36 protein-coding genes and 1 tRNA gene are annotated in these 40741 nt (G+C 55.5%); 25 read left to right on the forward strand and 12 right to left on the reverse strand.

Annotated elements, in window-relative coordinates; translation table 11 throughout:
• Positions 1-104: 104 nt before the first annotated feature.
• Both FHW16_RS27605 and FHW16_RS27610 read right to left on the reverse strand, forming a co-directional pair.
• Positions 105-1535 (reverse strand): phosphomannomutase, encoded by a 1431-nt coding sequence (locus FHW16_RS27605; RefSeq protein WP_182552676.1) that lies wholly within the window; start codon positions 1533-1535, stop codon positions 105-107.
• A 122-nt stretch (positions 1536-1657) separates the two neighbouring features.
• A tRNA-Gln gene (locus FHW16_RS27610) sits at positions 1658-1731 on the reverse strand.
• Between the two features lie 280 nt (positions 1732-2011).
• Here FHW16_RS27610 and FHW16_RS27615 point away from each other — a divergent pair.
• Complete coding sequence (locus FHW16_RS27615; protein ID WP_182552613.1) at positions 2012-3637, forward strand: MFS transporter; 1626 nt, start codon at positions 2012-2014, stop codon at positions 3635-3637.
• A gap of 5 nt (positions 3638-3642) precedes the next feature.
• Here FHW16_RS27615 and FHW16_RS27620 read toward each other — a convergent pair whose 3' ends face one another.
• On the reverse strand, positions 3643-5949 hold the full coding sequence (locus FHW16_RS27620; protein ID WP_182552614.1) for a Tex family protein: 2307 nt from the start codon (positions 5947-5949) through the stop codon (positions 3643-3645).
• A 215-nt stretch (positions 5950-6164) separates the two neighbouring features.
• On the opposite strand from FHW16_RS27620, the gene FHW16_RS27625 reads away from it, so the two are divergent.
• The 19 genes from FHW16_RS27625 to FHW16_RS27715 all read left to right on the forward strand — a co-directional run bounded on the left by FHW16_RS27625 (position 6165) and on the right by FHW16_RS27715 (position 24067).
• Entirely contained in the window at positions 6165-7067 is a 903-nt protein-coding gene (locus tag FHW16_RS27625; RefSeq protein ID WP_348643939.1) for a PfkB family carbohydrate kinase, read from the forward strand.
• A 102-nt stretch (positions 7068-7169) separates the two neighbouring features.
• Complete coding sequence (locus FHW16_RS27630; protein ID WP_182552615.1) at positions 7170-8060, forward strand: dihydrodipicolinate synthase family protein; 891 nt, start codon at positions 7170-7172, stop codon at positions 8058-8060.
• A 30-nt stretch (positions 8061-8090) separates the two neighbouring features.
• Positions 8091-8750 (forward strand): GntR family transcriptional regulator, encoded by a 660-nt coding sequence (locus FHW16_RS27635; protein ID WP_182552616.1) that lies wholly within the window; start codon positions 8091-8093, stop codon positions 8748-8750.
• 61 nt (positions 8751-8811) lie between these two features.
• Positions 8812-10137 (forward strand): ABC transporter substrate-binding protein, encoded by a 1326-nt coding sequence (locus FHW16_RS27640; RefSeq protein WP_182552617.1) that lies wholly within the window; start codon positions 8812-8814, stop codon positions 10135-10137.
• A gap of 17 nt (positions 10138-10154) precedes the next feature.
• Positions 10155-11060 carry a carbohydrate ABC transporter permease gene (locus FHW16_RS27645; protein ID WP_246712000.1) on the forward strand — a complete coding sequence of 302 codons (906 nt, stop codon included), beginning with the start codon at positions 10155-10157 and terminating at the stop codon, positions 11058-11060.
• 11 nt (positions 11061-11071) lie between these two features.
• Positions 11072-11896 carry a carbohydrate ABC transporter permease gene (locus FHW16_RS27650; protein ID WP_182552620.1) on the forward strand — a complete coding sequence of 275 codons (825 nt, stop codon included), beginning with the start codon at positions 11072-11074 and terminating at the stop codon, positions 11894-11896.
• 29 nt (positions 11897-11925) lie between these two features.
• The gene (locus FHW16_RS27655) at positions 11926-13002 is read left to right on the forward strand and encodes an ABC transporter ATP-binding protein (RefSeq protein WP_182552622.1); all 1077 of its coding nucleotides are present in this window, start codon (positions 11926-11928) and stop codon (positions 13000-13002) included.
• Positions 13003-13038: 36 nt separating this feature from the next.
• Complete coding sequence (locus FHW16_RS27660) at positions 13039-14196, forward strand: fumarylacetoacetate hydrolase family protein (protein ID WP_182552624.1); 1158 nt, start codon at positions 13039-13041, stop codon at positions 14194-14196.
• A gap of 217 nt (positions 14197-14413) precedes the next feature.
• Positions 14414-15757 (forward strand): extracellular solute-binding protein, encoded by a 1344-nt coding sequence (locus FHW16_RS27665; RefSeq protein ID WP_182552626.1) that lies wholly within the window; start codon positions 14414-14416, stop codon positions 15755-15757.
• Positions 15758-15836: 79 nt separating this feature from the next.
• Positions 15837-16733, forward strand: a complete 897-nt coding sequence (locus FHW16_RS27670) for a carbohydrate ABC transporter permease (RefSeq protein ID WP_182552627.1) — start codon at positions 15837-15839, stop codon at positions 16731-16733.
• 10 nt (positions 16734-16743) lie between these two features.
• Positions 16744-17631 (forward strand): sn-glycerol-3-phosphate ABC transporter permease UgpE, encoded by an 888-nt coding sequence (ugpE, locus tag FHW16_RS27675; RefSeq protein WP_182552629.1) that lies wholly within the window; start codon positions 16744-16746, stop codon positions 17629-17631.
• 11 nt (positions 17632-17642) lie between these two features.
• Positions 17643-18764 (forward strand): sn-glycerol-3-phosphate import ATP-binding protein UgpC, encoded by a 1122-nt coding sequence (locus FHW16_RS27680; RefSeq protein WP_182552631.1) that lies wholly within the window; start codon positions 17643-17645, stop codon positions 18762-18764.
• A gap of 21 nt (positions 18765-18785) precedes the next feature.
• On the forward strand, positions 18786-19706 hold the full coding sequence (locus FHW16_RS27685; protein ID WP_182552633.1) for a sugar phosphate isomerase/epimerase family protein: 921 nt from the start codon (positions 18786-18788) through the stop codon (positions 19704-19706).
• 107 nt (positions 19707-19813) lie between these two features.
• Positions 19814-20152 carry a cupin domain-containing protein gene (locus tag FHW16_RS27690; protein ID WP_182552635.1) on the forward strand — a complete coding sequence of 113 codons (339 nt, stop codon included), beginning with the start codon at positions 19814-19816 and terminating at the stop codon, positions 20150-20152.
• Between the two features lie 93 nt (positions 20153-20245).
• Positions 20246-20914, forward strand: coding sequence for an amino acid ABC transporter permease (locus FHW16_RS27695; RefSeq protein WP_182552637.1), 669 nt, complete (start codon positions 20246-20248; stop codon positions 20912-20914).
• Entirely contained in the window at positions 20914-21585 is a 672-nt protein-coding gene (locus FHW16_RS27700; RefSeq protein ID WP_182552639.1) for an amino acid ABC transporter permease, read from the forward strand. Before FHW16_RS27695 ends, FHW16_RS27700 begins: the two co-directional genes overlap by 1 nt.
• Position 21586: 1 nt before the next feature.
• A complete protein-coding gene (locus tag FHW16_RS27705) occupies positions 21587-22321 on the forward strand; it encodes an amino acid ABC transporter ATP-binding protein (RefSeq protein ID WP_182552641.1) in 735 nt (244 codons plus the stop codon).
• 2 nt (positions 22322-22323) lie between these two features.
• Positions 22324-23259 (forward strand): isoaspartyl peptidase/L-asparaginase, encoded by a 936-nt coding sequence (locus FHW16_RS27710; RefSeq protein ID WP_182552643.1) that lies wholly within the window; start codon positions 22324-22326, stop codon positions 23257-23259.
• 10 nt (positions 23260-23269) lie between these two features.
• Positions 23270-24067 carry a transporter substrate-binding domain-containing protein gene (locus tag FHW16_RS27715; protein ID WP_182552645.1) on the forward strand — a complete coding sequence of 266 codons (798 nt, stop codon included), beginning with the start codon at positions 23270-23272 and terminating at the stop codon, positions 24065-24067.
• 44 nt (positions 24068-24111) lie between these two features.
• On the opposite strand, the gene FHW16_RS27720 is transcribed toward FHW16_RS27715, so the two are convergent.
• The 7 genes from FHW16_RS27720 to FHW16_RS27750 all read right to left on the reverse strand — a co-directional run bounded on the left by FHW16_RS27720 (position 24112) and on the right by FHW16_RS27750 (position 32293).
• The gene (locus tag FHW16_RS27720; protein WP_182552646.1) at positions 24112-25110 is read right to left on the reverse strand and encodes a LacI family DNA-binding transcriptional regulator; all 999 of its coding nucleotides are present in this window, start codon (positions 25108-25110) and stop codon (positions 24112-24114) included.
• A 137-nt stretch (positions 25111-25247) separates the two neighbouring features.
• Complete coding sequence (locus tag FHW16_RS27725; protein ID WP_182552648.1) at positions 25248-26018, reverse strand: TIM barrel protein; 771 nt, start codon at positions 26016-26018, stop codon at positions 25248-25250.
• A gap of 46 nt (positions 26019-26064) precedes the next feature.
• Positions 26065-28071, reverse strand: a complete 2007-nt coding sequence (locus FHW16_RS27730) for an aldo/keto reductase (protein WP_182552650.1) — start codon at positions 28069-28071, stop codon at positions 26065-26067.
• Between the two features lie 63 nt (positions 28072-28134).
• Positions 28135-29223, reverse strand: a complete 1089-nt coding sequence (locus FHW16_RS27735; protein ID WP_182552652.1) for an ABC transporter ATP-binding protein — start codon at positions 29221-29223, stop codon at positions 28135-28137.
• A gap of 11 nt (positions 29224-29234) precedes the next feature.
• Complete coding sequence (locus tag FHW16_RS27740) at positions 29235-30071, reverse strand: carbohydrate ABC transporter permease (RefSeq protein WP_182552654.1); 837 nt, start codon at positions 30069-30071, stop codon at positions 29235-29237.
• Entirely contained in the window at positions 30068-30928 is an 861-nt protein-coding gene (locus FHW16_RS27745) for a carbohydrate ABC transporter permease (RefSeq protein WP_182552655.1), read from the reverse strand. The genes FHW16_RS27740 and FHW16_RS27745 overlap by 4 nt, the downstream gene beginning before the upstream one ends.
• 84 nt (positions 30929-31012) lie before the next feature.
• Positions 31013-32293, reverse strand: a complete 1281-nt coding sequence (locus FHW16_RS27750; protein WP_182552657.1) for an ABC transporter substrate-binding protein — start codon at positions 32291-32293, stop codon at positions 31013-31015.
• An 86-nt stretch (positions 32294-32379) separates the two neighbouring features.
• Between FHW16_RS27750 and FHW16_RS27755 the strand changes: the two genes are divergently transcribed.
• The gene (locus FHW16_RS27755) at positions 32380-33306 is read left to right on the forward strand and encodes a helix-turn-helix domain-containing protein (protein ID WP_182552680.1); all 927 of its coding nucleotides are present in this window, start codon (positions 32380-32382) and stop codon (positions 33304-33306) included.
• Positions 33307-33556: 250 nt separating this feature from the next.
• On the forward strand, positions 33557-34246 hold the full coding sequence (locus FHW16_RS27760) for a FadR/GntR family transcriptional regulator (RefSeq protein ID WP_182552682.1): 690 nt from the start codon (positions 33557-33559) through the stop codon (positions 34244-34246).
• 2 nt (positions 34247-34248) lie between these two features.
• Here the strand turns inward: FHW16_RS27760 and FHW16_RS27765 are convergent, their stop codons facing one another.
• Together FHW16_RS27765 and araD1 are read right to left on the reverse strand one after the other, a co-directional pair.
• Positions 34249-35025, reverse strand: a complete 777-nt coding sequence (locus tag FHW16_RS27765) for an SDR family NAD(P)-dependent oxidoreductase (RefSeq protein WP_182552659.1) — start codon at positions 35023-35025, stop codon at positions 34249-34251.
• Between the two features lie 59 nt (positions 35026-35084).
• Positions 35085-36077, reverse strand: a complete 993-nt coding sequence (gene araD1 / locus FHW16_RS27770) for an AraD1 family protein (protein ID WP_182552661.1) — start codon at positions 36075-36077, stop codon at positions 35085-35087.
• A 326-nt stretch (positions 36078-36403) separates the two neighbouring features.
• On the opposite strand from araD1, the gene chvE reads away from it, so the two are divergent.
• From chvE to mmsB, 3 genes are all read left to right on the forward strand, one after another.
• Positions 36404-37459 (forward strand): multiple monosaccharide ABC transporter substrate-binding protein, encoded by a 1056-nt coding sequence (gene chvE, locus FHW16_RS27775; protein WP_182552684.1) that lies wholly within the window; start codon positions 36404-36406, stop codon positions 37457-37459.
• A gap of 170 nt (positions 37460-37629) precedes the next feature.
• Positions 37630-39162 (forward strand): multiple monosaccharide ABC transporter ATP-binding protein, encoded by a 1533-nt coding sequence (gene mmsA, locus FHW16_RS27780; protein ID WP_182552672.1) that lies wholly within the window; start codon positions 37630-37632, stop codon positions 39160-39162.
• Positions 39159-40346, forward strand: coding sequence for a multiple monosaccharide ABC transporter permease (gene mmsB / locus FHW16_RS27785; RefSeq protein WP_182552674.1), 1188 nt, complete (start codon positions 39159-39161; stop codon positions 40344-40346). Before mmsA ends, mmsB begins: the two co-directional genes overlap by 4 nt.
• Positions 40347-40741: the final 395 nt, after the last annotated feature.

Consider the following 40741-nt stretch of genomic DNA (forward strand, 5'->3'; position numbering starts at 1 on the left):
CGGAGAAATTCCACGGCATGTTCGGCTGGAAAGCCCCGTCCTGGGAGCAGTCAACCACATCCACAGTCAAACGGCTGTTGCAGTCGAGTTAGAGCAATCCGGGATCATGAGGGTGTGTTCAAGGTTTCTTGAGCACTCTTCAATCCCCAGTGAAGCAATTCTTCAGCGCGGCTGTCGTTGGATGCCTCTGCATAACAGCGCAATTCCGGCGCATTTCCCGATGCACGATAGTGGATCACCTCGCCGGTCGAGAGCACAACGCGCACACCGTCAATGGCGTCATTCTCCTTGATCGTGCCTAGCTCCGCAAAGAACGCATCGCGGCGCGTGCTGTCACACAGGCCCTGCAGGAATGGATCGCTGACTGTTGATGGAACGTGTTCCAGACGGCCGCTGCGTGTGAAGCGGGCGGGCAGATCCCTTAGCAATGCTGATACCGGAACACTCCTGCCAGCCGCCATGCCCAGAACACTCAGGATGGGGAGCATGGCATCGCGCGTTGGCAACGCGTCCAGTGTTCCACCCGGCATGGTCAATGAAGAACCTAGCAGTACCCCACCATTGGCCTCAAAGCCCACGATTCGCTTGAACCCGTCCCGGTCTGCCTGCTCCATGCCTTCAATCACATAGGGCGATCCGACTCGCGTCCGATAGACTTTGGTGAAGAGGCCGCTGAGTTCAATGGCCGTATTGGAGGTTACCGGTGTAACGACGGCATCGGCATCGAGAAAATGCGCCGTCAGAAGGCCAAGGCTGTCGCCGCGAATGAAAATGCCGTTCTCGTCAGCAACGAGCGGTCGGTCAGCATCGCCGTCTGTTGAAACCAGCGCGTCCAGTTTGTATTTCCTGCACGCATCTTCGGCGAAGGTAACATCTTCCGGACGGAGCGCTTCGGTATCGACAGGCACAAATATGGTGGAGTGGCCAAGGGCAACGGTTTCGGCCCCCAGACTCTGCAAAACGGTGACGATCAGATCGCCAGCAACGGAACTGTGTTGATAAACACCGATTCTCTTGCGGGCCAATACCTCCGGTTTCAGCAGGGAGACGCTTCGTTTGATATAATTTTGCAGCGCATCCGGTACGATTACTACCTGCCCGTCAGAACCTGTCTGTTCTTCTGCTTTCAGATCAAGAGCTGCAAGAATACCTGCTTCATCGATCTTGTCGATCTCGCCATCGGGTCGATAGAACTTCAAGCCGTTCCGGTCTGCAGGAATATGGCTGCCGGTGATCATAATCGCCGGCGCCTTCAGGGTAAGTGCTCGAAACGCCAGCGCGGGTGTCGGCAAAGGGCCGCAATTTTCCACCTGCATACCGAAAGATTGTGCGGCCGATATACAGGCAGCTGTCATGCGCGGACTGCTTGAACGCAGATCGTAGCCAACGAGCAAAGTGCTGCCGGACGCTACACCTTTGACTTTCTGCATGTGCCTCAGGAATGCAACAGTATAAGCTTTGCAAACCTCGTCGGGTAGTTCGGTTACAAGGCCGCGAAGGCCGCTTGTTCCAAATTTCAAACTGCTCATTGTAATGTCACAACCACTGACGCTGTTGCCGCAAGATACTGGCTTAAGATGTCAGCCGCGCACGATCGAAAGTCAACAACGATCGATGGAATGACATAGAAACGGGGTAGAGCGCCGAGAGGAGAAATTGGCTGGGGAACCTGGATTCGAACCAGGACTAACGGAGTCAGAGTCCGTGGGTCTACCGTTAACCTATTCCCCAACAACCGCTTTTGTGCGGTGGCTGATTAAGCCGGTGCGGGGTCATATAGTCCAATTCGATCGGGATGAAAACCCCTGTTCGGACGGTTTTTGCGCTGCGGTGCATTTTATCTCGTATGAGCGATTTTAATAATTGAAAATGCTCCGTTTGTAGCGAAATTTGTTGCCAGGCTATCGAAAATACGCTGTCGAGCGATTTGGCTGCTGGCATTCCGATCTACCAGGCCTATAACTGTCTCCAGCACTGATTTGCCATTCATAGCAAAGAGAAAGCAGACGAGGTGGCGGACCGATTATCACCACTGGCCCCGTTCAGGCACGACACATTCCGCATCATCTGGATTGCGAGTCTGGTGTCGAATTTCGGATCGCTGATTCAGGCGGTCGGTGCCGCATGGATGATGACCTCCATCACTGATTCGGTGAATATGGTCGCGCTCGTGCAGGCCTCCACGGCGCTGCCGATCATGATCTTTTCTCTTGTCTCCGGCGCTTTGGCCGACAATTTCGACCGGCGCAAAGTGATGCTCGTGGCTCAGTGGTTCATGCTGGTTGTTTCAGTGTTTCTGACCATTTTTGCTTATCTGGGGCTCATTACGCCGTGGCTTCTGCTGGCGTTCACCTTTCTGCTGGGCTGCGGAACCGCCCTCAACAATCCGTCCTGGCAAGCTTCGGTTGGCGACATGGTTCCCCGTGAGGATCTTCCCAATGCGGTCGCTCTGAACAGCATGGGTTTCAATATTACACGCAGCGTCGGCCCCGCGATTGGCGGTCTCATTGTCGCCATCGCCGGTGCCGCAGCAACTTTCGCGGTCAACGCTGTCAGTTATTTCGCGGTGATCTACGCCTTGATGCGCTGGCAGCCGAAAATTGATCCCAGCCCTTTGCCGCGCGAATCACTGGGACGCGCTATTTCGGCGGGCCTGCGCTATGTCGCCATGTCACCCAATATCGGCAAGGTCGTCATTCGCGGATTTGTGTTTGGTCTTTCTGCCAGTGCTATTCTGGCTCTTTTGCCGCTTGTTGCACGTGATCTCGTCCGAGGCGGTCCTTTGACTTATGGCGTCATGCTGGGCTCGTTCGGCATCGGTGCGATAGGCGGCGCGCTTCTCAGTGCGCGCCTGCGCGAGTTTCTCTCAAGCGAAGCAATCGTACGCTATGCCTTTGGCGGGTTTGCGGTGAGTGCCGTCGTGACGGCGCTCAGCACATCGGTCTGGCCAACCAATATCGCTCTGCTGTTGGCGGGGGCATGCTGGGTGCTCGCCCTCTCGCTGTTCAATGTCACGGTGCAGTTGTCGACGCCTCGCTGGGTGGTGGGGCGGGCTTTGTCGCTCTATCAAACAACAACATTCGCGGGTATCGCTGCAGGCAGTTGGATCTGGGGTGCCGCCGCCGAACAATATGGAGCAGACAAAGCTTTGATCGCTTCCGGTGTGTTGATGCTGCTCGGCGCTATCATCGGTCTTCGCTATGCCTTGCCGGAGTTCAAGTCGCTCAATCTCGATCCGCTTAACCGGTTCAGCGAGCCGCTTCTTGCGCTTGACCTGAAGCCGCGCAGCGGACCGATTGTGATCATGATCGATTATGTAATTGCCGAAGAGGATATTCCAGAGTTTCTCTCGCTGATGTCAGACCGGCGGCGTGTGCGAATTCGGGACGGGGCTGGGCAATGGGCTCTGATGCGCGATCTGGAGAATCCGGAGATCTGGACTGAAAGTTATCATACGCCCACCTGGGTCGAATATGTCCGCCACAATCAACGGCGGACGCAGGCCGATGCGGCGGTTGGCGACCGGATTCGCGAACTGCATCGTGGCGGCGAAATTCGTGTGCATCGCATGATCGAGCGGCAAACGATATTGCCGCACGATATCGCTGCGCATAAAACGCCCATGGATATGCACTAGAGTTGCTATTTCTTGCGCAGTGCATCCGCGAGTGCGGCGCCGAAAGCCCCCTGTGTTGTCGATGGCTGCGGCTTATTTTGTGCCGGCTGCTTCGCCTTGAAGCTGTTGTTGTCAGCCCGTTGCTCTCTTGGTGCAGGCCCCCCGCCATCCTTGCGCATGGTCAGACTGATGCGGTTGCGTTTGACATCGATATCCACGACGCGAACTTTTACCACATCACCCGCTTTGACGACCTCGTGCGCATCCTTGACGAAACGGTCTGCCAGTTGTGACAGATGGACCAGCCCGTCCTGATGCACACCGATATCTACGAAAGCGCCGAAGGCAGCGACGTTGGTGACCGTTCCTTCAAGCATCATTCCCGGCTTCAGGTCTTTGATATTGTCGATACCATCGGCAAAGGAAGCGGTCTTGAATTGCGGGCGCGGATCGCGGCCAGGCTTTTCCAGTTCGGCGATGATGTCGCGAACAGTGGGCAGACCAAAGCGCTCGTCGACGAAAAGACGCGGATCGAGCGTCTTCAGAGCGGCGCTGTCATTCATGAGCGAACGCACATCGCGGCCGCAGGCACTGACAATCTTCTTGGCAACACCGTAGGCTTCCGGATGAACTGCTGAGGCATCAAGCGGCTCCGTGCCGTCAGGAATACGCAGGAAGCCGGCACATTGCTCGAAGGCACGAGGCCCCAGGCGCGCAACCTTCAGGAGATCGCGACGCGTTTTGAACGGACCGACCTCATTGCGATAAGCGATCACGGCCTCCGCCAGCGAAGCTCCCAACCCGGAAATGCGGGCCAGCAAAGGGGCCGAAGCTGTGTTAAGGTCAACACCGACGGCATTCACCGCATCTTCGACGACGCCATCGAGCGAGCGAGCCAGACGATACTGGTCAACATCATGCTGGTATTGGCCAACGCCGATAGATTTCGGCTCGATCTTGACGAGTTCCGCCAGCGGGTCCTGCAGGCGCCGGGCGATGGAAACGGCGCCTCTGAGCGATACATCCAGATCCGGGAATTCTGCAGCGGCTGTTGCCGATGCGGAGTAAACTGACGCACCGGCTTCGCTGACGATCACCTTCAATGGTTTGGGCGAGGGCATCTCAGCGAGCATATCCGCGACAAGGCGCTCCGTCTCACGGCTGCCGGTTCCGTTGCCGATGGCGATCAGCTCGATCTTGTGTTTGACAATCAGTCGCGCCAGTTCGGCCTGCGTTCCACGGACATCGTTGCGCGGCGGAAAGGGGTAGACCGTGGTTGTGTCGAGCACCTTGCCGGTACCGTCCACGATAGCCACTTTCACGCCGGTCCTGATGCCGGGATCAAGGCCCATTGTTGCGCGCGAGCCAGCAGGCGCTGCCAGCAGCAGGTCTTTCAGATTACGGGCGAAAACATGGATGGCCTCTTCCTCGGCCTTCTCACGCATTTGGGTCATGAGATCGATCGAGAGGTTGAGCGACAGACGCGCGCGCCAGGCCCAGCGGACAACATCCATCAACCAGCTATCGGCCGCAGTCCCGTTTGGGGAGATGGAATAGGCAGTGGCGACCATGCGCTCGACTGGCTTCACCGGCGACGTATCGTCGGCATCCACTTCGATATCGAGAGAAAGCACGTCTTCATTGCGCCCGCGCAGCATGGCGAGCGCGCGGTGGCTGGGGATGGTTGCCCAGCGCTCGAAATGGTTGAAATAGTCGGAGAATTTTGCGCCGGCTTCCTGTTTCCCATCGGCAACCTTGGCCCGCAGAACGGCCTTGTCTTTCATGTGATTGCGCAGGCGGCCGATGAGATCGGCATTTTCCGAGAAGGTCTCGACCAGAATATCGCGTGCACCGTCGAGGGCGGTTTTCACATCCGGCACGTCTGGCGAAATGAAGGTCTGAGCAAGTTCAGCCGGAACGGTGCGCCGGTCAGACAAGATGGTTTCAGCCAGCGGTCCCAACCCACGCTCGCGCGCTATTTCCGCCCGCGTGCGCCGCTTGGGTTTGTAAGGAAGATAAATGTCCTCAAGTTCGGCTTTGGTAGCCGATGACAGGATCTTGGTTTCCAACTCATCGGTCAACTTGCCCTGGCTGCGTATCGATTCGATGATGGTGTCACGCCGGGCATCGAGCTCACGCAGATAGACGAGCCGCTCGTCAAGAAGCCGCAGCTGCGTATCGTCGAGCCCGCCCGTAGCCTCTTTGCGGTAGCGGGCAATGAACGGAACAGTCGCGCCACCATCCAGCAATTCAATCGCGGCATTGGCCTGTTCAGGCCTGGCATTGATCTCAGTGGCAATGATACGCGCAATACGGGCAGTTGTGGCAGTCATACTGGTCTCATCAAACATGATCGGAGGGCGACCATAGGGCTGCCCGCCTCAATCGGCAATCGTTTGATCTCGCCGGCTACCCGGCGTTCCACGGAAAATTCGGGCACTCCAGCAGCGATTGCGCCCGGCTTGACGTGTGCGGTGAAACGTTTCCTTATCGCCGAATACCTTCTGCTGATTCAGTCAAAATGGATATTGTCGCGATGCAGGCAAATGTGAAGCCAAGGATTCTGTGCGTTGGTGCTCTGACGATGGACACCATCTTTCGGCTGGACACGCTGCCGCCCGGTCCCGGCAAATTCATTCCACAGGAGGCTGTGGAGATTGCCGCTGGCATGGCATCAAGTCAGGCGGCGACCATCGCAAGACTCGGCGGCGGCGCATTTCTCTGGGCTTCGGCTGGGCTGGACCATGTGGGGGACCGTGTGATCGCAGAACTTGCAGATGAAGGCGTTGATTGCACGTTTGTCCGCCGCATCGAAGGCGCGCGGTCAGCCTTCTCATCCATCTTTGTCGACAAATCAGGTGAACGCATGATTGTACCCTTCTATGACAAGATCTTGGTGAGCGCCCCGGAGCAAATTCCGCCGATCGAAGAGGGAGCATTCGATGTGGTGATGACAGACGTTCGGTGGCCTTTGGCCGCTGCAAGTGCACTCAGATCAGCACGCGAGGCGGGTATCTATGGTGTGCTTGATGCGGATGTTGCGCCACTGGAAACCCTTGAACGGCTGCTACCGCTTGCCTCGCACATTGTCGCATCTGAACCGGCAGCTGAGATTATTACCGGTGAAACGGATATAGCGCGCGCAGTTATTGCCTTGGCTGCACGCTATCGGAGTTTCGTTGCTGTTACCGGTGGCGACAAGGGCTGCTACTGGTCGGACGGCGAAGCGGGAATTCTGCACCATATACCGGCTTTTGCGGTGGACGTGGTGGATACGCTGGCCGCCGGTGACGTGTTTCATGGCGCTTTTGCCCTGGCACTTGCGGAGGGGCACGCCATGGAAGAAATCATGCGTTTTGCCAGCGCTGCCGCGGCCATCAAATGTGCGCGGTTTGGCGGACGTGCCGGAGCGCCGACCCGGGATGAGGTCGTGCAGTTTCTCTCCGCATAGCAACATTTGTATTTGAGTGGATAAAAATGTATGTGGCAACATGTTGACTCATAACTAACATGTTAGTAGTCTTTATCTATTGAGAGGGTGGGAGGAAAATCATTGTCTCGGGTTGAACGGTTCGGACTTTCTGCGGCATTGACGATGCCATTTGATGGGGCGCTGGCAATTGATCTGCCTCGCGCAATCGATCATGCGCAATCCTGCTTGCGGCGGGGTTGCAGCAGTGTGACCTTGTTTGGAACGACAGGCGAGGGCTCGTCTATTGGCGCCGGGGAGCGCCAGACTGTGATTAGGGAATTTATCACAGCAGGCATCGCTCCATCACAGATCGTGGTCGGCATCATGGCAAACTCCCATGTGGACGCAGCGAACGAAGCGCGGTTTGCGCTGGATGCGGGGTGCCTCGGCATTCTTCTTGCGCCGCCTTCCTATTTCAAGAATGTCAGCGATAACGGTCTTTTTGATTGGTATTCTGCAGCGTTCAAGGCGATTGGCGCAGACGTTCGCGGCATCATTCTGTACAATTTGCCGTCAGTTACGGCTGTGGAGATTTCAGTTGATCTCGTTACCCGCCTGCGGGAGGCCTTTCCTGGAGCCATTGCCGGAGTAAAGGACTCATCCGGCAACTGGGGCTACACGGAAAAGATGCTGACCCGGCACAACGACCTTGCCATCCTCATCGGCGACGAGCGCAGCCTTGCGGCCGGCGTGCGGCTCGGCGGACAGGGTGCGATCTCGGGGCTGGCCAATCTCTATCCCGAGCGTCTTTTGCGCATGATTGACGAAGGCCGTGATGATGAAGAGGTGGTTGCGGCTGTCAATGAACTGGTGAAGTATCCGGTGATTCCGGCGGTCAAGGCGATGGTTGCCCATCACCGTGGCGAAGATGGCTGGCGGCGCACGCGTGGTCCGCTTGAAGCTTTGCCTGACGGCGATTGCAAGCACCTGACGATGGTCTTTGACCGTCTGTTTGTTGCGGCAGCGGCCTAGCGGGGAATGACGTCCTGAGGAGGAACAGGCATGGATGACAGTGGCGAGCCGGTAAGATTGCGTGAGAAAGCCTATGCAAGTTTCACTGAACATCTTCTGGCCCGCGATTTTCATCCGGGGCAGTTTGTATCGCAGCGCCAGCTTGTCGCCATGACCGGAATGCCTTTGGGCGCAATCCGTGAGGTTGTGCCCCGCCTTGAAGCCGAAGGATTGGTGAAGACTGTTCCACAGCGCGGCATACAGATTGCCCATATCGACATCAACCTTATCCGTGAGGCATTCCAGTTTCGCGTTTTCATGGAGAAAGAAGCCATTGCGCTGTTCTGTGTTTCTGCTTCTGACGACGTGCTGGCTAAGCTGCGGCGCGAACATGAAGAGACGCTGGAGAAGGCTCTCAAGGATGGAGAAACGCCTGAACTGGAACTGCAAGCCCAGGCAATCGATTGGTCATTGCACGACACGATCATCGATTCTCTTGGCAATGAGATCATTTCAAAAGCCTATCGCATCAATGCCATCAAGATGCGGTTGATCAATCAGGAGCGGTTTCGCATCACCGGCCGTGTCATTCCGGTGATGCGCGAGCATCTGGCGGTTATCACGGCAATCGAGACTCGCAGTCCCCAAGCGGCGATGGATGCCATTGCCGAGCATATCAACAATGCAAGGAATCTGGCTCTGAAAGTTTAAATGCAACGGTACCGGAAATGGGAGCTATGGTACTGAAATAGATCATGGGAGGATGATACGCATGAAACGGATTCAACCGACACGCCGGCAGTTTCTCGCCGGCTCAGCAGCGCTTGGTGCTGCAAGCTTTGCCGGACTAAAGCCGGCATTCGCCAATGTAGACTGGAAGAAATATGCAGGTACAACCCTCGAGGTTAACCTCATCAAGAGTCCGCGCGGCGATATTCTGCAGAAATACCAGAAAGAATTCGAGGAATTGACAGGAATCAAGGTCAATTCAGAGCAGACGCCGGAACAACAGCAGCGCCAGAAAGCCGTGATCGAACTGACATCGGGCAAGCCAAGCTTCGATGTTATCCATATCAGTTATCACGTCCAGAAGCGGCAATTTGAAAAAGGCGGCTGGCTTGCCGACCTGACCCCTTTCCTGAAGGATCCGAGTCTCACGGAACCTTCGCTTGTTGAAAGCGACTTCGCCGAGGCAGGTCTTACTTTTGCCAAAGACAAGAATGGCCGTTTCGGCGGTTTGCCCTTCTCGGTGGACTACTGGATTCTGTATTGGAACAAGGAGCTCTTCGCCGCCAAGGGTATTGAGTATCCGAAGTCCTTCGATGAGCTTGTGAGTGCGGCAGAGAAGCTCACGGATGCGAGCAAAGGCACGTACGGCTTCGTTGCGCGTGGGATGAAGAACGCCAATACACCTGTCTGGGCCAGTCTTATGCTCGGCTATGGCAAGAGCACGATCGATGACGGCAATCTCCAGACCGACACGCCGGAAGCCATCGAGGCAGCAACGCTGTATCAGCGTTTGATGACCAAGTCCGCACCTCCCGGTGTGACAGGCTTCAACTGGGCAGAATGCCAGTCGAGCTTCCTGCAAGGTAAGGTTGCCATGTGGCTTGACGGTATCGGTTTTGCGCCGCCGTTGGAAAACCCAGAGAAATCGCGGGTCGTCGGCAAAGTTGGCTATGGCGTCATGCCCAAGGGACCGGCTGTGCAGGCTGCGCCGACGTTCGGCGATGGCATCGGTGTGACCGAGGGATCATCGAAGAAGGAGGCCGCCTATCTCTATTGCCAATGGGCAATTTCGAAGGAGATGGGCGCGCGCCTGCTGCAAACGGGATCGGGTGTGCCATTCCGCAACTCTATCCTGAACGATCCGGAGGTTCGCAAAGGTGTGACCATGCCGTCCGAATGGGTTGATGTGCTGACGGCGTCAGCCAAAGTCAGTCAGCTATGTCTGCCAGTTATCGTCCCGGTGACCGAGTTCCGTGACGTGATGGGTGTCGGCCTGACCAACCTTCTCGGCGGAGCTGATCCCGCAACGGAAATGAAACGGGCAACGGAAGAGTTCCGCCCCATCCTCGCGCGCAGCGAGGGCAAATGACAATCGCTGCCCCGACCATGACAACCGAAACACAAAGCACCAAAGCCAGAACTGGCAAACGCCGGCTCAAGCCGAGCTACTGGCCGTTTGTCATTCCGGCGCTGGTCATTGTCGGGGCGGTCATACTGTTTCCTTGGGCGTTCACCCTATGGATGAGCGTCAATGAGTGGCACCTTGGCGGAGAACAGAGCTTTGTTGGGCTGGCGAACTTTACCCGGCTGGCAGGTGATGCGCGTTTCTGGCAATCAATGGGGCACACCGTGCTCTATACGCTTCTCTCCGTCGTCGCCCCTCTGTTTTTTGGAACCATCGCGGCTCTGATCTTCGACAGTAAATTGCCGATGCGTGGTCTGCTGCGCGGCATATTTGTTATGCCGATGATGGCCACGCCCGTGGCTATCGCTCTCGTCTGGACCATGATGTACCACCCGCAACTCGGGGTTCTCAATTACCTCTTGTCGCTGGTCGGCATCGGTCCGCAGGAATGGATATTCAATCAGAAGACTGTGATCCCGTCGCTGGTCCTTGTGGAAACGTGGCAGTGGACACCGCTTGTGATGCTGATCGTGCTTGGCGGTCTGGCTTCCATGCCCCGCGATCCATTCGAGAGCGCGGAAATTGATGGTGCCAACGGCTGGCAGAAGTTCCGCTACATCACCCTGCCGATGATTCTGCCCTTCATGATGGTTGCAGTGATCATCCGCTCCATTGATGCTCTGAAAAGCTTCGACATCATTTTTGCCATGACACAGGGCGGTCCCGGCACGGCATCCGAGACGATCAATATCTATCTCTATAACGTGGCCTTTTCCTACTACGACATTGGCTATGGATCAGCGATTGCCGTGGTCTTCTTCCTCGTCATCATCACCATGTCCCTGGCGCTGCTTTATCTGCGTCAGCGGACCAAATGGAACAGCTGAAGGAGAAGCCGATGGCCCGCCGTAGTCCGCTGAAATCACTGGGCACCGCCTTCGTTGTGTTCGTGATTGTTTCACCCGCCATTTTCTTCTTTCTCTGGATGCTGTCGCTGTCGTTGAAATATGAGATCGACAATGGCGCCTATCCGCCGATCTTCATCCCGGAACGTTTTGCCTGGTCGAATTACACCCAGATTTTTGCCACGAACGATTTCCTGCATTATTTCTGGAACAGTCTTGTCGTGACGGGCATATCGACACTTCTGGCCCTGCTTGTCGGGGTACCCGCCGGTTATGGCATTGCCCGCCTGCGTGCTGACAAGGCTGCTATTGTGGTGATGATCGCACGCATGACACCCGGTCTTTCCTACCTCATTCCCTTATTCCTGCTGTTCCAGACGATGGGGTTGCTGGGAACGTTGTGGCCGCAGATCATCATCCATCTGGTGGTGACCGTGCCTATCGTGATCTGGATCATGATCGGCTATTTCGAAACGACGCCGATGGAGCTGGAAGAGGCTGCCATGATTGACGGTGCCACCTCCTGGCAGGTTTTTGTCAAGGTGGCACTCCCTATTGCCAAGCCCGGCATTGTGGTGTCGCTGATCCTCGCGGTGATCTTCTCCTGGAACAATTTCGTCTTTGGTATTGTCTTGGCCAGCCGCGAAACCCGAACCTTGCCGGTCGCGGTTTACAACATGCTTTCATTTGAGCAGGTCAGTTGGGGCCCGCTGGCCGCTGCGGCGCTGGTCGTCACATTGCCCGTGCTGCTGCTGACCGTCTTTGCCCAGCGCCAGATCATTGCTGGTCTTACGGCCGGCGCCGTCAAGGGCGGGTAGAACACGTTTTAAAGAACAGGGAGTGCGCGATGGCTTCGGTCTCGATCAAGGATGTCACCAAAAAATACGGCAACGTCAATGTGATGCACGGTGTCTCCGTTGATATTGAAGATGGCGAATTTGTCATTCTCGTCGGCCCGTCAGGCTGCGGAAAATCGACATTGCTGCGCATGATTGCCGGGCTGGAAGAAATCACGACCGGCGAAATTGCGATCGGCAGCCGCGTGGTCAATGACCTGCCTGCCAAGGAGCGCGATATTGCCATGGTGTTTCAGAACTACGCGCTTTATCCGCATATGACCGTTGCCGACAATATGGGCTTCGCGCTCATGCTGAAGAACGCACCGAAACAGGAAAAGGAAAGCCGCGTTGGCCGGGCAGCGGAAATCCTTGGTCTTGAAAAGCTGCTTGACCGCTTCCCGCGCCAATTGTCCGGTGGGCAGCGTCAGCGTGTTGCCATGGGCCGCGCTATTGTCCGCGATCCGCAAGTATTCCTGTTTGACGAGCCGCTTTCCAATCTGGACGCCAAACTGCGCGTGCAGATGCGCAGCGAGATCAAGGGGCTGCATCAGCGGCTTGGCACCACTATTGTCTATGTCACGCATGACCAGATTGAAGCCATGACTATGGCCGACAAGATTGTCGTGATGAAGGATGGGCTGGTCGAACAGATCGGCACGCCGCTTGATCTTTATGATTATCCCGCCAACCTGTTTGTTGCCGGTTTCATCGGCTCGCCGTCGATGAATTTTATCAAAGGGCGTCTGACTGGAGCAGGGCAGTTTGAGACGGCCGAGGGAATCAAACTGCCGGTGCCCCAGACGATCCCGGCCACGGTATCCGGGGAAGTGATCTACGGTGTGCGTCCCGAGCATATAAAGATTGCTGCCGATGGCATTCCGGTTGACGTCAGTGTTGTCGAGCCGACTGGGTCGGAAATCATGGTGGTAGGCAAACTGGGTGATCAGGAGATCATGTGCCTCTTCCGGGAGAGACTCTCCATAAAATCTGGCGACAGGATTCACATAGGGATTGATCCTGCTCACAGTCATCTGTTTGATGGCACAACGGGTATGCGTCTGGATAGCAGGACAGCAACCCACTGACCCATGCCATAAGTCGAAATTTCAGGAGCATTACGCGTGACGATATCAGCCGAGACCTACAACACCGGAACATTTGTTGGCCGTGTCTGGCGCCCGGATGTGCAAGGCCCTGGAATTGTCGTTGTGCGCGATGGCAGCCTGTTTGACATCACATCCAAAGACGTTGCTACCACACGTGATCTTCTGGAGCTGCAAGACCCGGCTGCCTACGCAAAAGCACAGAAGGGTGAAAAGCTGGGAAGCCTGGACGAGATTTTCGCACAATCTGTCGAAGGCGAGGGCAATGCATCGCAGCTTCGGCTTCTCGCGCCCTGTGATCTTCAGGCGGTCAAGGCCTGCGGTGTAACCTTCGCCCGTTCGATGATTGAGCGCGTCATCGAGGAAAAGGCCGCGGGTAATCCGGCGCTGGCACTCAAGATCCGCGAGCGCATAATGCCGATCATTGGCAACAGTCTGCGTGACCTGAAAGCGGGTTCGCCGGAGGCGGGCAAAGTGAAGGCGGCGCTCATCGAAGAGGGCGTCTGGTCGCAATACCTGGAAGTCGGTATCGGACCGGATGCCGAAGTGTTCTCCAAGGCGCAGGTTCTCTCGTCCGTGGGCTGGGGTGCGTCGGTTGGTTTGCATCCGATATCGAGCTGGAACAATCCGGAGCCGGAAATCGTCCTTGCCGTCAACAGCAAGGGCAAGATACAGGGCGCAACGCTTGGCAATGACGTGAATTTGCGCGATGTCGAAGGCCGTTCGGCCCTGCTGCTTGGCAAGGCAAAGGACAATAATGCCTCATCATCGATCGGGCCCTTCATCCGGCTGTTTGATGCAACCTATTCCATCGATGATGTGCGCAATGCCGATCTTGATCTGCTCATCGAAGGCACTGACGGTTACGTTCTCAATGGCAGAAGCACCATGAAGGAAATCAGCCGTGATCCGCTGGATCTGGTATCGCAGACCATTGGCCGGCATCACCAGTACCCGGACGGACTTATGCTGTTCATGGGAACGCTCTTCGCCCCGGTTGAAGATCGCGATACGCCGGGCGAGGGTTTTACCCACAAAATCGGTGACGTGGTGACCATATCCAATCCTGAACTTGGCGCGTTGACCAATACGGTCCGCCTTTCAACCGAATGCGCGGAATGGACATTCGGAACATCGGCTCTCATGCGCAATCTCGCTGCACGCGGCCTGCTGTAAATCCCTGCGCCTGCGGCATGTCATTCTGCAGGTGCTTATTGATTGATCACGGCCCGATTTCTGATGAACATCGATCTGTGTATTGTCACAATAGTTTCGTCTAAGTTCGATCAAACTTTCACACAGCCCGTCCAGAGTTGAATGCGAGCGTGGCAGCTGGATTTCTCCAGAGCTGCCCCGAGTTCATTTTCTCTATTGCCGTATTCAGGGGGCTTCAATGCAGGGTTTTGGTGTAAAAATTGGTCTGGCCGCAGGGCTGCTGGTCGTCGGGTTGGGCGCGACGCCAGCCATGGCCGAGAAGGTCAAGTTTGAATTCTGGTATGGTCTCAGCGGTGATCTTGGCGAGCGCGTGCAGGATGCCTGCAAGAAGTTCAATGACTCGCAGGCCAATTTCGAGATCGTCTGTACCAGCCAGAATGGCTATCCTGAAACCGTTCAGAACGCCATCGCCGCCTATCGCGCCAAGAAGCATCCCGCCATCGTACAGGTCTTCGACGGCGGTACACTTGATCTGATGCTGTCAGGGGCTTTCGTCCCGGCCAAGAAGCTGATGGAAGACAATGGCTACAAGATCGACTGGAGTAATTATTTCCCCGGTATCGCCAATTATTATGCGACGGCAAAGGGCGAACTGAATTCGTTCCCGTTCAATTCTTCGACCGCGATGTTCTATTATAATGTTGATGCTTTCACCAAAGCCGGCATCCAGAGCGCGCCTGAAACGTGGGAAGATGTCGAAGCCGCTGCACGCAAGCTGAAAGCTGCCGGTTATGCCTGCCCATTCGGCTTCAGCTTTGACAGCTGGGCAACGGTCGAGCAGTTCTCTGCCATTCACAACCAGCCAATTGCCACCAAGAATAATGGCTATGACGGGCTTGATACTGAACTCACGCTGAACAAGACCAAGCTGGTAGACCATCTGACCTTCTTCAAGAAAATGACCGATGAAGGGCTGTTCGTGGTCAAGACAAAGCAGCTCGGCATGGATGTTGTTCCAGCCTTCACTTCCGAAACCTGCCAGATGATCCAGTCGTCGATTGCCGATCACGGCACAATCGGTAAGACCATCAAGCAGGGAGCGAAGTGGGATGTGACCATGCTTCCAGTCTGGAAGGGAACAGCACGCCAGAATTCGATGGTTGGTGGTGCATCCCTTTGGGTTCTGAACAACCGTCCCGAAGCTGAATACAAGGGCGCCGCAGCCTTCCTGAACTTCATTGCTCAACCGGATATGGTTGAGTGGTGGTCGACAGTGACAGGTTACATCCCGGTTACAAAAACAGGCTTTGAAGCCATGAAAGCCAAGGGGTTCTACGATCAGCCGGCCTTCAAGGGCCGTGAAAAGGCCATCGCCAGCCTGACATTCACCCCTACATCCGCCAATACCCGCGGTATTCGCCTCGGCGGCTTCCCGCAGATACGCAAGGAAATCTCCGACGCGATGGAAGGCATTTTCTTTGGCAAGCTGACTGTACAGGCCGGTCTCGATCAGGCTGTAGAGCGGGGCAACGTCATTCTGCGCCGCTTTGAAAAGACCTATGCCGGCAAGGCCCTGAACTGATTGCAGGCTTGCAAATGGCCCGGAGCAGAACAGCGCCGGGCCATTTCCTTTTCATCCCATAGGCAGAATTGAATATCACATGAACAAGCGCGCTGTTTTCAAAAGCTGGTGGTTGCCCGTCCTTTTTGCATTGCCGCAACTCCTGCTCATTTTGTTCTTTTTCTACTGGCCTGCCATATCGGTTTTCAATTGGGCCTTTTCACTCGAACCTGCCTTCGGCGGCGCGGGTGAACGTCTCTTCGTTGGGTTTGATAATTTTCGGGAGGTTTTTGCAGATGGTGAATATTGGCGCTCCGTCTCCCTGAGCCTGTTCTTTGCATTCACTGCAACAGGATTGTCCATGTTGATCGCCTTTGTTCTGGCGATTTGTGTCGACCGTCAGTTGAAGGGATCAGGCCTTTTCCGGTTCTTTTATATCTGGCCCTATGCCATTGCGGCTCCGGCAGTGGGCTTGGCTTTCCGTTTCATCTTTGCACCCGAGAGTGGTTTGATTGCAGTGGTGAACACCTGGTCGCCAGACCTCTGGAACCCGGCCAAATATGGCAGCCACGCCATGATCCTCATCATCATCTGTTTTGCGTGGAAATGGATCGGTTACAATTTCATTTTCATGACCGCCGGACTGCAATCGATCCCGCGTAGCCTGCTCGAAGCGTCATCAATGGATGGTTCAGGCCCCGTGCGCCGCGCACTTGATATTCAGATACCGCTTTTGGCGCCAACGCTGTTCTTCCTTCTGGTGCTCAATCTTACGGAGAGTTTCGTTGGTCCTGATACGTTCGGCATTGTCGACCTGACGACCGAAGGCGGACCGAACAAGGCGACAGACGTCATGGTCTACCGCATTGTTAGCGAAGCCTTCCGTGGCCTGAATTACTCCGGTGCAGCGGCCCAGAGCCTCGTTCTGATCGCGCTTATCATGGTGTTTACGTTCATCCAGTTCCGCTTTGTCGAGCGGCGCGTGCATTACAAGTAGGATTCGGGCGATGATCGAACGTACACCCATACTTAACGCTTTCACTTACCTCATCATGATCCTGGGCTTGATCCTTATTCTCGGGCCGTTCTGGATGATTTTCACGGCGTCAACCCAATCCCTGCAGGAGGTCACGGCCGTCCCGTTCAATATGACGCCTGGTGGCGACTTTCTGAAGAACGTTCACGCGGCCTGGGATCGTGCCAATCTGGGCCCTGCATTGCTCAACAGCCTCATCACGTCATTGCTGGTTATGGTTGGCAAGATAGTATTGGCAGCCCTGAGCGCCTTTGCCATCGTTTACTTCAAGAGCCCACTGCGCCACGTCTTCTTCTGGATGGTTTTCATGACGCTGATGCTGCCGCTCGAAGTGCGCGTGATCCCGACCTACAACATCGCTTCGGATGTGTTCGAACCGGTCCGCTGGATCATCCAGACCATCACGGGCATTGAGCTGTCGCTGCAATGGAACTTGCTCAACTCCTATTCCGGCCTCGTCCTGCCGCTTATAGCAACCGCAACGGGAACATTCCTCTACCGTCAATTCTACATGACACTTCCTGATGAACTGGCGGAAGCCGCCAAAATGGACGGTGCCCGACCGCTGCGCTTCTTTATCGATATCCTGCTGCCTCTTTCTCGCACCAATATGCTGGCGCTGGCAACGATCATGTTTGTCTATGCGTGGAACCAGTATCTCTGGCCCAAGCTGATGACCACCGATGCCAGTTATCAGACTGCCATGGTCGCCATGCGTGCGCTGGTACCATCAGTCAATTCGTTGCCCGAATGGAATGTCTCCATGGCCGGCGCTCTCATTATCATGTTGCCACCCCTTGTCGTCGTTGCCGTCCTGCAACGCTGGTTTGTCCGTGGCTTGGTCTCGACCGAGAAATAAAGGAAAAAGCAATGGCCGAAATTGGCATCAAGGATGTGCGCAAGACCTACGGAAGCACGCAGATTCTGCATGGCGTCGACCTGAATTTCAAATCCGGTGAGTTTGTCGTCATTCTCGGACCGTCCGGCTGCGGCAAGTCTACATTGCTGCGGATGATCGCTGGTCTTGAAGAGATTACGTCAGGTGAAATTTCCATTGACGGCAAAGTGGTCAATAATCTCGAGCCCAGGGATCGCGGCTGCTCGATGGTTTTCCAGAACTATGCGCTCTACCCGCATATGAATGTTGCCGCCAACATCGGCTATGCCTTGAAGGTTGCCGGTGTTCCGCGCGCCGAACGTGATCGGAGGATTGCGGAAACAGCCAAGATCGTCGGCTTGGAGGATTTGCTCGACCGCAAACCGGCGCAGCTTTCCGGGGGGCAACGGCAGCGTGTTGCCATGGGCCGTGCGATCATTCGTGAACCCAAGGTGTTTCTCTTCGACGAACCGCTGTCCAATCTTGATGCCAAGCTGCGGGTGCAGATGCGGGTGGAAATCCGCCGTCTGCACAAGCGGCTGTCGGCAACTTCGGTTTTCGTCACCCATGATCAGGTGGAAGCCATGACCCTGGCCGACAAGCTGATTGTCATGAACAAGGGCCATGTGGAACAGGTTGGAACCCCGCTGGAAATCTATCACCGGCCGCGCACGCGATTTGTCGGAACGTTCATCGGCTCCCCGGCCATGAATTTCTTTGATACGACCATTGCAGCGAGTGGTGACCATGTTCTGCTCGATGGCATTGCTCAGGCGATTGACCCTGTGTTGGGCGGCAAGAATGCTGGCACCACCGTTTCCGTCGGTATCCGTCCTGAGCATTGCCGTCTTGTTCCCGCGGGCACGATCAACAGTGTGCCGGCCAATATCGATTTTGTTGAAGAGCTGGGCTCCGGGCGTATCGTTCATGTCGAGATCGACGGCTTGGGTTTTGCCGTCTCTGTCGAGGAGGGCCAGTTCTTCGAACAGGGGGCTGTTGCCGGCCTGCAATTGCCCGCCGAACACATCCATCTGTTTTCGCTTGAAACCGGTTTGCGCCTTGACGACGCCCCGGTCGTGATGCGTCAATCCACACCAAAAACAGTCGCTGCCTGACTTGTCTTGAAAGGACCGAACATGAGCTCCGAAACCACCATTTCTTCCGTTGGATTTTGCACTTACACGGGAGGAGGTAACTTTGACACGCTGGAAAAATCACTTTGCAGCATAGCTGAGCTCGGGGCCAATGCAGCCGAGCTGTCGCTCTATGGTGAAGAGATCATCTCCGGTGGCCGCATCATACCGGGTCGGGCCGAGCGTCTGACTGCGATTACGAACCAGTTCGATCTGCGCTACAGCGTGCATGGCCAGATTGTTTCCAACTTCATGGACCGTGAGCATCTGGAGTACCAGAAGGCTGTAGTTCGCGCGATGTTGGAACTCTGCAATCGCGTTGAAGCCGGAATCCTCGTGCAGCACAGCGGCAATGCCAAAATGCCGGCCCAGTCGCATATTGCCGATCTCGACAGGATGGAACGCGATACGCTTGCTGAAATGGCCGAAATTGCCAAGGGCTATGGTGTACGGATCGCCCTCGAGAACATCTTTGCCGTTACCGATGCGGAATATCGCCAGACACCGGCACAGGTTGGCGAGACGGTTCGCGCCGTCGGCAGCCCCAATGTATGCGGGCTGATTGATTTCAGCCACGCCTATATCGAAAGCACGCGGCTTGGTCTCGATTGGCGCGAGCAGATCAGCGCCATGGCACCGGTTACCGGGCATTTGCATGTGCATGATAGCTTCGGCCGTCCCTACAGCATGACGAAGTTCTATCATCCGGCTGAGGCAACGGCGCTTGGGATCGGTGATCTGCATCTGCCGATCGGCTGGGGCGACATTCCGTGGGAAGAGATTTTCGAAGAACTGACCTTCCTGCCGGATACGATGCTGATCATGGAAATCACGGGTGAGCGGTTCGTCAATGAACAGGCCGAGTGCCTTGCGCGTGCATTCAAACTGGCTGAGATCGCCAACGGCCGCCGTCTGGCTGCTTAGTTAAATGAGGCGCGGTCAGCAGGTTGACCGCGCCTCTCCGTTCAGTTCACAATATCAGTCAATCCTGACCTGCTGTTTACGGTCGCTCGATATTGGGAATTCTGGAAATGGCTGACGATATTCTGTTTGTTGCAAAAGATGCTGCCGAGTGGACCAAGACCGAACCCGGTGTGAGCCGTCGCATCATGGCCTATCTGCCGGAAATGATGCTGGTTGAAGTGCAGTTCGAAAAGGATGCCGTCGGCTCGCTTCATTCGCATCCGCATATTCAGGCAAGCTACGTTGCTGAAGGGCGCTTTGAAGTCACCATTGATGGTGCCAGTCAGGTACTGGAGCAGGGGGGCAGCTTCATTGTCCCATCCAATCTCGTCCACGGGGTCAAGGCCATCGAAAAAGGACGTCTGATCGACAGTTTCTCGCCATATCGAGCTGAGTTTCTCGCATAATTCATTTGTCCGGATTTTGATGCTGCAACCGCTTGACAGCACCCTTTGGATGAGCAAAACTGAAACCGGTTTCACTTTGTGCCGGACGGACGTTTGACTTTTGATCTAACCATATTGGCGCCGCACATTCCTTTCCTCGTGAAAGGTGCGGTTCTGACAGCCGAGGCTTGCGTGCTGGCGCTAGCCGGCAGCTTGTGCATTGGCACGATTGTTGCCGCGCTGGTCACATCGGCTTCGCCGGTTCTGTCCCGTATTGCCTATATCTACGTGGATCTGTTCCGGAACATTCCGTTCATCGTTCAGCTCTTCTTTTTCTTCTATGGCTTGCCTGAAATCGGTATCTACGTGAACGCGTTTGCGACCGGTGTCATAGCGCTCTCCATTGCGGGCGGCGCCTTTACATCCGATGTGATCCGTTCGGGAATTCTGTCGATTGATCCGGGTATTCTCGAAGCTGCCGAGGTCAGCGGGCTTTCCAAGCCCACCATCTTCCGCAAGATCGTCATGCCCATCGCCTTGAGGACGTCCGTGCGGCCACTGGGCTCTGTCTTCATCAACCTCATCCTGACGTCGTCGATTCTGTCGACGATCACGCTGAACGAATTGACCGGCTCGGCAAAAATCGTGGCTTCGGACACATTCCGGCCGTTTGAAATCTATGCGGTGCTGCTTGTTGCCTATGCCAGCCTGACTTATCTCGTCTCGCTCGCCATCGGGGCGCTGCATCGTTACCTCAACCGTGATCAGACAGAGGCTGCCTGATGCGTTATACGGCGTTCACCTCTTACGATATCGTATTGCTTGCGCAGGGGCTGGGTGTCTCCCTTGCGCTGTTTCTGGCCACGACCATTATCGGCCTTCTGCTTGGTTCTCTCTGGGCCATCATCCGGTTCTACCGTGTCCCGGTGCTGATGCAGATTGTGACGGTATTCGCTGAACTTCTGAAAAACTCTCCTGTTCTGGTTCAGCTGTTCCTTGTGTTCTTCGGCCTGCCTGCTTTTGCCAGGCTCAACGTAACGCCGGTTGAAGCGGCAGTGATCACGCTGTCAGGCAATACGGCGGCATTCGTCTATGTCATTGCGGTGTCAGCGATTGAATCCATTGGGCGCGACCAGATCGAGGCAGCCCGGGTTTCCGGCCTGTCCCGCTGGCAGGTGCTGCGCCATATCATTGCGCCACAGGCCATGGCCTTTGCCATCGGTCCGCTTACCGGTCTTCTGGTCAATCAGTTGCAGGTGACGTCGCTGATATCGGTCATCGGCGTGGTGGACCTCACAAAGATCGGCAATATTCTCAACCTGCGCACGCTCAAACCATTCATCGTCTGGGCGATCGTCGGCGGGCTTTATTACGTCATGGCCAAGCTCGTCGCCTTTGGCGGGGCAACGCTTGAAAAGCGACTGAGAGCACATACCGCATGGAAGGGTCTCTGAAATGATCAGTGTGAGAGGCGTGCGCAAAGCGTTCGGCACGGCGACCGTACTCGACGGAATCGACCTTGATGTTCATAGCGGCGAAGTCGTGTCCATTCTCGGTTCCAGCGGCTCCGGCAAATCGACCTTGATCCGCTGCATGAATGGCCTGGAAAAACTCGATGGCGGGCGCATTACAATCGATGACTTCGATGTGTCCCGCCCGAAGGAACTGGCCGAAGCCCGCAAGCGGTCGGCAACGGTATTCCAGCTTTTCAATCTCTATCCGCACATGACGGCCGTGCAGAACATTGCGCTGGCGCCGGTTGAAGTGTTGAAAATACCGCGCAAGCAGGCCGAAGCCGATGCGCGCGCACTTCTGGACTCTGTCGGCCTGAGTGCCCGCGCCGATGCTTTTCCGGCGCAGCTGTCCGGCGGGCAGCGCCAGCGCGTCGGTATCTGCCGGGCGCTCGCCATGAAGCCGCGCTATCTGCTGCTCGACGAAATCACCAGTGCGCTCGATCCGGAAATGACGTCGGATGTGCTGGCCATTCTCGCCAAGCTGGCCCGTGATGGCACGACAATGGTTTTCGTCACCCACGAAATCGAGTTCGCCCGTACGATCTCGTCGCGGATTGTTTTTCTCGACAAGGGACAGCTCGTTGTTGATCTACCGACAGCCGAATTCTTTGCGGCCGATGGCGGAATGGCCAAGCCGCGCATCGCCCAGTTCCTCTCTAAAATGCGTAAAGACTGATAATGATCCTGATTGCGAATAACGAGGCTTGGCCGGGTTTTGCCAGAAGTGTCGAACTCCTTAAGCAGCAGGCGCATGGCATCGATGCCATGGTCGCCGGAATCAGCGCCGTCGAGCGCGAAGTGAAGGTGCGCAGCGTTGGCTATGGTGGTTGGCCCAACATGCTCGGGCGCATGGAGTTCGATGCCGGCGTGATGGATGGAACGACACGGGATGTCGGCGCGGTCGGCGCTGTGCCGGATACACTGCCTGTGGCGGCGCTGGCGCATGAGGTGATGAAACGATTACCGCATGTCATGCTGACCGGTGACGGCGCCCGCCGCTTTGCCACGGAAATCGGCTTTCCCGTTGATGAAACGTTATATGAAGACAGCAAACGCGTCTGGTGGGAGCGTCTTCAAAAGGAATTATCGCCCGAAGAGTTGGCAGCCTTTCCGGACATTGCACTCGCGCCCCTGAGCCGCACCATTACGGATCCGGAACGTGTTCGCGACACCACAGTGTTCCTGTCAAAAGACTCCGCCGATGGTATTCACGCGGTAACGTCTACATCCGGCTGGGCCTGGAAATATCCGGGACGTCTTGGCGATTCGCCCATCGCCGGTGCCGGATTCTATGCGGATAGCCGCTATGGCGCGGCCGCCTGTACTCATACGGGTGAAATGACCATCCGCTGTGGAACTGCCCGCAGCATCGTGCTCGCCATGCGTTTCGGGCATTCTTTGCGCGAAGCCGTCGATATGGCGATAGAAGACCTCGCGCAATTGACCACTGGGTTTCTGGCTGGCGTCGTCATTCATGCGATCGATGCGAAGGGCAATCACGAGGTGGCAAGCTTCCGCTGCGAAGGTGAAATCAAATACTGGTTATGGGAAGCAGGAATGGATGCGCCCGAACATCGGGTCGCAAGACAATATGATCCGCAACAAACGACATAAGGGGACAATCATGAAACGTTTCATCACACGACTGGCGGCATTTGCGCTGACCACCACTCTGGCTTTGACAAGTGCTGCCTATGCCGGAAAGCTTGATGACATTCGCGCGCAAGGAACGGTCCGTATCGGCGTGTCGTTGGGTGGCGAGCCCATCGGCTTCCGGGACGACAAGAACAACCCCGTCGGCTATGACGTCGATGTTGCGACAATGCTGGCGGCCAAGCTCGGTGTACCGGTCGAATTCACTGACGTTTCCGGTGATGCGCGCGTATCTATGCTGGTGTCCGGACAGCTTGATATCGTCGTTGCCAATACGTCGGCCACACTGGAACGTGCCAAGACAGTCAATTTTTCGATCCCTTACAACCGTGCTGGCCTGCGCGTCATCGTGCAAAAGGATGCAGGTATTGCCAAGCTTGAAGATCTGGCCGGCAAGAAAGTGGTCGTCGGCCGCGGTACGACGGGCGAGAGCTTCTTGAAGAAGAGCGTTCCCACAGCAGAACTGATCTATACCGATAACTTCTCGCCCGATGGCGTGCTGCTCCTGCAGCAGAAGCGTGTCGATGCAGCTATCGAAGATTCTTCGCTGCTCGATTATCTCGCCACCAAGAACGATACTCTGGTGACCTTGCCCGGCCTTTATTCCAATGATCCGATCGGTATTGCGGTTGCCAAGGGCGATCCGGAATTCGTGCGCTGGCTTGATATGTTTGTTTCCGACTACATCCAGTCAGGCGCCTATGACGCGAACTACAAGAAATGGTGGGGCGAAAAGTCCAATCCGCCAGCGCTGACGCCACTCTGGTAAATTGAGGTCAAAGGCCGGGTCTGATCCCGGCCTTTGCATTTTGATCAGGAGCTTGACCGCGCAACGAAATAAGTCGGCACCTGAATCAATTTCTCACCCGCACTGAACAGCGATGGCTCCCTCAGAAACTTCAGGATTTCATCGATATAGACGGCCTTGTCATAGCCGATCGATGAAATCGGATAGGCCTCGTATTCCGCCAGGGTCACATCATCGAACCCGTAGAGCCGGAACGATTGGGGCATGTTTTCGGGAAAATCACGCCGGTGAACGTCCAAAACGCCCATGGCCATGGCATCGGATGTGCAGAATACCGCGTCCGCTTTTCGCCAGTCGGATGAGGATGCCACATGACGGCCGCTCTGGTAGGAGTAGTCACCGCGCAGCTCCGCAACCAGCACAATATTATGGCGCAACAGTTCTGATTTATAGATGGCAATACGCGCCTGTTCGACTGGCGAGGCGGAGCGGCCCGTAACAAGCAGCGCTTTTCGCACGCCTTTGCTCCTGGCGTCGGTCACTGCCGCAGCGATGCCCACTTGCTCATCCGGAATAATGGCGGGGGAGCTCGAATCCCGCATGCCGTTGAGCATCAGGACGCTGTCGTTGCGGAACATCTTCCGCACTGTCTGCGCATCGGCGAAATCGGAGAACACGAGCGCTGCATCGACATGATAGGCAATACCATTGCGCAGGAACTCGTCAATCCGCTCGGCTGAGCCAACGCGAACAAAAATCACCTGCTTGCCGATCGACTGTATCTGGCTGATCAACAAATCGAACAGGTCGAGATCCGAGAGATCGTGGATGTGGTTGACGATAACGGCGACGAGATTGACGGTCTTTGTGGTCAGGCTGCGGGCCAGCAGATTGGGTTTGAAGCCGAGTTTGGCAGCCGCTGCCAACACCCGCTCCCGTTTGTCGGCCGATACAGGTCTTGGTTCACTTGAAAGCGCCCGGGAGGCGATCGCTCGGGAGACGCCCGCCAGTTCGGCAACATCCGCAATGGTTGGCAGGGTGTGGCGCTTGCGGGACTCGGTCATGGATATCGGCATCCTTCATGTCTGATCCGCTCATTCGCACTGCTGAAAACGATGTGCTGATGGCCAGCTCGCAGAAAGCTAGGATCAGCCCCTGCTTACCTGCTTCCCCATGAACACTTCAATAGCAAAACGCTATGCTAATGCGAACCAAGCGTCCGAAATGTCGTTGCCAGACTGGATTGTGTGTCGGCGGTTGGCCTGTATTCCAGCCCGACAAAACCGTCATAGCCGTTGTCAAACAGCCAATGCAGGGATTTTGACAATTCCAGCGTCCCGCTCCCGGGCTCATTGCGGCCGGGATGGTCGGCAACGTGGACGTGCGCAACGCGGTCAATCCGGTCTTTGAGCACGTTTGCGGTGTCTTCCCCCATGACGAGGGAATGGTAGATATCGTAGACAATCCTGATTTCCGGACGGTTTACTTCATCGACAATATCAAGTCCTTCAACCGTTGAATGAAGAAAATAACCCTTATGGTCGATGAGCGTGTTGAGTGGCTCAAGACCGAGGACAACGCCCGTTCCGGCAAGCACATCGGCAGCATGACCGAGGCAGTCGACAAGAGCCTGATGTTGCTCGGCGCGGGTGCGGCCGGGAAGATCATCCCCGGCCTGCGCGATAAGCACTTTGGCACCGAGCCGGTTTGCCATTTCGGCGCTGGCCCGCAGGCCAACCAGAAAGGCATCATGCGATGCAGTATCCGTCAACGGAATCATGGGTTCCGCGACCAGACTGGACAAAGACAGTTTGGTTTCAGCCAGCGCCTTCTCGACAGCCGGTATATCCTTTTCCGTCCATTTCCAGAACTCGATGGCGTCCAGCCCTGCATCTCTTGCCAGACGGATGCGGTTGGCGAAATCAGGCGACTCCGAAGCAAACAACCACTCGATACATGCCGAATACTTCATCGCTTCCCCCTCGCTGACTTCGCCCTCCTGCTTGCCATATATGGACCTATCCTTCCAGCCATTTCACCTGCTCGGGTGTAAGATTGATGTCAAGTGCGGAAAGGCTGTCCTCAAGCTCGCCAAGGGTCCGGGGGCCGATAAGCGGAATGACAGGGAAGGGCTGGGCAAGCACATAGGCGAGAGCCACGTGAATTGGACTGCGGCCCAGTTTGCCTGCCAGTTCGATCGCCCGGTCACGCCGCCCAAAGTTCCTGTCGGAATACCAGACGCGCACCAGTTCTTCGTCGTCCTGCTTGTCCCGGCCGGCGCGATCCGTAAAGAAGCCGCGCCCCTGACTTGACCAGGCGAAATTCGGCATTTGCCTGGTGTTCAGCCACGTTTTCCAAGCGTCATCCGAAGCTGCAACACAACCGGCCCAGATCGGGTCCAGCATTTCGGCGAGCGAGAAATTATTCGACAGGGCGCCGGGCGCCGTTTTGTCATTCTTCGCTGCATAGGCAATTGCTTCATCCATGCGCTCGCGAGTCCAGTTTGATCCGCCGAACGGACCGCGGATCCGGCCAGCCCGAACCTCGGCGTCCATGGCGTCGACAAACTCGCCGACAGGAATATCGGGATTGTCGCGGTGCATGAAATAGACGTCGACGTGATCTGTCTTCAGGCGATCGAGCGACCGCGAGAGCTGTTTGCCGATGGCATCGGGATAGCAAAGCGGAGAATGGGCACCCTTGCCGATCAGGACAATATCTTCGCGTGGAACATTGCGGCTGGTGTGCCAATCGCCGAAGATTTCCTCGGTCTTCCCCCCGGCATAAATATAGGCCGTATCAAATAGATTGCCGCCCGCCTCATAATAGGCGTCCAACGTCAGAGAACCTGCCGCGAAGTTGGGAAAGAACTCAAATCCCAGCGCCACGGATGAAGCGGGTTTTGCAAGACCGGGAATTGCACGCTTTGGCACGCTCTTGCCTTGTACAGGCTTACTGCCGGAAATTGTTTTTGTTCGCTTGGTAGCCTTTTCAATGCTGTACTCGAGTCCGATAGCAGCACGCCACCGATCCAGAACATGCAGATTCCCGATCGAATCTGCCCAGCTCATTCCGGGAGCTGCAAATTCCTGCCGTTTTTCACGAATGGCCTTGGCCGCCGCGTCCACCTCGAAGGAATAGAGCCAACGACTTTCCTCTACTTCGATGATTTCATGCACACCACCAGGGCGGAAAATCTCGATCTTACCCACACCACCCTTTTGACCGGAAGCATACCAGAAATCCTTGACCTCAATACGGCCCTGCGTGCCGATAATACGGAGAGTGTTGTCCTGTTCCGCCATGATCGAGCACGAGACTTCGGCAACAATCCCGTTCGAAAATTTGAGCAGTGCGGATGCCCATTCATCGACACCCGTCTGGCCGAGATGCCCAACACCGGAAACAGCTTCCGGTTCGAGGAACGGTTTGCCTTCGAAGCTTCCCGCTATCAGTCGCACCATGGAAACGGGGTAACCGCCAACGTCGAGAATACCGCCGCCCGCTGTCTCATTGGCAAACAGCCGGTGTTCCGGTTTAACGCTGCCCATGTTGAAGCCGAAGCTTGACCGGATGATGCGGATATCGCCAATGATACCGCTTTTGACGAGTTCGATAAGTATGGCGGTTTGCGGGTGGACCCGGTACATGAATGCCTCGCCGGCAAACACGCCTGCCTTGCGCGCTTCATGGAAAATCGCATCGGCATCATAGGCGCTGAGTGCAATGGGCTTTTCCACGAGCACATGCTTTCCGGCGCGGATGGCCTTGATCGCCCATTCAGCGTGACCGGTGTGGGGCGTTGCGATGTAGATGGCGTCGATTTCGGGATCGCTCAGCAAAGCGTCATATCCGTTGACAATGCGGGCACCGGGAAAATGGGCTGCGAGGTCCGGCTTGCCCGGATTACGCGAGGCAATGGCGACGAGCGTCCCCGTGGTGGAATGGGCTACGCCGTCGGCAAACGTGCGGGCTATGGTGCCAGGGCCGATAATACCCCAGCGGATCGATGGTGTGTCAGTCATGCTATGTCCTCTTTGGATGGATTGCGGCCCACCGGGAGTGTGACCGGGAAAGTGAAATCAGGTTTATCGAAGCCTGTTCCCTGTCTTGTCGAACAGCAGGGCGTGGCTGGATTTGATGGCAACAGTCAGCGTGTCGGTCTTAATCTCATTGCGCGATTCCTCGCGTTCGATGATCAGTTGTTCGCCGCCCGCAACATTGGCGTAGATGTAACTCGTGTTACCGAGATGTTCGGCAACATCCACCGCAATTGTAAGGTCGGCGACGCCTTCGCCTGCCTTGGCAAAGTGCTCGGGTCGTACGCCCAGCGTGACCGCGTCACCAATAGCAGGTGGCGGATTCTTGAGCGGTAAACTCAGTCGGACATTGCCTTGATTAAGGAGTGTCAGGGTTACGTTGTCGCTGTCTGTAGCCGTGACCTCCGCGCTCATGAAGTTCATTTTCGGTGAGCCGACGAAACCGGCCACGAACTGGTTGGCGGGATTGTCGTAGAGATCGAGCGGCGCACCGATCTGTTCGATGTTGCCGCCACGCAGCACCACGATCTTGTCTGCCAGTGTCATGGCTTCAGTCTGATCATGGGTCACGTAGATCATCGTCGTGCCCAATTCCTTGTGCAGCCGGGAAATCTCGACGCGCATCTGCACCCTCAGTTCCGCATCAAGATTGGATAGGGGTTCATCAAACAGGAAAACTCGTGGCTCACGAACGATGGCGCGGCCAATGGCGACACGCTGGCGCTGTCCGCCCGAGAGCTGCTTCGGGCGGCGTTGCATCAGCTCCTTTATCTGAAGAATGTCCGCCACCCTCTGCACGCGGCGATCCGTATCGGCCTTGGGGTTGCCGGTCATGCGCAGTCCAAAAGCGAGATTCTGTTCGACAGTCATGTGCGGATAAAGCGCGTAGGACTGGAACACCATGGCAATGCCGCGGTCAGCGGGCTCGACGTCATTAACCAGCGTATCACCGATATGGATTTCGCCGTCCGTTATGTGCTCGAGGCCAGCAATCATGCGCAGCAATGTGGATTTACCGCAACCGGAGGGACCGACAAAGACCACGAATTCGCCATCGGCCACATCGAGGCTGGCGTTACGGATGATCTCGTAGGAACCGAAACGCTTGACGACATTTTTGAGTGAAAGTTCGGCCATGCGGCATTTCCCTATTTGATGGCGCCAGCGGCGATGCCGGCGATGAAGTGGCGCTGCAGAAGAATGAAAATGACGAGGATCGGCGCTGTGAGCATGACGGCACCGGCCATGATACCGCCCCACGACACCTTGGTAAGGCCTATCAATGTTCCGAGCGCCACAGGAGCGGTCAGCATGCCGGGGCGTGAATTGATCAGCAGCGGCCAGAGGTAATTGTTCCAGGATGCCAGAAAGAGAATGATTGCCAGTGCCGCCATGGTTGGCCTTGCAAGGGGCAGGGCAATGCGCAGAAAGATCTGCCATTCCTTGACGCCTTCCACCCGTGCTGCATCGAAAAGTTCAGCGGGCATCATTGAAAAGGCCTGCCGCATGAACAGCACACCAAGCGAATTGAAGAGCGGCGGTACGATGAGCGCGATCCAGGTGTTCGCCATCTTGAATTCCCGCGCTACCATGATGAATTGCGGGATCACCACGACGAAATAGGGGAGGGTGATCGTGCCGAGGATGATTGCGATGACCAGCGACTTGCCGACGAATTGGTAACGGGCGAGAGCCCAGCCTGCCATGGAGGTGAGGAGAACCGACAGGATTGTGTAGACGATCGCGACACTGACGGAGATCATCAGGGCGCGAATGAAATCCGTGTCTGCCTGCAGATTGCTCAGATTTTCGAGGAAATGCGTGGATGGCAGGAGTTCGATCTGCGGGCTGAAAATGCCGTAGTCCGGCATGGTCGCGAACACGAGCATCATCCACAATGGAAACAGCCAGATAATTGCCAGAGGAATCAGGACTGCATGCAGTGCCAGCGAGCGGACCAGAGTCGATCGTGATTGGGATTTCATTTCTGGTCCCTCCCAACCCAAAGATTGAGCAGCGAAATGACGATTGCCAGTGCGGCCATGGTGTAGGCGATGGCCGAGGCGTAGCCGAAATTGAGTGAGGTAAAGCCTTGCCGGTAGAGGAACAGACCAAGGGTTTCCGTGCCGCCGCCGGGCCCACCGCGATTGGTGATGAGCATTGGTTCGGTGAAGAGCTGCATGGAGCCGATGATCGACAGGATCACACAGAAAAGGATAATCGGCTTCAGAAGTGGCAGTGTGATGTAGATGAACTGCCTGGCCTTGCTCACGCGATCCAGCGTTGCCGCTTCGTAGACATCGCCGGGAATGGATTGAAGTCCGGCCAGAATGATAATCGCATTGTACCCGGCCCATCGCCAAGTCACAGCGATGATGAGGAGCGCCATGGCCGCGGGAGCCTCTGCAAACCACGAAATGGAAGGGATGCCGACACTGTTCAGCAGCTTGTTGATGATGCCGAAATCAAGATTGAACATGAGGCGGAACACGGCGGCATAGGCGACTTCTCCGACGACGACGGGTGCGAAGAAGGCAAAGCGGAAAAGACCGCGCGCCTTCAGAAGCGGGGAGTTGAGCAGCACAGCCATGACTGTCGCCAGCGTGATCATCACTGGAACCTGAACGATCAGGATGATCATCGTGTTCTTCAGTGCATTGTAGAAGGCGGGATCGTTAAACAACCGGCCCCAGTTGGCGCCAAGACTGAAAACCCAGGGATTTACGCGGGTGTTCTGAAACGACATCAGAAACGAACTGATGATCGGCCATATCCAGAAGGTCGCAAAAATCATGAGGTAGGGGGCAAGGAACCCATAGGCGGCCCGGTTGCGCAGTTGCATCAAATGTCCTCCGCTACGATGAAGTCAGTCAGGTCTTCCACCTGAATGCCGGACGCGTGCTCCCACACACATCCGGCACTGAGCTTATTGAGCGATTGGAAGCCCTGTTGCCGATGCGATCTGGTTTGCTGCATCATCGAGTGCAGCTTTTGCGTCCGGATAACCGCTTGCAAAATATTTGGTCTGGGCGGCCTTGTAGATTCCGTCTGCATCACTCTGAAACGCGGTACCGCGACTTGCTACGACCTTTGGCAATGTTCCGAGGATATCGGACCAGACTGCTTGCCCGCCCCAATAGGCCTGTGGTTCGGAAACGAAGGGTTGCTTCTCGGCACTGAGGAGTGAAGGGACCAGGCCGAAGCTCTTGAGCATGGCGATCTGCCCTTCATCCGTGCCAAGCGCGTAATTCAGATAGGTCCATGCCGCCTCCTTGTTCTGAGACCCGTTGCTGATCGCCAGCGAAGAACCGCCGAGATTGGCCGCATGCGGTCCATCAGGTGTAAGGCTCGGCATCAGATAGACGCCCCATTTGCCCGCAAGTTTGGGGGAATTGGTCCGGATGGTGCCCTCGTACCAGCCGCCATAAAGCTGGCTCGCCACAGTACCGGCAGTATTGGCTTGAACTTTTTCGTCCCAGTTGGCCGCCGTGAGCGTGCCGGCGTCTTTCATCTGCTTGATCTTATCCAGCGTTGCAATACATGCGGGCTGGTTGATGGTGATGGTCTGGCCATCTGTAGAGAAGAACCCGCAGCCCTGTTCGTTGGAGATCATGCGGAACCATTCGCTATCGCCATTGAAATCCGCTTGGGCCATGACAACGCCGGGATTGGCGGTGGCGATTTTCTTGCCAGCGGCGATAAAATCATCCCACGTCCTGACGCCTTTGGGATCGATTCCAGCTTTCTCGTAGTAATCACGCCGGTAGAACACGGCGACGGGCCCGGAGTCCCAGGGCATGGCATAAGCCACATCACTCACTTCCAGCTCGGTGCGTTTGAACTCGGGGAACTTGGCTTGAATTTCGCTGGTGTAACCAAGATCCTTCAGATTGGCGAAACAATCGGGAAAGCGATTCCAGAAAATCTCGGCCTCAAAGTTTTCGATAGTCACGATATCCGGCAGACCGTCACCTCCTGCGGCACAGGCAGCGAGCGTCTTGTCAAAGACCTGCTGATTGCCAAGGTCCTGAACGGTGACCTTTATATCCGGAAACTTTTTGTTGAAGCTCTCAATCGTCGACTTCAGCGACGATGCGGCGACATTCCAGCTCCAGATGGTGATCTCTGTTGGTTGAGCCAGCGCAGGTATCAAACCCACACCGAATGTTGCGACAAATGCCGTCGCGCCAAGAAATTTACAGCCCATTGAAAATCCTCCCTTTTCAATTGCCCGTTCTTTGCGAACATGGCTACACTAACGACAAGGGAGCGGCTGTCTCCCGCAAAGGGAAGATGAATTGGGCGGAAAGTAAGATGGGAGAACGGCCGATCTATCAACCGGGTGCGAGCAGCGTCGAGGGGCTGCCAACAGCCCTGCAGATGTTTCACAACCATCCGCCTGTTATGGCCATGCCCCATTGGCATGCTCAGGTTGAAGTCAACTATATTATCCGCGGTTCTGTACACTACAGGATGAACGATCACGCAATCCGTCTCAGTGCGGGCGACATGTGTCTGTTCTGGGGTGGTCAGCCGCACCAGATGGATGAATCCTCTGATGATTCGATTTATGCGGGCGCGCATCTGCCTCTCGTGCATTTCTTTCGCATGCGTTTGCCGGAGAGTGTACCAAGCCAGTTGATGCAGGGAGCAACCCTTGTGACTTCAGCAACAGATGCTGCGGACAGGGAAAACTTTGTGCGATGGCATTCCTATGCTCGATCAGGAGACCCGGTGAAGGCAGAACACGCTGTCAATGAATTGCTTCTGCGGGTCGAGCGTGTCGGCTTCGAGCCCTATCGAATAGTTCCCGATTGCAAGAAGTTGGCTGCCGGTGAACAATCCAGCCAGCAGTCATCCCGGGTTGTTGCGCGGATGTGTGATTTTATTGCTGGTAACTTCTTGCACGATATCGACTCGGTCGACATAGCCACGTCGGCAGGGGTCCATCCCAAATATGCGATGAGCGTGTTCAAGAAGTCGACGGGCATGACGTTGAACAATTATGTAAGTCTTCTTAGACTGTCCTACGCTCAAGCCATGCTGTTGCGGGACGGGGCAAATGTCCTGCAAGTTGCGATGGACAGCGGGTTTGGCTCGCTCAGTGCCTTCAATAAGTCATTTCGAAATATCGCAGGCATGTCACCTTCGGACTTCCGGCGCGATATGCGCAGTGGAGGGCAGTTGACAAGTAATATGTCCGGTATTCAGAGCCAGTGACATGCCGAGCAAGGTAGAGAATGCAGCGTGTTCATAATGAGAATTGTTATTGATCATATAATATTATAAATGATGAACAGGGAGGGACTGGCGAAATCGACGGCGTCCGCATATTGCGTGGAATTGATCAATATTTGCTTCGGCAACAAGAAGCAAATTGCCAGTTGCAGGAATAGAATTGGTACAGAACGAACTCAGCAATTATGATTTTCGTACCGCGGGCCATTCGCGCACGCATCATGGCCATGTCATGCGCGATCTTGGCTTGCGGATCGTCAACGGTTTCTATCCCGAGAACAGCATTCTGCCGGGAGACGCGGAACTGCTTGAGCGCTTTGGTGTTTCCAGAACTGTGCTTCGCGAAGCACTGAAGACCCTGGCAGCAAAGGGCCTTATCCAGCCCAAAGCCAAGATTGGTACCCGCGTCCTGGAGCGGTCAAACTGGAACCTGTTTGATCCTGATATTCTGGTCTGGCATTTCGAAGCGGGTGCCAGCGCCAATTTCCTCTCAAGCATTGTAGAAATGCGATTGGCGCTGGAGCCTGAGGCTGCGGGGCTGGCAGCCCTGCGGCGCACCGAAGCGCAGCTTGAGAAGCTCTATGAGTGGGTTGAACAGATGGGGAGCACCCGGGAAGCACCCGCCCATTTCGTCTACAGCGATTTGCAGTTTCATATCGCTATTGCCGAAGCCTCCGGCAATCCGTTCATGCGGTCAATCAGTGCCTTGATCGAAGTGGCCCTCGTAACGACATTCACGATCAGTTCGCCCATCCCCAATTCCGAGCGTCATCTGTATTCCGTTGCACGGCATAAGGCCATAGCGGATGCCATTAGGGATCAGGATGCGGCGGGGGCGAAGGAAGCCATGCGCGGTGTCATTCAGGATGGTGCCGAACGTGTACTTGCGGCTTCGGGTTCTGATTCTGATTCTGGATTATAAGCTCAGACCCAGCCGCCATCGACGATAAAGTTCTGCGCCGAACACATCCTTGAATCATCTGAGGCAAGAAAGAGTGCCATACGCGCTATGTCTTCAGGCAAGACACGCCCGGCCAGACACTGGCTGCGGTCGATCAATTCATTGGCCGCATCGTCAACCCAAAGGTCCAGCTGACGCTTGGTCATGACCCAGCCGGGTACCAAAGTGTTGACCCGAATTCCGTGTTTGCCCAGATCGCGGGCGAAAGAACGGGTGAGGCCATGCACCGCGGACTTGGCCGAGGCATAACCGGGATATCCTCCTGACGCCATCATCCATCCGACTGAGCCGAAGTTGATGATCGAACCACGGCCAGCCTCGATCATTGCCGGTGCAACCGCCTGAATGGCAAAGAACATGTGGCGCAGGTTCACGGCGATACGCTGGTCGAAATAATCAGGCGTTACCTCACGCCAGTCATGACGTGTGTCGTTGGCAGCATTGTTGATCAGCACAGCTGCTGAGCCCTGTATTTCTTCGATGTCTCGGATGATCTTTTGATAGGTGCCGATATCTGTGATGTCAGCTGTCCGGAATGTTACCTCGCCGCCGGAAGCGTTCAGTTCCTCCGCCAGATTTTTACCCTCGGCCTCCGCGAGATCGACAAATCCCACTTTGGCACCCTCTGCCGCAAAGGCGCGTACGATCGTCTCGCCGATGCCTGTTGCTCCACCGGAAATAAAGACGGGCTTGCCGGCAAGGCCGGGATAGCGGGCGTATAGTGGTAACTTGTCTGTCATGGCCGACACCATTTCTGTGGCAGATAGGAATGCGATGAACTGGGCTGGTGGCATGTCGCCTAGAGTGCTGTCACCTTGACCTTCACAGGCTTTTCTATCTTCAGGGGGTTACGCAATGGCAGGCCGAAAGCTGGCGCTTCAATTTCAAAAACATCACCGTTCTCGGTCTTCACACCATCCGCGAAAGACAATGTCGCCGTCCCGAACATATGGACGTGGACGTCGCCGGGCTGACGGAACACCGAATATTTGAAATGATGATGTTCGAGATTGGCAATTGTATGAGACATGTTGTCTTCACCGGACAGGAACGGCTTTTCCCAGATCGGCTTGCCCTTGCGCAGAATGCGCGAACTGCCGCGGATATCCGCAGGAAGGTCACCTATGATCAATTCCGGCCCGAGTGAGCAGGGACGCAGTTTGGAGTGGGCGAGGAAGAGATAGTTCACACGCTCCGTCACGTGATCGGAGAACTCGTTTGCCAGCGCAAAACCGATCCGGAACGGCGACCCGTCAGGACCGATCACATAGACGCCGGCAATCTCCGGCTCTTCTCCAGCGTCTTCTGCAAAAGCAGGAGACAATAATGGCTGCCCGGGTCCCGTGAGCATCGTACCGTTGCCCTTGTAAAACCATTCGGGTTGCACACCCGTCTGCCCCTTTTTGGGTTTCCCGCCTTCAAGCCCCATACGGAACATCTTCATCGAATCGGTCAAGGCTTCTTCCTTGGCATCATCGATCTTGCGGTGCATGGCATCACGGGTCGCGGCCGATCCGAGATGGGTAAGGCCCGTTCCTGTCAAATGGATGTGCGCCGGATCATGGGTATCGATCGGCGAGAGCAGGCGTCCTTCAGCATAGGCGGTCTCAACATCCAGCACTTTTCCAAATCCGCGCTCCTCGACAATCCTGGCGAGAGAGGATTTTGCCTCAATTGCGGCGTGAGCGAGTTCCAGGATCGACTTTGTCCGCTTCACGTGCCTGAATGTGTCATCCACCCGTGCGGCAACCTGCCTCTTTCCATTGGCATTGAGCAATTGAACCAAATTCACGTCTGTCCTCCCGGGAAATTTCAAGCAAAGCAGGCGCAGCTTCGCTTCATTCTTGACTTTTAGCGAGTGATTTTCAAAAATACTATAATAGTATTATATCGATGTAAACGGTGATACGCCGCGTTTTTGGTTGTACCGCCTAGCCGTGGAGAAAGACTTTTTGACTGGCTTTGAAAGAGCTATTCCAAAAGTCATACTTTTCAGATAAGTGTTGTAAAGATCGTGCTCTGGGAGGAGCTGGCGGCATAAGCTAAAAAAGATTCCGCCCGGAAACATGCTCGAATAATGTTGCGTCCATTAGGGAAATTGGGAGGATACCAGTGAAAATGCTTAAGATGGTTGCTGTTGGCCTGATCGCGCTTTGTGCGATGGGTACGCAAGGGTTTGCCCAGGATAAGGGCTCTGTTGGTATTTCGATGCCAACGAAAGCGTCGGCGCGCTGGATCGCGGATGGCGACAACATGGTCAAGGCGCTCAAAGAGCGCGGCTACACCACCGATCTGCAATATGCGGAAGACGATATTCCGAACCAGCTCGCACAGATCGAAAACATGGTCACCAAGGGCGTCAAGGTTCTGGTGATTGGTGCTATCGATGGAACAACACTGTCCAATGTCCTGCAGCAGGCGCATGACGCCGGCATCAAGGTTATTGCCTATGATCGCCTTATCCGCGATTCCGGCAATGTTGATTACTACACGACATTCGACAATTTCCAGGTCGGCGTCCTGCAGGCCGGATCGCTCGTCAAGGCACTTGGCCTTCCAGAGGCAAAGGGCCCGTTCAACATCGAATTGTTCGGCGGGTCGCCTGACGATAACAATGCATTCTTCTTCTATAATGGCGCAATGTCCGTGCTGCAGCCTTTGATCGACAGCGGCAAACTCGTTGTCCAGTCCGGCCAGACCGGCATGGACAAGGTCGGTACATTGCGTTGGGACGGCGCCGTAGCGCAGGCGCGCATGGATAACCTGCTCTCCGCATATTACACAGATAAGAAGGTCAACGCTGTTCTTTCGCCCTATGACGGTCTGTCGATCGGCATTCTCTCGTCGCTTCGCGGTGTCGGTTATGGCACGAAGGATCAGCCATTCCCGTTCGTTTCCGGACAGGATGCGGAAGTGCCTTCCGTCAAGTCGATCATTGCCGGTGAGCAGTATTCGACCATCTACAAGGACACCCGCGAACTGGCAAAGGTTACATCCAACCTGATCGACAAGGTTCTCAAGGGTGAAGAACCAGAGGTCAACGACACCAAGACCTACAACAACGGTGTAAAGGTCATTCCGGCCTATCTCCTGAAGCCGGTTGAAGTGGACAAGACCAACTGGAAAGAAATCCTGATTGGCGGTGGCTACTACACCGAAGACCAGATCAAGTAGACGATAACTACCTGCAAACCCTGCACTTGATTGTGCAGGGTTTGTTTTCATGTCGACAAGGCTCTTTTGGAGAATGATTCCTGTGGTGCAGGGATTGGGGCCTACTGTAAACTGTAAAGAGAAACGCCAACAGAGCCGGTTATATCACTCGCAGGGCGTCGGTGAGGATCTTGATGGAAACCATCCTCGAAATGCGCGACATCACCAAGACATTTCCTGGGGTGAAAGCGCTGAACAATGTCAATCTCAACGTGCGCAAAGGCGAAATTCACGCCCTTGTCGGCGAAAACGGCGCTGGTAAATCCACCCTGATGAAAGTGCTGAGCGGTGTCTATCCGCATGGCAGTTATGAGGGCGAAATCCATTACAAAGGTGAAGAGCAGCGCTTCCGCGATATCAGCGACAGCGAACACAAGGGCATCATCATCATTCATCAGGAGCTGGCGCTCGTTCCGCTCCTGTCGATTGCCGAGAATATTTTTCTTGGCAACGAGCCGGCAAAATTCGGTGTTATTGATTGGCATGTTGCGGAAACCCGCACGCGTGAACTCCTCGCCAAGGTTGGCCTGAAGGAAGATCCGCAGACCCTGATCACCAATCTCGGCGTCGGCAAGCAGCAGCTGGTGGAAATCGCCAAGGCCTTGTCGAAAGAGGTTGAACTGCTGATCCTGGATGAACCCACCGCAAGTCTCAATGAAAAGGACAGCGACGCCCTGCTTTCGCTGCTGCTGGAATTCAAGGCGCAGGGCATTTCCTCGATCCTGATTTCCCACAAGCTGAATGAAGTCGGCAAGGTGGCCGACCGGATTACCGTGCTGCGCGACGGAGCAACGATTGAAACACTCGACAAGGACGCGATTTCCGAAGACCGTATTGTCACGCTGATGGTTGGCCGCCAATTGGCGGACCGGTTTCCATCGCGCGAACCGAACATTGGTGAAGTGGTCTTCGAAGTGAAAGACTGGGTGGTGCATCACCACATTCACAGTGACCGAACTGTCATCAATGGTGTCAATCTGAATGTGCGCAAAGGTGAGGTCGTGGGCATTGCCGGTCTGATGGGGGCGGGGCGAACCGAATTCGCCATGAGCGTTTTCGGTAAGGCTTATGGCCGCAAGATCAGCGGTGATGTTTTCATCAAGGGCAAGAAGGTGGATGTCTCGACCATCGGTAAAGCGATCGATAATGGCATTGCCTACGTTACGGAGGACCGCAAGACGTACGGTCTTAATTTGATCGACCACATCAAGCACAACACAACGATCGTCAATCTGGAAGGTGTATCCCAGAATGGCGTGCTGGATGATATGGCCGAGTTGAAAGTGGCGAACGAATACCGCCGCAAGACCAATATCCGCTCGTCAAGCATCTATCAGAAAACAGGCAATCTGTCCGGCGGCAACCAGCAGAAGGTTGTTCTGTCGAAATGGCTCTTTGCCGATCCGGACCTGCTGATTCTGGATGAGCCGACACGCGGCATCGATGTCGGCGCCAAATATGAAATCTATTCAATCATCAACCAACTGGTGGCTGTGGGCAAAAGCGTGCTGGTGATCTCGTCGGAAATGCCGGAATTGCTCGGCATATGCGACCGGATCTACGTGATGAACCAGGGCAGGCTCGTCGGCGAAATGCCTGCCAGTGAAGCCAGCCAGGAAAAAATCATGCGCGCCATCATTCGTGCTGAAGGGAAAGCATCATGAGTACTGAAACTGCTCCGGCAAAGATCCAGACGGATGGCTCGGCCACAAAAGGCAATCTGCGCGAATACGGGCTGGTGCTGGCGCTGATCGTGATCATGCTTTTCTTCCAATACACCACGAGCGGCACATTGTTCAGGCCTGTCAATCTCACCAATCTGGTTCTGCAGAACAGCTATATCATTATCATGGCGCTTGGCATGCTTCTGGTCATCGTTGCCGGACATATCGACCTCTCCGTGGGTTCGGTTTCCGGCTTCGTCGGTGGACTGGCGGCGGTCATGATGGTGAAGTGGCAAATTCACTACGTCCCGGCAACAATCCTCTGCCTGATCATGGGCGGCGCAATTGGCGCGGCGCAGGGCTATTGGGTGGCATACCACAAGATACCGTCGTTCATCGTGACGCTGGCAGGCATGCTCGTCTTCAAGGGATTGGCCCTGTGGCTGCTCGGCGGCCAGTCTGTGGGCCCATTCCCGCCGCAATTCCAGCTGCTGAGCTCCGGCTTTATTCCTGACTTTTTCGGTGGGGTGGGCTTTAACATCACTTCCATGCTGATCGGTGTCATTCTTGTTGCGTTGATGGTCTTTTCAAGCGTGCGCGGCCGCGTCAAACGTGAAAAGCACGGTTATCATGGCGAGCCATTCGCGCTCTTCCTCGCCAAGAACCTGATCATCGGCGGCATCATCCTGTTTCTGGTCTATCTCTTGTCTTCCTATAAGGGGCTGCCCAACGTTCTTGTTGTCATGTCGTTGCTGATTGCGCTTTTCGTTTTTGTCACCAAGCGCATGACGATTGGCCGGCGCATTTATGCGATGGGCGGCAACGAGAAGGCGGCAAAGCTCTCCGGTATCAAGACCGAACGCCTGACGTTCTTCACCTTTGTCAACATGGGTGTTCTGGCGGCGCTCGCCGGGCTGATCTTTGCGGCACGCCTCAACACGGCAACGCCGAAGGCCGGTCTTGGTTTCGAGCTCGACGTGATCGCTGCCGTCTTCATTGGTGGCGCTTCGGCCATGGGCGGTGTGGGGCAGGTGATGGGTGCCGTCATCGGCGCCTTCATCATGGGTGTCATGAACAATGGCATGTCGATCATGGGCGTCAACATTGACTGGCAGCAGGTGATCAAGGGGCTCGTATTGCTCGCAGCCGTCGTGTTTGACGTTTATAACAAGAACAAGGGTTAAGAGCCGCGTTCATTCCGGATATGAATCAGCCCGGCATAGTCCGGGCTGATTGCTTTCTAGCCCTGAGTCGTTTCCCCGGTGGTCTTTTGCAGCTGTGCCATCAGCGCCAAACCGTATAATCGCGCGGGAAAAAGGTCGGAAATCTCCCATGGTTAATACTTTATAACAGTCATGTGTCTGTGGTTTTCGACGAAACCCCCGTATTTGCTGGGGTTTGTGTTGTCTCGTTTCGAGTTATCCCCAGGGATTGATTGTCTGAAATGAGAAAGTTTGGATTTGTGCGTTTTTTTGGAATTGTCGTGTTGACAGTTTTGGGATGTGGGGTCTATATACCGACACAACGAGGGCGGGGCGCCGCTGGCGGTTGCTGAATGCGCCCTAAAGGAAGCTCTTAA

Source organism: Phyllobacterium myrsinacearum, assembly GCF_014138285.1.
In the GTDB taxonomy this organism is placed as follows: Bacteria; Pseudomonadota; Alphaproteobacteria; order Rhizobiales; family Rhizobiaceae; genus Phyllobacterium; species Phyllobacterium myrsinacearum_A.

What these genes read in the sequence shown, in the direction of transcription:
- FHW16_RS27620 (WP_182552614.1), bottom strand. Translation starts at nt 5,949, where the DNA reads ATGACTGCCACAACTGCCCGTATTGCGCGTATCATTGCCACTGAGATC.
- FHW16_RS27635 (WP_182552616.1), top strand. Translation starts at nt 8,091, where the DNA reads ATGGATGACAGTGGCGAGCCGGTAAGATTGCGTGAGAAAGCCTATGCA.
- FHW16_RS27640 (WP_182552617.1), top strand. Translation starts at nt 8,812, where the DNA reads ATGAAACGGATTCAACCGACACGCCGGCAGTTTCTCGCCGGCTCAGCA.
- FHW16_RS27645 (WP_246712000.1), top strand. Translation starts at nt 10,155, where the DNA reads ATGACAACCGAAACACAAAGCACCAAAGCCAGAACTGGCAAACGCCGG.
- FHW16_RS27650 (WP_182552620.1), top strand. Translation starts at nt 11,072, where the DNA reads ATGGCCCGCCGTAGTCCGCTGAAATCACTGGGCACCGCCTTCGTTGTG.
- FHW16_RS27655 (WP_182552622.1), top strand. Translation starts at nt 11,926, where the DNA reads ATGGCTTCGGTCTCGATCAAGGATGTCACCAAAAAATACGGCAACGTC.
- FHW16_RS27665 (WP_182552626.1), top strand. Translation starts at nt 14,414, where the DNA reads ATGCAGGGTTTTGGTGTAAAAATTGGTCTGGCCGCAGGGCTGCTGGTC.
- FHW16_RS27670 (WP_182552627.1), top strand. Translation starts at nt 15,837, where the DNA reads ATGAACAAGCGCGCTGTTTTCAAAAGCTGGTGGTTGCCCGTCCTTTTT.
- ugpE (WP_182552629.1), top strand. Translation starts at nt 16,744, where the DNA reads ATGATCGAACGTACACCCATACTTAACGCTTTCACTTACCTCATCATG.
- FHW16_RS27680 (WP_182552631.1), top strand. Translation starts at nt 17,643, where the DNA reads ATGGCCGAAATTGGCATCAAGGATGTGCGCAAGACCTACGGAAGCACG.
- FHW16_RS27685 (WP_182552633.1), top strand. Translation starts at nt 18,786, where the DNA reads ATGAGCTCCGAAACCACCATTTCTTCCGTTGGATTTTGCACTTACACG.
- FHW16_RS27690 (WP_182552635.1), top strand. Translation starts at nt 19,814, where the DNA reads ATGGCTGACGATATTCTGTTTGTTGCAAAAGATGCTGCCGAGTGGACC.
- FHW16_RS27700 (WP_182552639.1), top strand. Translation starts at nt 20,914, where the DNA reads ATGCGTTATACGGCGTTCACCTCTTACGATATCGTATTGCTTGCGCAG.
- FHW16_RS27705 (WP_182552641.1), top strand. Translation starts at nt 21,587, where the DNA reads ATGATCAGTGTGAGAGGCGTGCGCAAAGCGTTCGGCACGGCGACCGTA.
- FHW16_RS27710 (WP_182552643.1), top strand. Translation starts at nt 22,324, where the DNA reads ATGATCCTGATTGCGAATAACGAGGCTTGGCCGGGTTTTGCCAGAAGT.
- FHW16_RS27715 (WP_182552645.1), top strand. Translation starts at nt 23,270, where the DNA reads ATGAAACGTTTCATCACACGACTGGCGGCATTTGCGCTGACCACCACT.
- FHW16_RS27720 (WP_182552646.1), bottom strand. Translation starts at nt 25,110, where the DNA reads ATGACCGAGTCCCGCAAGCGCCACACCCTGCCAACCATTGCGGATGTT.
- FHW16_RS27725 (WP_182552648.1), bottom strand. Translation starts at nt 26,018, where the DNA reads ATGAAGTATTCGGCATGTATCGAGTGGTTGTTTGCTTCGGAGTCGCCT.
- FHW16_RS27730 (WP_182552650.1), bottom strand. Translation starts at nt 28,071, where the DNA reads ATGACTGACACACCATCGATCCGCTGGGGTATTATCGGCCCTGGCACC.
- FHW16_RS27735 (WP_182552652.1), bottom strand. Translation starts at nt 29,223, where the DNA reads ATGGCCGAACTTTCACTCAAAAATGTCGTCAAGCGTTTCGGTTCCTAC.
- FHW16_RS27740 (WP_182552654.1), bottom strand. Translation starts at nt 30,071, where the DNA reads ATGAAATCCCAATCACGATCGACTCTGGTCCGCTCGCTGGCACTGCAT.
- FHW16_RS27745 (WP_182552655.1), bottom strand. Translation starts at nt 30,928, where the DNA reads ATGCAACTGCGCAACCGGGCCGCCTATGGGTTCCTTGCCCCCTACCTC.
- FHW16_RS27750 (WP_182552657.1), bottom strand. Translation starts at nt 32,293, where the DNA reads ATGGGCTGTAAATTTCTTGGCGCGACGGCATTTGTCGCAACATTCGGT.
- FHW16_RS27755 (WP_182552680.1), top strand. Translation starts at nt 32,380, where the DNA reads ATGAATTGGGCGGAAAGTAAGATGGGAGAACGGCCGATCTATCAACCG.
- FHW16_RS27760 (WP_182552682.1), top strand. Translation starts at nt 33,557, where the DNA reads ATGCGCGATCTTGGCTTGCGGATCGTCAACGGTTTCTATCCCGAGAAC.
- FHW16_RS27765 (WP_182552659.1), bottom strand. Translation starts at nt 35,025, where the DNA reads ATGACAGACAAGTTACCACTATACGCCCGCTATCCCGGCCTTGCCGGC.
- chvE (WP_182552684.1), top strand. Translation starts at nt 36,404, where the DNA reads ATGCTTAAGATGGTTGCTGTTGGCCTGATCGCGCTTTGTGCGATGGGT.
- mmsB (WP_182552674.1), top strand. Translation starts at nt 39,159, where the DNA reads ATGAGTACTGAAACTGCTCCGGCAAAGATCCAGACGGATGGCTCGGCC.